This window comes from Acidisoma sp. 7E03, assembly GCF_054665075.1.
On sequence record NZ_BAAFHE010000001.1, the window covers coordinates 57,114 to 110,026 of the forward strand.

At 66.3% G+C, this 52,913-nt stretch carries 60 protein-coding genes and 2 tRNA genes (2 of these 62 cut by a window edge); 31 read left to right on the forward strand and 31 right to left on the reverse strand.

The window, feature by feature from the left end:
• Positions 1-580: the 5' end (the start) of an amidohydrolase family protein gene (locus tag ACYQ6W_RS00265; RefSeq protein ID WP_459672815.1), read on the reverse strand. 776 nt of this gene lie to the left of the window's left edge; 580 of the gene's 1,356 nt are visible here — the first part of the coding sequence; its start codon is at positions 578-580; its stop codon lies beyond the left edge, outside the window.
• A gap of 279 nt (positions 581-859) precedes the next feature.
• On the opposite strand from ACYQ6W_RS00265, the gene ACYQ6W_RS00270 reads away from it, so the two are divergent.
• Positions 860-2,626 (forward strand): putative bifunctional diguanylate cyclase/phosphodiesterase, encoded by a 1,767-nt coding sequence (locus ACYQ6W_RS00270; protein ID WP_459672817.1) that lies wholly within the window; start codon positions 860-862, stop codon positions 2,624-2,626.
• A gap of 7 nt (positions 2,627-2,633) precedes the next feature.
• Here ACYQ6W_RS00270 and ACYQ6W_RS00275 read toward each other — a convergent pair whose 3' ends face one another.
• The 3 genes from ACYQ6W_RS00275 to ACYQ6W_RS00285 all read right to left on the reverse strand — a co-directional run bounded on the left by ACYQ6W_RS00275 (position 2,634) and on the right by ACYQ6W_RS00285 (position 4,021).
• Positions 2,634-3,311: a hypothetical protein gene (locus ACYQ6W_RS00275; protein ID WP_459672818.1), complete on the reverse strand. Its 678-nt coding sequence runs from the start codon at positions 3,309-3,311 to the stop codon at positions 2,634-2,636.
• A 126-nt stretch (positions 3,312-3,437) separates the two neighbouring features.
• Positions 3,438-3,734 (reverse strand): hypothetical protein, encoded by a 297-nt coding sequence (locus ACYQ6W_RS00280; protein WP_459672819.1) that lies wholly within the window; start codon positions 3,732-3,734, stop codon positions 3,438-3,440.
• Entirely contained in the window at positions 3,731-4,021 is a 291-nt protein-coding gene (locus tag ACYQ6W_RS00285; protein WP_459672821.1) for a hypothetical protein, read from the reverse strand. Before ACYQ6W_RS00285 ends, ACYQ6W_RS00280 begins: the two co-directional genes overlap by 4 nt.
• A 100-nt stretch (positions 4,022-4,121) precedes the next feature.
• On the opposite strand from ACYQ6W_RS00285, the gene ACYQ6W_RS00290 reads away from it, so the two are divergent.
• Positions 4,122-5,390 carry a DUF763 domain-containing protein gene (locus ACYQ6W_RS00290; RefSeq protein ID WP_459672823.1) on the forward strand — a complete coding sequence of 423 codons (1,269 nt, stop codon included), beginning with the start codon at positions 4,122-4,124 and terminating at the stop codon, positions 5,388-5,390.
• On the opposite strand, the gene ACYQ6W_RS00295 is transcribed toward ACYQ6W_RS00290, so the two are convergent.
• A complete protein-coding gene (locus ACYQ6W_RS00295) occupies positions 5,362-6,300 on the reverse strand; it encodes a diguanylate cyclase (RefSeq protein WP_459672824.1) in 939 nt (312 codons plus the stop codon). The two genes, ACYQ6W_RS00290 and ACYQ6W_RS00295, sit on opposite strands and share 29 nt — an antisense overlap.
• Positions 6,301-6,578: 278 nt before the next feature.
• Here ACYQ6W_RS00295 and ahpC point away from each other — a divergent pair, with 278 nt between their 5' ends.
• From ahpC to ACYQ6W_RS00320, 5 genes are all read left to right on the forward strand, one after another.
• Positions 6,579-7,142 (forward strand): alkyl hydroperoxide reductase subunit C, encoded by a 564-nt coding sequence (ahpC, locus tag ACYQ6W_RS00300; protein ID WP_459672825.1) that lies wholly within the window; start codon positions 6,579-6,581, stop codon positions 7,140-7,142.
• A 79-nt stretch (positions 7,143-7,221) separates the two neighbouring features.
• Positions 7,222-8,823, forward strand: a complete 1,602-nt coding sequence (gene ahpF, locus ACYQ6W_RS00305; RefSeq protein WP_459672827.1) for an alkyl hydroperoxide reductase subunit F — start codon at positions 7,222-7,224, stop codon at positions 8,821-8,823.
• 44 nt (positions 8,824-8,867) lie between these two features.
• Positions 8,868-9,791: a DNA-binding transcriptional regulator OxyR gene (gene oxyR / locus ACYQ6W_RS00310; protein ID WP_459672828.1), complete on the forward strand. Its 924-nt coding sequence runs from the start codon at positions 8,868-8,870 to the stop codon at positions 9,789-9,791.
• A gap of 175 nt (positions 9,792-9,966) precedes the next feature.
• On the forward strand, positions 9,967-10,176 hold the full coding sequence (locus ACYQ6W_RS00315) for a cold-shock protein (RefSeq protein WP_459672829.1): 210 nt from the start codon (positions 9,967-9,969) through the stop codon (positions 10,174-10,176).
• A gap of 183 nt (positions 10,177-10,359) precedes the next feature.
• On the forward strand, positions 10,360-11,631 hold the full coding sequence (locus tag ACYQ6W_RS00320) for a GGDEF domain-containing protein (protein WP_459672830.1): 1,272 nt from the start codon (positions 10,360-10,362) through the stop codon (positions 11,629-11,631).
• Between the two features lie 7 nt (positions 11,632-11,638).
• Here the strand turns inward: ACYQ6W_RS00320 and ACYQ6W_RS00325 are convergent, their stop codons facing one another.
• From ACYQ6W_RS00325 to ACYQ6W_RS00340, 4 genes are all read right to left on the reverse strand, one after another.
• The gene (locus ACYQ6W_RS00325; protein WP_459672831.1) at positions 11,639-12,310 is read right to left on the reverse strand and encodes a hypothetical protein; all 672 of its coding nucleotides are present in this window, start codon (positions 12,308-12,310) and stop codon (positions 11,639-11,641) included.
• A gap of 120 nt (positions 12,311-12,430) precedes the next feature.
• Positions 12,431-12,730 carry a hypothetical protein gene (locus tag ACYQ6W_RS00330; RefSeq protein ID WP_459672832.1) on the reverse strand — a complete coding sequence of 100 codons (300 nt, stop codon included), beginning with the start codon at positions 12,728-12,730 and terminating at the stop codon, positions 12,431-12,433.
• 150 nt (positions 12,731-12,880) lie between these two features.
• On the reverse strand, positions 12,881-13,528 hold the full coding sequence (locus ACYQ6W_RS00335; protein ID WP_459672834.1) for a PRC-barrel domain-containing protein: 648 nt from the start codon (positions 13,526-13,528) through the stop codon (positions 12,881-12,883).
• A 400-nt stretch (positions 13,529-13,928) separates the two neighbouring features.
• Positions 13,929-14,117 carry a hypothetical protein gene (locus ACYQ6W_RS00340; protein WP_459672836.1) on the reverse strand — a complete coding sequence of 63 codons (189 nt, stop codon included), beginning with the start codon at positions 14,115-14,117 and terminating at the stop codon, positions 13,929-13,931.
• 104 nt (positions 14,118-14,221) lie between these two features.
• On the opposite strand from ACYQ6W_RS00340, the gene ACYQ6W_RS00345 reads away from it, so the two are divergent.
• Positions 14,222-15,643, forward strand: coding sequence for a L,D-transpeptidase scaffold domain-containing protein (locus tag ACYQ6W_RS00345; protein ID WP_459672838.1), 1,422 nt, complete (start codon positions 14,222-14,224; stop codon positions 15,641-15,643).
• An 18-nt stretch (positions 15,644-15,661) separates the two neighbouring features.
• Here the strand turns inward: ACYQ6W_RS00345 and ACYQ6W_RS00350 are convergent, their stop codons facing one another.
• Complete coding sequence (locus tag ACYQ6W_RS00350) at positions 15,662-17,638, reverse strand: tetratricopeptide repeat protein (RefSeq protein ID WP_459672839.1); 1,977 nt, start codon at positions 17,636-17,638, stop codon at positions 15,662-15,664.
• Between the two features lie 71 nt (positions 17,639-17,709).
• On the opposite strand from ACYQ6W_RS00350, the gene ACYQ6W_RS00355 reads away from it, so the two are divergent.
• Positions 17,710-18,231 carry a TIGR00645 family protein gene (locus ACYQ6W_RS00355; protein WP_459672840.1) on the forward strand — a complete coding sequence of 174 codons (522 nt, stop codon included), beginning with the start codon at positions 17,710-17,712 and terminating at the stop codon, positions 18,229-18,231.
• 257 nt (positions 18,232-18,488) lie between these two features.
• On the opposite strand, the gene ACYQ6W_RS00360 is transcribed toward ACYQ6W_RS00355, so the two are convergent.
• From ACYQ6W_RS00360 to gatC, 8 genes are all read right to left on the reverse strand, one after another.
• Complete coding sequence (locus ACYQ6W_RS00360; RefSeq protein ID WP_459673425.1) at positions 18,489-19,682, reverse strand: MFS transporter; 1,194 nt, start codon at positions 19,680-19,682, stop codon at positions 18,489-18,491.
• Complete coding sequence (gene arsB / locus ACYQ6W_RS00365) at positions 19,679-20,746, reverse strand: ACR3 family arsenite efflux transporter (protein ID WP_459672841.1); 1,068 nt, start codon at positions 20,744-20,746, stop codon at positions 19,679-19,681. The genes ACYQ6W_RS00360 and arsB overlap by 4 nt, the downstream gene beginning before the upstream one ends.
• Positions 20,739-21,176 carry an arsenate reductase (glutaredoxin) gene (gene arsC / locus ACYQ6W_RS00370; RefSeq protein ID WP_459672842.1) on the reverse strand — a complete coding sequence of 146 codons (438 nt, stop codon included), beginning with the start codon at positions 21,174-21,176 and terminating at the stop codon, positions 20,739-20,741. Before arsC ends, arsB begins: the two co-directional genes overlap by 8 nt.
• 20 nt (positions 21,177-21,196) lie before the next feature.
• A complete protein-coding gene (locus tag ACYQ6W_RS00375) occupies positions 21,197-21,556 on the reverse strand; it encodes an ArsR/SmtB family transcription factor (protein ID WP_459672843.1) in 360 nt (119 codons plus the stop codon).
• 121 nt (positions 21,557-21,677) lie between these two features.
• Positions 21,678-21,770: transfer RNA gene (locus tag ACYQ6W_RS00380), tRNA-Ser, on the reverse strand.
• 141 nt (positions 21,771-21,911) lie between these two features.
• Positions 21,912-23,360 (reverse strand): Asp-tRNA(Asn)/Glu-tRNA(Gln) amidotransferase subunit GatB, encoded by a 1,449-nt coding sequence (gene gatB / locus ACYQ6W_RS00385; RefSeq protein WP_459672844.1) that lies wholly within the window; start codon positions 23,358-23,360, stop codon positions 21,912-21,914.
• 2 nt (positions 23,361-23,362) lie between these two features.
• Complete coding sequence (gatA, locus tag ACYQ6W_RS00390; protein WP_459672845.1) at positions 23,363-24,844, reverse strand: Asp-tRNA(Asn)/Glu-tRNA(Gln) amidotransferase subunit GatA; 1,482 nt, start codon at positions 24,842-24,844, stop codon at positions 23,363-23,365.
• 4 nt (positions 24,845-24,848) lie between these two features.
• Entirely contained in the window at positions 24,849-25,151 is a 303-nt protein-coding gene (gene gatC / locus ACYQ6W_RS00395; RefSeq protein WP_459672846.1) for an Asp-tRNA(Asn)/Glu-tRNA(Gln) amidotransferase subunit GatC, read from the reverse strand.
• Between the two features lie 51 nt (positions 25,152-25,202).
• Between gatC and ruvX the strand changes: the two genes are divergently transcribed.
• Positions 25,203-25,664, forward strand: a complete 462-nt coding sequence (gene ruvX / locus ACYQ6W_RS00400) for a Holliday junction resolvase RuvX (protein ID WP_459672847.1) — start codon at positions 25,203-25,205, stop codon at positions 25,662-25,664.
• Here the strand turns inward: ruvX and ACYQ6W_RS00405 are convergent.
• Entirely contained in the window at positions 25,637-26,104 is a 468-nt protein-coding gene (locus ACYQ6W_RS00405) for a hypothetical protein (protein WP_459672848.1), read from the reverse strand. The genes ruvX and ACYQ6W_RS00405 overlap by 28 nt on opposite strands.
• Positions 26,105-26,185: 81 nt before the next feature.
• Between ACYQ6W_RS00405 and ACYQ6W_RS00410 the strand changes: the two genes are divergently transcribed.
• Positions 26,186-26,261: transfer RNA gene (locus ACYQ6W_RS00410), tRNA-Ala, on the forward strand.
• A 126-nt stretch (positions 26,262-26,387) separates the two neighbouring features.
• On the opposite strand, the gene ACYQ6W_RS00415 is transcribed toward ACYQ6W_RS00410, so the two are convergent.
• Positions 26,388-26,609, reverse strand: coding sequence for a hypothetical protein (locus ACYQ6W_RS00415; RefSeq protein WP_459672849.1), 222 nt, complete (start codon positions 26,607-26,609; stop codon positions 26,388-26,390).
• 23 nt (positions 26,610-26,632) lie between these two features.
• The gene (locus tag ACYQ6W_RS00420; protein ID WP_459672851.1) at positions 26,633-26,971 is read right to left on the reverse strand and encodes a hypothetical protein; all 339 of its coding nucleotides are present in this window, start codon (positions 26,969-26,971) and stop codon (positions 26,633-26,635) included.
• Positions 26,972-27,304: 333 nt separating this feature from the next.
• Here ACYQ6W_RS00420 and ACYQ6W_RS00425 point away from each other — a divergent pair, with 333 nt between their 5' ends.
• The 3 genes from ACYQ6W_RS00425 (at position 27,305) to murA (ending at position 29,579) form a co-directional block, all read left to right on the forward strand.
• Positions 27,305-27,616, forward strand: a complete 312-nt coding sequence (locus tag ACYQ6W_RS00425; protein WP_459672852.1) for a hypothetical protein — start codon at positions 27,305-27,307, stop codon at positions 27,614-27,616.
• Positions 27,617-27,715: 99 nt separating this feature from the next.
• Positions 27,716-28,120, forward strand: coding sequence for a PRC-barrel domain-containing protein (locus tag ACYQ6W_RS00430; protein WP_459672853.1), 405 nt, complete (start codon positions 27,716-27,718; stop codon positions 28,118-28,120).
• Between the two features lie 127 nt (positions 28,121-28,247).
• Complete coding sequence (gene murA, locus ACYQ6W_RS00435) at positions 28,248-29,579, forward strand: UDP-N-acetylglucosamine 1-carboxyvinyltransferase (protein ID WP_459672854.1); 1,332 nt, start codon at positions 28,248-28,250, stop codon at positions 29,577-29,579.
• Between the two features lie 53 nt (positions 29,580-29,632).
• Here murA and ACYQ6W_RS00440 read toward each other — a convergent pair whose 3' ends face one another.
• A complete protein-coding gene (locus ACYQ6W_RS00440) occupies positions 29,633-29,923 on the reverse strand; it encodes a hypothetical protein (RefSeq protein WP_459672855.1) in 291 nt (96 codons plus the stop codon).
• A 245-nt stretch (positions 29,924-30,168) separates the two neighbouring features.
• On the opposite strand from ACYQ6W_RS00440, the gene ACYQ6W_RS00445 reads away from it, so the two are divergent.
• The gene (locus tag ACYQ6W_RS00445) at positions 30,169-30,495 is read left to right on the forward strand and encodes an NIPSNAP family protein (RefSeq protein ID WP_459672856.1); all 327 of its coding nucleotides are present in this window, start codon (positions 30,169-30,171) and stop codon (positions 30,493-30,495) included.
• A 2-nt stretch (positions 30,496-30,497) separates the two neighbouring features.
• On the opposite strand, the gene ACYQ6W_RS00450 is transcribed toward ACYQ6W_RS00445, so the two are convergent.
• The 3 genes from ACYQ6W_RS00450 to ACYQ6W_RS00460 are packed head-to-tail and all read right to left on the reverse strand — an operon-like array spanning position 30,498 to position 32,156.
• The gene (locus tag ACYQ6W_RS00450; protein WP_459672857.1) at positions 30,498-31,019 is read right to left on the reverse strand and encodes a chromate transporter; all 522 of its coding nucleotides are present in this window, start codon (positions 31,017-31,019) and stop codon (positions 30,498-30,500) included.
• Positions 31,016-31,567, reverse strand: coding sequence for a chromate transporter (locus ACYQ6W_RS00455; RefSeq protein WP_459672859.1), 552 nt, complete (start codon positions 31,565-31,567; stop codon positions 31,016-31,018). Before ACYQ6W_RS00455 ends, ACYQ6W_RS00450 begins: the two co-directional genes overlap by 4 nt.
• 40 nt (positions 31,568-31,607) lie before the next feature.
• Positions 31,608-32,156: a cupin domain-containing protein gene (locus ACYQ6W_RS00460; protein WP_459672860.1), complete on the reverse strand. Its 549-nt coding sequence runs from the start codon at positions 32,154-32,156 to the stop codon at positions 31,608-31,610.
• Positions 32,157-32,302: 146 nt separating this feature from the next.
• Here ACYQ6W_RS00460 and aptA point away from each other — a divergent pair, with 146 nt between their 5' ends.
• Positions 32,303-33,634 (forward strand): omega-aminotransferase AptA, encoded by a 1,332-nt coding sequence (gene aptA, locus ACYQ6W_RS00465; RefSeq protein WP_459672861.1) that lies wholly within the window; start codon positions 32,303-32,305, stop codon positions 33,632-33,634.
• Between the two features lie 119 nt (positions 33,635-33,753).
• Positions 33,754-34,200 (forward strand): GNAT family N-acetyltransferase, encoded by a 447-nt coding sequence (locus ACYQ6W_RS00470; protein WP_459672862.1) that lies wholly within the window; start codon positions 33,754-33,756, stop codon positions 34,198-34,200.
• A 144-nt stretch (positions 34,201-34,344) separates the two neighbouring features.
• Here ACYQ6W_RS00470 and ACYQ6W_RS00475 read toward each other — a convergent pair whose 3' ends face one another.
• On the reverse strand, positions 34,345-34,809 hold the full coding sequence (locus ACYQ6W_RS00475) for an Lrp/AsnC family transcriptional regulator (protein ID WP_459672863.1): 465 nt from the start codon (positions 34,807-34,809) through the stop codon (positions 34,345-34,347).
• Between the two features lie 120 nt (positions 34,810-34,929).
• On the opposite strand from ACYQ6W_RS00475, the gene alr reads away from it, so the two are divergent.
• Positions 34,930-36,072, forward strand: coding sequence for an alanine racemase (gene alr, locus ACYQ6W_RS00480; RefSeq protein ID WP_459672864.1), 1,143 nt, complete (start codon positions 34,930-34,932; stop codon positions 36,070-36,072).
• Between the two features lie 26 nt (positions 36,073-36,098).
• Positions 36,099-37,349, forward strand: a complete 1,251-nt coding sequence (locus ACYQ6W_RS00485) for a D-amino acid dehydrogenase (protein WP_459672865.1) — start codon at positions 36,099-36,101, stop codon at positions 37,347-37,349.
• Positions 37,350-37,353: 4 nt separating this feature from the next.
• On the opposite strand, the gene ACYQ6W_RS00490 is transcribed toward ACYQ6W_RS00485, so the two are convergent.
• Positions 37,354-38,295, reverse strand: a complete 942-nt coding sequence (locus ACYQ6W_RS00490) for an SDR family NAD(P)-dependent oxidoreductase (RefSeq protein ID WP_459672866.1) — start codon at positions 38,293-38,295, stop codon at positions 37,354-37,356.
• 158 nt (positions 38,296-38,453) lie between these two features.
• Here ACYQ6W_RS00490 and ACYQ6W_RS00495 point away from each other — a divergent pair, with 158 nt between their 5' ends.
• Positions 38,454-39,023: a TetR/AcrR family transcriptional regulator gene (locus tag ACYQ6W_RS00495; RefSeq protein ID WP_459672868.1), complete on the forward strand. Its 570-nt coding sequence runs from the start codon at positions 38,454-38,456 to the stop codon at positions 39,021-39,023.
• Here the strand turns inward: ACYQ6W_RS00495 and pdxR are convergent.
• The gene (gene pdxR, locus ACYQ6W_RS00500; RefSeq protein ID WP_459672869.1) at positions 39,013-40,419 is read right to left on the reverse strand and encodes a MocR-like pyridoxine biosynthesis transcription factor PdxR; all 1,407 of its coding nucleotides are present in this window, start codon (positions 40,417-40,419) and stop codon (positions 39,013-39,015) included. The genes ACYQ6W_RS00495 and pdxR overlap by 11 nt on opposite strands.
• Before the next feature lie 74 nt (positions 40,420-40,493).
• Between pdxR and ACYQ6W_RS00505 the strand changes: the two genes are divergently transcribed.
• From ACYQ6W_RS00505 to ACYQ6W_RS00535, 7 genes are all read left to right on the forward strand, one after another.
• Positions 40,494-41,159 (forward strand): pyridoxamine 5'-phosphate oxidase family protein, encoded by a 666-nt coding sequence (locus tag ACYQ6W_RS00505; RefSeq protein WP_459672871.1) that lies wholly within the window; start codon positions 40,494-40,496, stop codon positions 41,157-41,159.
• A 164-nt stretch (positions 41,160-41,323) separates the two neighbouring features.
• Positions 41,324-42,340, forward strand: coding sequence for an ABC transporter substrate-binding protein (locus ACYQ6W_RS00510; RefSeq protein ID WP_459672872.1), 1,017 nt, complete (start codon positions 41,324-41,326; stop codon positions 42,338-42,340).
• A gap of 22 nt (positions 42,341-42,362) precedes the next feature.
• Entirely contained in the window at positions 42,363-43,142 is a 780-nt protein-coding gene (locus ACYQ6W_RS00515; protein ID WP_459672873.1) for an ABC transporter ATP-binding protein, read from the forward strand.
• A complete protein-coding gene (locus ACYQ6W_RS00520) occupies positions 43,139-43,924 on the forward strand; it encodes an ABC transporter permease (protein WP_459672874.1) in 786 nt (261 codons plus the stop codon). The genes ACYQ6W_RS00515 and ACYQ6W_RS00520 overlap by 4 nt, the downstream gene beginning before the upstream one ends.
• An 11-nt stretch (positions 43,925-43,935) precedes the next feature.
• Complete coding sequence (locus tag ACYQ6W_RS00525; protein ID WP_459672875.1) at positions 43,936-45,342, forward strand: FAD-binding oxidoreductase; 1,407 nt, start codon at positions 43,936-43,938, stop codon at positions 45,340-45,342.
• Entirely contained in the window at positions 45,342-45,923 is a 582-nt protein-coding gene (locus ACYQ6W_RS00530) for an NAD(P)H-dependent oxidoreductase (RefSeq protein ID WP_459673426.1), read from the forward strand. The genes ACYQ6W_RS00525 and ACYQ6W_RS00530 overlap by 1 nt, the downstream gene beginning before the upstream one ends.
• Positions 45,924-46,009: 86 nt before the next feature.
• On the forward strand, positions 46,010-46,330 hold the full coding sequence (locus ACYQ6W_RS00535; RefSeq protein WP_459672876.1) for an EthD family reductase: 321 nt from the start codon (positions 46,010-46,012) through the stop codon (positions 46,328-46,330).
• Here the strand turns inward: ACYQ6W_RS00535 and ACYQ6W_RS00540 are convergent.
• Both ACYQ6W_RS00540 and ACYQ6W_RS00545 read right to left on the reverse strand, forming a co-directional pair.
• On the reverse strand, positions 46,327-47,682 hold the full coding sequence (locus ACYQ6W_RS00540) for a cytosine deaminase (protein WP_459672877.1): 1,356 nt from the start codon (positions 47,680-47,682) through the stop codon (positions 46,327-46,329). The genes ACYQ6W_RS00535 and ACYQ6W_RS00540 overlap by 4 nt on opposite strands.
• The gene (locus ACYQ6W_RS00545) at positions 47,679-48,710 is read right to left on the reverse strand and encodes an aromatic ring-hydroxylating dioxygenase subunit alpha (RefSeq protein WP_459672879.1); all 1,032 of its coding nucleotides are present in this window, start codon (positions 48,708-48,710) and stop codon (positions 47,679-47,681) included. Before ACYQ6W_RS00545 ends, ACYQ6W_RS00540 begins: the two co-directional genes overlap by 4 nt.
• Positions 48,711-48,841: 131 nt before the next feature.
• On the opposite strand from ACYQ6W_RS00545, the gene ACYQ6W_RS00550 reads away from it, so the two are divergent.
• Positions 48,842-49,747 (forward strand): LysR family transcriptional regulator, encoded by a 906-nt coding sequence (locus ACYQ6W_RS00550; protein WP_459672881.1) that lies wholly within the window; start codon positions 48,842-48,844, stop codon positions 49,745-49,747.
• Between the two features lie 4 nt (positions 49,748-49,751).
• Here the strand turns inward: ACYQ6W_RS00550 and ACYQ6W_RS00555 are convergent, their stop codons facing one another.
• Positions 49,752-50,570 carry a creatininase family protein gene (locus ACYQ6W_RS00555; protein ID WP_459672883.1) on the reverse strand — a complete coding sequence of 273 codons (819 nt, stop codon included), beginning with the start codon at positions 50,568-50,570 and terminating at the stop codon, positions 49,752-49,754.
• A gap of 184 nt (positions 50,571-50,754) precedes the next feature.
• Between ACYQ6W_RS00555 and ACYQ6W_RS00560 the strand changes: the two genes are divergently transcribed.
• The 3 genes in view from ACYQ6W_RS00560 to ACYQ6W_RS00570 are tightly spaced (at most 56 nt apart) and all read left to right on the forward strand, a layout consistent with a single transcriptional unit that may run on beyond the window.
• Positions 50,755-51,291: an ureidoglycolate lyase gene (locus tag ACYQ6W_RS00560; protein ID WP_459672884.1), complete on the forward strand. Its 537-nt coding sequence runs from the start codon at positions 50,755-50,757 to the stop codon at positions 51,289-51,291.
• A complete protein-coding gene (locus ACYQ6W_RS00565; RefSeq protein WP_459672885.1) occupies positions 51,288-52,103 on the forward strand; it encodes an ABC transporter ATP-binding protein in 816 nt (271 codons plus the stop codon). The genes ACYQ6W_RS00560 and ACYQ6W_RS00565 overlap by 4 nt, the downstream gene beginning before the upstream one ends.
• A 56-nt stretch (positions 52,104-52,159) precedes the next feature.
• On the forward strand, positions 52,160-52,913 hold the 5' portion of the coding sequence (locus ACYQ6W_RS00570; protein ID WP_459672887.1) for an ABC transporter substrate-binding protein. It continues 245 nt past the right edge of the window; 754 of the gene's 999 nt are visible here — the first part of the coding sequence; its start codon is at positions 52,160-52,162; its stop codon lies beyond the right edge, outside the window.

Sequence of the window (52,913 nt, forward strand, 5' to 3'; positions counted from 1 at the left end):
TGAAGTCGATCACCGCGCGCGTATCGGCCACTGCCTGAGCGGCCGACGGGTCCCGGTAATACGGCGGGCATTGCTCGGGATGATCCATGGCGACGCGCCCGATGAGGGCACGCTGCCCGCGAGCGAGGCAGAGTTCGGCCAGCCGCTGTGTTGCCGGCACATGCACCGTCGCGAAGTAGAGCGCCGTGGTCGTGCCATGAGCCAGCAGGGTCTCCACCAGCCGGGCATAGACCACTTCGGCAAAGGCGAGATCAGCGTAGCGGCTTTCCAGCGGAAAGGTATGCCGCTGCAGCCAATCCTCCAGCGGCACGTCGAGCGCGGTCCCGGTTTGTGGAAATTGCGGCGCGTGCACATGCAGATCGACGAGTCCGGGCAGCAGCACCTGGTCGGCGCCGAGCGTAGTCAGGCGACCGGCCGCCCGATAGGCCGCGACCCGCGGGTCATCCTCATCGACCGCCGTCTCCACCACCGTGATCATCCCGGCGGCATCGACGGCGATCAGCGCCTGCGGCAGATCCTCCACCTCGCCCTGCCGCGGCGCGTGCATCGCCCGCCCCAGTACCGCCCAGCCCTGGTCCATCGCTGTCTCCCGGCCTGCCTCCCGCCCCTGGGAGCGAGCCCTGCGCCGAAAAACACCCTCGTGCCTCGGCTGCCAAGGGGAAGCAGCCGGAAACCGTTCAGCTTCGCGTTGTTTTGGTCGCGGGAAAGTGACAGGGTCACGAAACTCGGGCTATCAGGATACCAGTGGGCATCTGCCCACTGCTTTCATCAGGCAGAGGGCCAGGACGCGCGATGTCGAACCGATCATGTCCCGGGCCGCGCCGCGCCTGGCCAGACGGGCACCGCGTCCGGTGATGCGATGACCCAGCTCAGCGACTCGGCCCTGCGCTACATGCTGCGTCGCGTGAAAGCTGCGACGGTGCAGGACCATGAGACCCTGCAGCGACTGACCCGGATCGCCGCCAAAACCTTCGACGTGCCCTGCGCCGCCGTCTCTCTCGCCGATTCCGAAAAGCAATGGTTGGTGAGTGTCGTTGGACTGCCGATGGCCCCACTGCCGCGCAACGAGACGCCTTGCGAAGAGACCGCCGACGCACTTGGGCCCGTCGTCCATGCCGACCTGATGGCGCATCCCGCGTATCGCCGCTCGGCTCTCGTTCGCGCGGGGTTCCGCTTCTATGCTGGCGCGCCCCTGATCAACGAGGGCGTGCCCATCGGAGCGCTCAACCTGTTCGCGCCCGAACCGCGCGACATGAGCCCGCGCGAGCTGACCCTACTCACCGATCTCGCCGAGGTGGTCATGGCGCAGATCAAGCAAACCCTCGCACAAATCCACATCGATCCGGTCAGCGGCCTGCCGAATCGCAATCGATTCGACGAGGAATTGGCGGATCTCGCGGAGCGTCATCCCGGCATGCCGCTGATCGCCGTCCTCGTCGATCTCGGCTCGCCCGAACAGGTCAGCACCATCCTGCGCGTCATGGGCCCGACCGCCCTCGACCAGCTCATCACAGCCCTCGGGCAATTCGTGCGCACCACGGTCGACCCGGCGGATGGCGTCTTCCATGTCTCGGCGACGCAATTCGCGACGCTCGCCCCGATGGGCGCCAGGATGGACGACTATCTCGCGGCAGTGCGTGAACGAATTGAATACGAAACGATACGCCTTCAGCAGCAATTTGGCGGCGGCGTCGTTCTCGGTGTCGCGCCGTTCATCCTCGGCGAAACGGCGCCGCAGGATGTGCTGCGCATGGCCAACAGCGCCGTGCAGGATGCTCGGCTTCACCACGACATGGTGCGCCCCTACTCCGAGCGGAACGACGAAGCCCATCGCCGCCGCTTCGAACTCGTGCAGAGCTTCGAACGCGCCCTGAAGCAGCCGGGCGAGCTGTGGCTGAGCTTCCAGCCGCGCATCAATCTGAAGGACGGCGCCTGCCACATGGCCGAAGCCCTCCTGCGATGGGATCATCCGCGCTTCGGCGCGGTCTCCCCCGCCGAGTTCATGCCCTTGATCGAGCCGACGACGATGATCCATGGCCTGACCGATTGGGTGGTGGGGCACGCGCTGGACGCCGTGGCCGATTGGCGGCAGAGCCAGCCGGACTTCATGGTGTCGATCAACGTCTCGCCCAACAACCTCGGAGACGAAGACTTCGCACCGCGCTTGCTGCGGCACCTGGCCGCCCGCGGCCTGCCGGCCGGAGCCGTCGAGCTGGAAGTGACGGAGGCGACCTTCATCCGCAACGATGCGGCGATCACGCGCACGCTGGCCCGGCTATCGGAAGCCGGCGTATCCCTCGCTATCGACGATTTCGGCACGGGCTACAGCAGCCTGTCCTATCTCCAGGCGCTACCAGCCCGCACCGTGAAGCTCGACCGCAGCTTCATGCACGGGCTGGAGACGGACCAGCGCAAACATGCCCTGGTCGGCACCACGACGATGCTGTGCCAGACTCTGGGCTACCGCGTGGTGGCGGAGGGGCTGGAAACGCGCGAGAGCGTCACGGCGGTGACCGGCATCGGCTGTGACGAGGGCCAGGGCTTCCATTTCGCCCGGCCCATGCCTGCCGCGGCGCTTACGGCATGGCTGTCCGCGCCCCCACCTCAGTCGCAGGGACCGATCTAAGCCGGGTTCACGGCCGCACCGCGGCACTCCACTCCTTGTGCCGGGGCCCAGCCTTGGGCCGCGCCGCCTTACGCCCGAACTTCAACTCGGCGGCGAGGACTGCGCTGCGGTTGAGCACCCGCGCCTTCTCCACGTCGCGCGACTGAGCGAAGTCCTGCACCAGGTCCATCACTTCGGCTTTCAGATCCCGCAGGGCATCGAGCAGCAGATGGAACTGGGCGGACTGTTCCAGAACCGCGTCTTCCTCGATCGCAAAGCGCGCCGCCCCGCCGCCACCTGTCACGGGCACGGTATGCAGGTGGCCGATGCTCCAGGGCTGGCCGACCAGCATGTCGCGCTCATGGGCCAGTTCCTCGGCCCGGTCGAGCAGCAGGTCCACCTGCTCCCGCTCATGTGGCAGCTTGCCGAGGAAATCGCGGGCCAGATCGGCAAGGTGCTGGCGCTGCACGGCTTCCCGCGCCCATTTGTCGAAGAGAGCACCGACGTAAGGCAGGCTGTGGCCGGAGATCGTTGCATAGAGCATCGCCCAGGCGCCAACCAGCTCATTCGCCGCCACCACCGTCCGCCCGACGAGCGAGGCGAACGGCTCGGCGCCGTCATAAGAAAATGCGTCCGCACCCGTCAGGGGCCGTCCGCTCACGTCACGCAGGGAGAACGCCTGCGCTTCCTCTACATCCTTCGACATCGCGGAACCGTCGTTTCGTTGTGCTGGCTGCTTGAGGGTCATTGTGACCCACCTCGGAACCGTTCGCTTCTCAACACCCGTTCATGAGTCTCATGCTGCGGGGGAGGTCTTGTCGGACCATCACGGCTACTGCCGCCGCACGGGCCCCGTATAACGGCGCGCGACGGACTCACCGATCGCCTTGTAGTCTTCCTCCGTCCCGTGGCGGCGAAGAAAGCTGACTAATCCCAGATTTTCGATGCCACGCAGAATCGTAAGCACCGCCTTGACGTCGTCGTGCGAGGGGGCGCGACCAGGTTGGAGACGACGGGCCGCAATCACCGCCATATGGCTCAACTCAGCGAAAGTGCCATGCTCCATCACGGGACTGCTCATCGCATAGCCTTCGATATGCGCGACATCGCGCGGTCTCATCGTGCTCATGCCTGCTTCTTTCGCATACCGAAGAACGTGTTCATGTGACGCTCTGATTGCAAACCGTAACTGGACGACATAACGGTTTCAAAAATTCTTTTGCGCCCGCCCCGCGCTTCGCATTCCGCGGCATGCGAGCGTCGCCATTGCAGTTCGGGCATTCCAGATTTGTGCACCGCCGCCATGAACCGAGGCAGCGGGATGGCCGCATCGCAGGCATGATGCATGACACTTCTGCCCACCTGCGCATGAATGTGCCGATTGGTTGAGCTGACATGGACAAGATTGCGTACCACGGGCCGATCACATTCGCGGCATCGGCCGCCGTGACAGGCCTCTGGCATGATTCTTCGCTCCGGCGCAGACTGCGCCCCATGATTCGGAAGGCCCCTTTCCATGACCCGGCGCGCCGGCAGCGCTGACCTACCGCTGCACGGCGGGCGCGTACCCGCTTGGCTCGGCGAGCGCATGACGCGCCTCGGCGCCGTCATCACGGAGGCCATCGTCATCGAATACGGGCGAGCGGAGATGCTGCGCCGCTTGGCACACCCCTTCTGGTTCCAGTCCTTCGGTGCGGTGATGGGCATGGACTGGCATTCCTCCGGCATCACGACCAGCGTCATCGGCGCGCTGAAGCGTGGCCTTGCCCCGCGCGCCGGGGATCTCGGTGTGCACGTCTGCGGCGGGCGAGGCGCGCAGTCACGCAAGACCCCGGCCGAGCTTCTTGCCGTCGGCAGCCGGGTCGGGCTGGACGGTGCGGCGCTCGGTCAGACCAGCCGGCTCGTCGCCAAGGTCGACAGCGCGGCCGTGCAGGACGGTTTCAGCCTCTATCTGCATGGCTTCATCGTCAGCGACGACGGCGATTGGGTCGTCGTGCAACAGGGCATGAACGAGGAGAGCCGCCAGGCACGGCGCTACCATTGGCTGTCGCAGGGGCTGACCAGCTTCTTGGACGATCCGCATGCTGCGATCGAAGGGCCGGCAGGCAGCACGATCGTCAATCTCGCGGATCGTCGCGCCGCGCCCTCCCGTGCGCGGCAACTCGATCTTCTCGCGAAGATCGGGCCGGACGGCATCGCCCGTGAGGTCGCGCGGCTGGAGGCCAAGCCGCAGCCTGCCGCGCCGCAGGGCGATCTCTTCGCGCCGCACCTCGTCATGCCCGCGCATCACGAAGTGCGGGCGGAGGACGTCGTCGCGTCCCGCCTCGCCGGCAGTCTGCGTGCCGCGGCGCGCTGCGGCCCGCAGGACTTCGCCGATCTCCTGCTGGTGCCGGGCGTGGGTCCGCGCACCTTGCGGGCCCTCGCTCAGGTCGCGGAGGTGGTGCATGGCGCGCCCTACCGCTTCAACGATCCGGCACGCTTCTCATTCGCCCATGGCGGCAAGGACCGGCACCCCTTCCCCGTGCCGCTCGCGGTCTACGACCAGACGATTCGCGTGCTCAAGTCGGCGGTCACCCGCGCCCATCTCGGCCATTCCGACGAACTGGCGGCGCTGCGGCGGCTGGATGCGGAGCAGCGCCGGCTGGAAATCGCGGCCGATGGCAGGCTGGTGGAGGCGGTCCTGGCCGAGGAACGGGTGCTGTCGCACAGCTACGGCGGCATGAGCGTCTTCGGCCCGGAACCGCCACCCGGTCAGCTCACGGGCGAGGAGAGACCCCATCGATGACGGTGGCCGAACGCCCGGCCGCCTTTGCACGATACAGGGCCTGGTCGGCCCGGCGGAACAGATCGCCGCAGGCGCCGTCGACCTCCCGCAGCGCCAAGCCGATGGAGACGGAGATCGGGATGAACTGGCCTTCCCATGGAACCGGCTGGGACAAGGCGTTCTCCGCCCGCCCGAAGCGCCATTGGAGAAAGGTCCTGTCGATCCGCCCACGCCACAGCAGCGCGAATTCGTCACCGCCATAGCGGGCGAGAAAGGCGAGGCCCGAAAAGCTGCGGCGCAGCCGGTCCGCCGTCACGCGCAGGCATTCGTCGCCCGCCTCATGGCCCCAGCCGTCGTTGATTCGCTTGAAATGATCGAGATCGATCAGGCCGAGGGCGGTGACGTCGGGCAAGCGGCCAGAGGCCAGATCCCGCCAGCGCGCCTCGAAGGCGCCGCGATTGGGCAAACCGGTCAGCGAATCGTATTCCGCGCGCTCCCGCAGCCGCTCCAGCGCCGCCCGCTCGTGCGAAATGTCCTGCTTCGTCCCGAAGAGACGGATGGCTTGCCCGCGCTCCATGATCACACCCGCGGTCAGCCGGATCCAGCGTTGGGCGCCGCGTGCCGTCCAAATCTGCGCATCCATCGTAAAGGCGCCGCCATGGCGGATGATGTGCGCCCGCAGGGTCTCCATCCGCTGGCGGCTCTGCGGCTCGTACATCTGGGCGACCGTTTCGCGGTCCAGCGGGAAGCCCCGTGGCAGGCCGAAGAGGTCATACAGCCCCGGCGTCCAGGTCAGCCGCCGATAGATGAGGTCGTATTCCCAGGCGCCCACGCCGATAAAATGCTCGACCGGCGCACCGGTAGCGGCAGAGCCGAACAGGGCGGATTGGTCAATCGCCCCCTCACTCTCCGCTCTGGCAGCCGCAAGCATCATGCGATCCCGGAATCCAGCCTTTTTGAGCGCCTAATTGCGGGTTTCGCGCAGACGCGGTTCTTTTTCAATCAAAAGTGAGGCATCGAACCAAATTTGGTGAGCTTTTGTGCATCTGCGAAGCCCGCGATCTGCGCCACGCTGGCATGATGTAAGGTAAACCCTTGCAATAGATCACGTCTATCGCTTTTTTCAGATTTATCTATTTGGTCTATTGGGTGCAGTGCACTATGTTGCGGTGCAGCGCCCAACGGCGCATCTCGCCAACAGGAGATCGCATGTCCGTCATCAACAGCAAGATCAAGCCCTTCAAGACCCAGGCCTACAAGCAGGGTAAGTTCATCGAGGTGACCGAGCAGGACGTGCTCGGCAGCTGGGCCGTGTTCTTCTTCTATCCGGCCGATTTTACCTTCGTCTGCCCGACCGAACTTGGCGACGTCGCCGATCATTACGACGAGCTCCGCCGCATGGACGTCGAGGTCTACTCCGTCTCCACCGACACGCATTTCGTGCACAAGGCCTGGCACGATGCCTCCGAGACGATCGGCAAGATCCAGTACACCATGCTGGGCGACCCCTCCGGCACCATCACCAACAACTTCGGCGTGATGCGTGAGGGCCAGGGCCTGGCCGACCGCGCGACCTTCATCGTCGATCCCGAGGGCGTGATTCAGGCGATCGAAATCACCGCGGAAGGCATCGGCCGCAACGCGAAGGACCTGCTGCGCAAGATCAAGGCCGCGCAGTACGTCGCCGCGCATCCGGGCGAAGTCTGCCCGGCGAAGTGGGAAGAGGGTGAGAAGACGCTGGCGCCGTCGCTCGACCTCGTCGGCAAGATCTGAGCCTGCCGGCCGCCCGCGCCCCAGGCCCGGGCGGCCCCTTTCCGCCTCTTCTTCGACCCCGCAGCCGGAGTATCGTCGCGTGCTGGACGCCAATCTGAAAACTCAGCTCAAGGCCTATCTGGAGCGCGTGGTCCGTCCCATCCAGATCACCGCCTCCGTCAACGACAGCGCCAAATCCCGCGAGATGATGGAGCTGCTGCAGGAGCTGCAGTCCCTCTCTTCCCAGATCACCGTCTCCACCGCCGGCGACGATACCGAGCGCGCGCCCTCTTTCGCGCTCTCGACGCCGGGCGAGACCATCAGCCTGCGCTTTGCCGGCATCCCCCTCGGCCATGAATTCACCTCTCTCGTCCTCGCTCTGCTGCAGGTCGGCGGCCATCCCTCCAAGCTGGAGCAGGCCGTCATCGAGCAGGTGAAGGACCTCGACGGCGACTTCACCTTCGAGACCTATTTCTCGCTGTCCTGCCAGAACTGCCCGGACGTGGTGCAGGCCTTGAACCTGATGGCGGTCCTCAACCCGCGCATCCGCCACACCGCGATCGACGGCGCGCTGTTCCAGGCCGAGGTCGAGGCGCGGCAGGTCATGTCCGTCCCCACCATCTTCCTCAACGGCCAGGTCTTCGGCCAGGGCCGCATGGGCGTGGAGGAGATCCTCGCCAAGCTCGATACCGGCTCGGCCGCACGGGAAGCCGCCAAGCTCTCCGAGGAAGATCCGTTCGAGGTGCTGATCGTAGGTGGCGGCCCGGCCGGCGCCGCCGCCGCCGTCTATGCTGCCCGCAAGGGCATCCGCACCGGCGTCGCGGCCGAGCGCTTCGGCGGCCAGGTGCTCGACACCATGGGCATCGAGAACTTCATCTCCGTCCCGCATACCGAAGGCCCGAAGCTCGCAGCCGCCCTCGAGACCCATGTGCGCGAGAACGGCGTGAAGATCATGAATCTTCAGAAGGCCGCCGAGCTCAACCGCGAGGGCGACCATTTCGCCGTGCGCATGGAAAGCGGCGCCGTGCTGCAGTCCAAATCCGTCATCCTCTCCACCGGCGCGCGCTGGCGGCAGATGGGCGTCCCGGGCGAAGAGGCCTATCGCAACAAGGGTGTCGCCTATTGCCCGCATTGCGACGGCCCGCTGTTCAAGGGCAAGCGCGTCGCGGTAATCGGCGGCGGCAATTCGGGTGTGGAAGCGGCGATCGATCTCGCGGGCATCGTCAAGCACGTGACGTTGATCGAGTTCGACACCAAGCTGCGCGCTGACGCGGTTCTTCAGCGCAAGCTGCACAGCCTGCCGAATGTCGAGGTGCTCGTCTCCGCCCGCAGCACGGAAGTACATGGTGACGGTCAGAAGGTGACCGGTCTCTCCTATGAAGACCGCGTGTCCGGCCAGATCCGCAAGATCGCGCTGGAGGGCATCTTCGTCCAGATCGGCCTCTTGCCGAATACGGAGTGGCTGCGCGGCACGCTGGACCTGTCGCCGCGGGGCGAGATCGTGATCGACGGGCACGGACAGACCTCGCTGCCCGGCGTCTTCGCGGCGGGTGACTGCACGACCGTGCCTTACAAGCAGATCATCATCGCGGCCGGTGAAGGGGCCAAGGCCTCCCTCTCCGCCTTCGATTACCTGATCCGCCATTCTGCCCCGGCGACCGAGAAGGAAGCCCAGGCCCTGCACGCGGCGAAGGCCGCCTGAATGGGCGGGCGGCGGCCGTGTGCCGCCGCCCTGCCTGGATGCCCATGAACCTCCGCGAACTTCAGTATCTTCTCGCCCTTGCCGAGCACCGCAATTTCCGGCGGGCGGCCGAGGCTTGTTTCGTCTCTCAGCCCACGCTTTCCACCCAAATCCGCAAGCTCGAGGAAGAATTGGGTGTGGATCTCGTGGAACGGGCGACGAAATCCGTCATGCTCACCCGCGCCGGTGCTGCGGTCGCCGCGCGGGCGCGGGTCGTCCTCGGCGAAGTCACCGCCATCCGCGAGGAAGCGAAGCGGCTGAGCCAGCCGGATGCCGGCGCCTTGCATCTCGGCATCTTCCCGACCCTCGGCCCCTATCTCCTGCCGCAGGTCATTCCCGAGCTGCGCCGGCGGCTGCCGGATCTCGACCTGTTCCTCACCGAAGAGAAGAGCGACGTGCTGCTGGACCGCCTGCGGAACGGCAAGCTGGACGCCGCCATCCTCGCGCTGCCGCTGCACGATGCACAACTGCATGCGGAACCGCTGTTTGAAGAGCCTTTCCTCCTGGCCGTGCCGCGCCACCACCCCCTGGCCCGGCGGACGCATCTTCGGGTCGAGGAACTGGCCGCGCATGAACTGCTGCTGCTGGAGGACGGGCACTGTCTGCGCGACCAGGCGCTGGACGTCTGCCAGCTGGCGGGGGCGCGCGAAACGAGCGAGTTCCGGGCCACGAGCCTCGAGACCTTACGGCAGATGGTGATGGCGGGCATCGGCATGACCTTGCTGCCCGCCCTCGCCGTGCACGGCAGCGGCACCGCCAACGATCACATTCGCCTGCTGCGCTTCGACGGCGGGGAGCCGCGCCGCGCCCTCGCGCTCGTCTGGCGTCGCAGTTCTGCGCTCGGTCCCCTCCTCGGCCGGATCACCGAGATTTGCCGCAGCGTCATCCCGGGCCTTGTCGCTGCCGCAGAGGAGAAGGCTGCGGCCTGACGGGCTCGGCTCTTGCGATCCGGCGCAAATAGGCGCAGATAGAGGGCTCGATCTTGTTGATGAATTCCCGTTCTATGCCTCGGCGGTTGCCGGCGATATTTTTCTCAAAATCGAACCGTGAAGAGCTCGCATGGTTTGCTCGAGCTTTTGTCTAAACGATTGAAAGGAAATCGTCATGGCGACTGGTACTGTGAAGTGGTTCAACGCGACCAAGGGTTACGGCTTCATCCAGCCGAATGATGGCGGTGCCGACGTGTTCGTGCACATCTCCGCCGTCGAGCAGGCGGGCCTCCGCACCCTCAACGAGGGCCAGCAGGTCAGCTTCGACGCGCTGAAGAACAGCCGTAGCGGCAAGATCGCAGCCGAGAACCTCAAGGCCGCGTAAGAGAGCCGATGCCACAGGGGCGCATGCGCCCCTGGCACCGCGATCAGGAAAAGGCCGGGTTCGCCCGGCCTTTTTCGTGTCCGGAGTCTGGCGGCCGGCGGGAGATCCATCGCCACGGCGGTTGCCTTCAAGATACGCCGGGGGAATGATGCTCCCTGTCCTGCGGATTGATGCGCGTCGATCATGCTGAATTGGGCTCTGGTTCTCCTCCGGCATCTGCCCGTCCGCCATCGGCTGGCGCTCGTCATCGGCGCCCTCGCCCTGCCCGCCGCCCTCACTACGCTGATCCTCGTCCAGGCGGTGGACCGTGCCAACCGGACCCTCCGCAGCTCGATCGCGACGACGATCGATGACCTGATGCCCGTCTCCCGGTTGGATGCCAATCTCGAACAGGCACGCTTCGAACTCCAGGCCTCGGCGACCGCTGGTGGGCTGGACCGCCGGGAGGAACTCAGCCGGCGGATCGAGAGCGACTTCGATGCAATGCTGGCGCACCACGATCTGCCGCCCAGCCTGAACGAGGAGTTGCGCCGCGCCTTCGACACCTGGCAACACGTCCTCCCTGTGGTGGATCGCGCGCTGGAGAGCAAGGCTCCAATCACGATGAGTGACGATGCACACGCAACCGTGGATTCGGAGCTGAACCAGACGATCTCCATTCTGGAGAACTTGCGGTCGCAACTGCTACAGACGATCAACAGCAAATACGCGGCCGAGCGACGGGCAGAACATCTTTATAACGACATGCTCATCGTCCTGTGGACGATAGGCTTCGTCGTCATCGCCCTCGCCGCCTCCTTGCTCGCGGCATCGATCGTCATGCCGCTGCGGGAAATCAGCCGTACGGCTGCGCTGCTGCGGCGGGGCGAATATGCCGTGCGGCTTTCCGTCGTGGGACGCGACGAATTCGCCTCCGTTGCCAGCACGATCAACACCATGGCCGCGACCATCGGGGCGGCGCATGAAAGGCTCTACGACACCGCGCTGCGCGACCCGCTGACGGGGTTGCTCAACCGTCGCGGGCTGGACGAAGCTCTGTCGCACGCATCCGCCAGCGGCGAGGCCTTCAGCATCCTCCTCGTTGATCTCGATCATTTCAAAGAGATCAACGACCGCTATGGCCATTCCGCCGGAGACGAGGTTTTGGTCGGGCTCGCGAAATGCATGGTCGCCGCCAGCCGCGGCGGTGACAGCATCGGCCGCTACGGCGGTGACGAGTTTCTCATCCTGCTGCCAGGCGCGGCTGCGCAGGCGGCGGAGGATTTGGCCCGGCGCATCTACACGGCGCTCGCACAATGGAATGCGGGCCGCTCCGTCGTCGTGCAGGTGAGTATCGGCATTGCCGAGAGCGGGCCCGGCCGGCGCACTGTGCAGGAGATCATCGACGCCGCCGACCAGGCGCTCTACCGCGCGAAGACGGCCGGGCGCGCCACCTGGCAAGTTGCCGCAAGCTAGGCCGCGGTTATTGCGACGCGGCCTGGGGGTGAATGGTCGGATGGTCCATCGCGCTCCATACGACGTTGTCGACTGACATCGGCTCGTGCAGGAGTTTTGCCCCACCCGGCAGCAGATGTCCGGACGTGTCGAAGCGCAGCGCGATGATCCAGTCGAAATAGTCGGACGGCCAGCGCCCATCGGGCAGGAGCGCCTTCTGACTGACGCCGAGTGCTGCGAGGATGCGCTCGATCTTCGAGTGGTGCCAGGAGATGAGGAAGGTCTCGCCGGCAGGCTGCGCCCTCAGCCAGTCGACGAGGCAGGGAATGTTCCCACTGGAGCAGGGCTGGATGATCGGCATCCCCGTGGCTCCACTCAGAGGCTCCAAGGTGAGCCGCGGCCGCGCGCTCTTCTCGCTGTCGGTCGAGGCGACGAGCGAATCGATGCGAACCTTGTGTCCATCGAGTTTGAGATGCTCGAAATAGCTCGCATAGGCCTCGGCGCGGACGGCACCCGCGGGGCTTAGCCCCTGTCCAGTGCCGGTCTTCTCGGCATGGCGAATGATGAAGATCGTTGCGCCACTCAGGCCGCCTGCCGCATGCGTGGCGGTGGCTGAAGCTGCCGCTTCGTCGGCCTGTGCCGACAGGTGAGACAGGCTTAACGAAAAGCCAAAGACCGCCAGGAAGAGAATTTTCTTCATTTTTGCTTCACGTCTCCTTCCCCAGGGCCCAGCCGACAGCCCAAGACGTGGGAAATTACCCCACGTCGCGGCAGAAAGGCAGCCACAAACGCGGCCTCCCTGACCTGCGGTGGAGCCACCTCATGGATTGGCGGGCGCCTGGCCGGTCTTTTGTCCCTGGGTCAGAATGCCGTCATGCCCGGTGGCGTTGACACCCGTCACACTGGAATGCGGGGATGGGCCGCCGGGGAAAACACCGAAGACGAGCGAGCCGATGCCAAGCGCCCCCAGCACGCCGCACAGCACGAGAAGCACCCGCAGAACGTTCGCCGTTCCTCTCGACAGGGCACGGCTGATGTCTGCCATGATCGTGCCCACCAGCCCGACCACGCCGACCAGAATCATGAGGATGAAGATCCAACTCAGAACGTCGTAGCTCATATCCGGAATACCCCTATCTTCCGGAAGATGTGGGCGCGGCAACGCCTATGGGAACCGTATCAGCGGTGTTTTCTTGATCGGCCGGCCAAGGATGCCGGCGACCCGACGGGTGGGCGACACCCGCGCCAGGTCGCCGGCCGATGCGACGCTTTACTGATTGTTGTAGGTGAAGGCCGGTTGCGCCTTCAGGGAGTCGACGGTCGCGCCCGGCAAGGTCACGCTGTAATCGCTGTTGGAATCGCCCGCGTTCGAAGCCGCACCAGCCGTCGCATCGCCCGTGGTTTTTCCCGGGGCGTTGGCATTGGCATCGGTGCCGGCCGCCGGATTCGTGCCCGTAGCCGAGGCGTCGCCTGCCGCTGAGGTTCCGCCCTGCGCGGTATTGTCAGCCCCTGCGCCGCCGCCAGCGCCGGTGCCCGACGTCACCTGCGCATGGCCATTCCCACTCGGGACGAATTTCAGCTTGGAGAAAGGCTCCGAGACGAGCTTGCTGCCGATGCCGAGAAACCCACCCACCGACAGGATGGCCTGAGATACCTGCCCATCGGAGCTGACCAGGAGATCGGAAATGGTGCCGATGCTCTTTCCATCGTCATTATAGACGGTGGCGCCGACGAGCTCGCTCGACCGCCAGTTGCCGTGGCTCATCGTCAGGGTGCCGGAGGGCGCGGAACTGCCGGAGGATGAGGCCGCGGGCTGGTTCCCTCCACTCTGGTCGTTCTGCGCGAAAGCCGGCACCGCTGCGAAGGCAACGGCGGAGGCGAGGGTGATCGCGGCGAAGGAGATGTGACTGCGGGGCATGAAACTGTCCTCTCGATTGCGTTGTGATCAGGAGGTTGCCCCGCGAGGCGGGCGCTTCAATGCCGCAACGATGCTTCTCGCCCGTCGCATGCTTCAATCGTTCGTCACCACAGGCCTGCGCCACCTCAACCGTCACACACCGCCGTGATATCGTTCCTAAGACAATAGCCTCTTGGTTGATGCCTCACGCGTTCGGCATCATTGCGCGCTATGCACACACGTTGTGTCATCACCGATGCGAAGGGCAGCGAGGCGAGTGGGCAAGGCTGTTGGATGGACGGCAGTATGGGAGGTGCTGCGGCCGGAGTTTCACGCCGCTGGGCGGAGGCCGCGCGGCGATGCCGCCGCTTGGACAGAAAAAAGGCCCCTCGACGGATCGAGGGGCCTTTCCGGAAGCGTGTTAGCCGCGGGCGGCCGGAACCGGCGCGGGCGCGGGCGGCGGCGGGGGCGCGGCAGGTGCCGGAGCCGGCTGCGGCGGCGGGGGCGGGGGCGGCGAAGCGCAGGCAGCGAGCGCCACCACCGGAAGGGCCACGACGAGCATGGCGGCGCGGCGCCAAAGCTTCAACTTATCCACTGCTGGTTCAGACATCGCCTAACTCCTTCATTTTAATGGCCGATAGACAAGAACAAATTTAGAGGGAATTCTTCACCCGGAGTCAAACGGCTATTTACGTGGATAGGAGAGGGCTCGACTTGGGCCATCAAAATTTGTCGATCTCGGTGCCTGCGATCCGCGGGCGCCGAAGCCTCACAGCACCTGGCACCTTAGGCGCTTTCGCCCTCGCCTGCATGCTTTCCGGCTGCGGCGGCGGCCCATTGCCGGCAACCGGCGCGTCCGGCCCTGACGCTGCCGCCCTGTCTGCGCTGCTATCCCAGACCAATACCCCGCTCGCGCAAACCCTCGACGGCCCCTCGCCGCTCATCGTCGCGCATGAGCCGCTGAATGGAGAATTGCTGGAGCGCTTCTACGCGCGCCACCAGTTCGAGCCGGTCTGGCAGAAACATCCGGCGCAGGCGGATGCTCTGGTCGCCATGGTGCTGCAGGCCGAGTCCCAAGGGCTCGATCCTGATCTGTTCCATGCCAAGCTGCTGCGGCGCCGAGCCTCCCTCTCTCCGGTCGATCGCGATCTCGTGCTGTCGGACGCCTTTCTCGCCTACGCCCAGGCCCTCGCACAAGGCGCGGTGCCCGTGGCCCTTCGCGATGGCGACCAGGTGCTGGCACCCGCCCCGGTGGACGTGACGGCGACGCTCGACGAGGCCTTGAGCAGCGACCACCCGGCCGCGGTGGTCGCGGCGCTCGCCCCCAAGACACCAACCTACAAGGCGCTTCTCGCCGCGCTCGCAGCGGACCGGGCGGGCACGCCGCCGCCCGCCGGCGGCAGTGTGCGCAGCATCGTCGTCAATCTCGAACGCCAGCGCTGGTTGCCGCGCACCCTGCCGCCCACACGCGTCTGGGTGAATGTCGCGGACCAGCACCTGACCTTCTATCGCGCCAATCAGCCGGTCTTCGTGACGCGCGTCGTCGTCGGCGAGGACATCAAGATCAACCAGAGCCCCGAATTCAACGCCACCATCCAATCCGCCTTCTACAATCCGCCCTGGGTGATCCCGAGCGACATCGCGGCGAAAGAAATCCTTCCGAAAACCGAACATGATCCGGATTATCTGGAACGCAATCACATGGTGGCGCTGGCGAACGGCGAGGTCGAACAGCTGCCCGGGCCCGATGCCGGCTTGGGCCTGATCATGTTTGACATGCCAAACCGCTTCGACGTGTACTTGCATGACACGCCGGACCGCGAGATCTTCAACGAGAGCAACCGGCAGCTCAGCCACGGCTGCATTCGGGTGCAGAATCCGCGCGAACTCGCTTCCCTGCTGCTGGACACCCCGCTCAGCGCGGTGGATGACGGTATCGCCCAAGGCGGCACCACCCAGCACGATCTGCCCAAGCCCGTTCCGGTCTACGTCGTGTATCAGACCGCCTTCGTCGATCCGACCGGCACGCTGCAGTTCCGGCCCGATTTCTATCACCGGGACCAAGCGATCTGGCAGGCGCTTCACCGCGGGCCTTCGGCTCCCAACCCTCATGCCGACGTCCTCGCTCAGAAGTAGACTCGTCTTCGCAAAGCCTCACCCGGCGAGGGCGGCGAGATGGCGCCAGAGAGACTCGGCGCGGTGCTGCAGCAGGCGCGTACCGGCTGTCGCCTCGGCCAGCCAAGCATGGACGGTCGCGGAGAGCGACAGGGCACAGGCGCCGTCCCCCGGCGCGCTGCGCTTCAGCTCGGCTTTGATCGAGGGGGCGGCAGCGCGTACCGCCTCGGCCGGCACGTCGCCAATGGCGGCGGCCAGGGCATCGAGCTGCGCGCACGGTGCGGCGAACCATTTTTCATAGTGAATGATGGCCGCGATCTCGGGGCCGAGGTGGCGAAGCGCGTTCAGGTAGTGCTCGAGCCATAGAAGCTCCCCGACCGGCAGAGGACAGGCGTCCCGCGAGGAGAGAGAGGCCGCGACGGTCCGCGGGTCACGGACTGCGAGAAGCCAGACGGGCCGCACCCCCATCTCCGCGAAAATGCCTTTCCAGAGGGGAAGAAAGCAGGCCGTGCGGGGGTCCTTGAAGGCCCAGCGCCCGCCCGCCTTGTCCAGTTCCTCGCCCACGATCTGCATGAGACGATCGCGGATCACGGCGACCTCCGCGCCCTTCGCGCTCCCTTCCAGCCGCGGCGCGGCCAGCCAGCTCGTGTCCCAGGCGGCGTCGTGCAGATCGAGCAGAGCCTCGTGACAGTCGAGGACTGCACGATGCTCCTGGAAGCCATCCGGATTGGCGAAGTTCGGCGCGATCAGCGGGCCGCCGAGGGCGACGCCGAGATCGCTCACGAGGCGGGCACAGAGAGAGGTGCCCGCACGATGCATGCCGACGACGACGACGACGGTCTTCTGGGCGATGGGGGGAGCCAGGGCGGCGCCGGACCATGTCATCGCCGTCGCGTCCTCCAAGCTCTGGAGCAGCCGCTCGGCCCGGCTGCGATCGCGCTTGTTTCTCGCCAATGTCACGATGAGCCGCTCGAGCCACGGCTGCCCGGAGAAACGGGCCTTGGCCTCGGCCAGCACGCGGTCCGCCTCGGCCGTCCGTCCACGTGCTCCGAGCAGAGAGAGACCGATCTGATAGCCCGTCGGGTGCGCGGGGAAGCGCTGGCGGAGCGCCTCCGCCAGGTGAAGGGCCGCGTCTCGCTCACCCTGGGCCAAGGCCGCCCAGGCACGCTCCGCGTCCGGCCAGGCCTGATCGGGAAAGCGCCGCAGCGCCTCCCCTAACAGCGCGTCGGCCTCGTCGAAGCGGCGCAATTCGCGGAGGCTGGCCAGACCGATCTGGTAGCCGGCCTGATGGTCGGGGAAACGCGCGCGCAGCTCCACCGCATGATCGATCGCGCCTGCAAGATCGCCCTGCCCGCGCGCGAGCCAAGCTCGCTCGACCCAGGGCCAGGCCTGCGCCTCGAAACGCGGCAAGGCTGCCGCCAGAATGGCAGCGGCCTCTTCGAAGCGGCGCAGGTCGCGGGCGCTCGTCGCGCCAATCTGGTAGCCGGAGGCATTGTCGGGAAAGCGCTCGCGCAGAGCCGCCGCTTGCCGCAGCGCCTCCTCCAGGTCGCCCTGGGCGCGCGCGAGCCAAGCCCGCTCCACGCAGGGCCAGGCCTGCGCCGGAAAGCGTGTGAGTGCCTCTGCCAGAACCGCCTCAGCCTCGTCGAACCGGCCCGCCTCGCGCAGGCTGATGGCGCCGACATGATAGCCGGTCCAATTCTCCGGAAAGCGCGTGCGCAGCGTGGCTGCGACGCGGATCGCCTCCGCGCGGTCGGCGCGCGCCCGGGCGAGCCAGGCTTGCTCCGCCAAAGGCCAGGCCTGCGCGGGAAAGCGCAGAAGCGCCTCCGCCAGAATCGCTGCCGCCTCGTCGAGACGGCCCAAGGCGCGCGCGCTCGCGGCACCGATCTGGTAGCCCGGCTCGCCGTCGGGCGCGCGCGCCCGCAGCTCCGCCGCCAGAGCCGCCACCTTCGCCCAATCCTGCCCACGGGCGCTCTGCGCCTCCCGGACGAGACGCGCGATGTCCTCTGTCTCGTCCATTCCCAGCTCGCACAGTGCGGTCTAAGAGTAGAAGAGGCAAAGCCAGCCCAAGGCAAGCGTGGAGAGAGGTCTTGAAGAAACTCGAGCACATGATCGAAATGCTCATCTTTTCGGGGCGCTGGCTGATGGCCCCGATCTATCTCGGGCTACTCCTCATTCTGGCGGCGATCACTGTGAAGTTCGTCGAAGAACTCATCTTCGCCCTGCCCAACATCCTGCACATGCAGGAGCGGGAGTGGGTGATCTTCGTCCTCAGCCTCGTGGATCTCGCGCTGCTCGCCAACCTCGTCACGATGATCATCTTCGTGGGCTACGAGAATTTCGTCTCCCGCCTGCATACGGGGGACAATGAAGACCGGCCAATCTGGATGGAGCACGTCGATTTCAGCGGCCTGAAGATCAAGCTCATTGGCTCGATCGTCGCGATCTCCGCCATCCATCTGCTGCAGACTTTCATGAACATCAGTGGCTTTTCCAAAGCGGACGTCGCCTGGCAGCTCGCGATCCATCTCGGCTTCGTGGTCTCCGGCCTCCTGCTCGCCGTCATGGACCGGCTGGTCGCGCCCCCGGTCGAGAAGGGAAAGGACAGTTGAAGAAGCCCCGAGAGCAACCAGGGTGGTTCATCATCGGATCGCGGCGCCTTCCTTTTCGCAGCCGTTTGCCCCTTGTGTCGAACCCCGGTGCTGGCTGACGTCAGTTACGATCAGCCCGGCGCGGCGTCAGACTCACACACCGTGAGCCCCCCTCCCCATCCGTCAGACACTCATCGTGGTCAACGCAACTCAGTTCAGACGCAACAGACCCTGAGCTTTCCGTAGCGAGATCAAACTCTCTCGGTCGGATGTGGGTTTCATGAGCGTGAAGGCCTGTCGCGGACGTCTTTTGAGGTCGATCGCAGCATCAGGAGAGCCGCGAGCGATAGAACCATGAGACCGGACGACAGGGCCAAAGCGTAGCGCGGCCCCGCGCGATCGAGCACGAGACCGAACAGCAGAGGGGCGACGCCCTGTAGAATACGGGCGGGTGCGGCAAGAAGGCCGGTGCGGAGCCCATAGCCGACCGGTCCAAAGAGCGTGAGCGGCAAGGTGCCCCGCGCGATCGTCAGCAGCCCCTGCCCGGCGCCATGAAGCAGCGCGAAGGGAATTGCCAAAGGCGCGCCGAGCGTGACGAGGAGCGCCGCGCCGATCGGGTGCAGCGCGGTCGCGATCCGCGCCGAGATCAGCGGCGAGGCCTTGCGCAGCAAGGTGAACTCGACGAGACGCGCCGTGACCTGGGCAGGGCCGATACAGGCCCCGGCCGCGATCGCCTCCGCGGGTGTCGCGCCCAAGGCCTCAAGCAGCCGCGGCAAATGCGCCGCCAGGGCCGTGGCCACGAACCATGTCGCCCCGAAGACTCCGGCTAGCGCGATCATCATCCAGGGCATGCCGCCGGACGATGCGACCGGCGCATGCGCAACAGGCAGGTGCGATGAGGGCGCCTTCGGCACCAGCAGGCGATTGAGCGGAAGACCCACGATCAGGTGCAGGCTCGCCCAGGCGAGGCAGGCGCCTCGCCACCCGAAGGCATGGATGAAAAAGGCGCTCATCGGCCAGCCGATGGTGCTCGCGAAGCCGGCGAAGAGGGTGATGCCGGTAATCGCACTGCGGGCATCGAGACCATATAGTCCGGTCGCCGTCGCGAAGGCCGCCTCATAGAGGCCGAACCCCATACCGATACCGATCGTCAGCCACGCCGCCGCCAAGCCGCAGGCACCATGGGCTTGCGACAGCAACATCAACCCGAGCGCGAAGACCAGATTGGTACCGGCCAGCACGTCCCGGCCGCCGTACCGGTCAATGCAGCGGCCGGCGAGCGGACCCAGCAGACCCGACAGCAGAAGCGCTCCCGAAAACGCTCCGAAAAACCAGACACGACCGAGATGCAGACCGGCCGATACGGGATCCGCGAAAACTGCCGTGAGATAATAGGTCGATGCCCAGGCGAGGGTTTGCGTGATGCCGAGCGTTGAGACGACAAGGGCCCGGCGGGGCCTCTCCGGGCTCAGGCCAGACCCCGCTCATACCACCCGCGCGACCGGCGAACGATCTGCACCACCGAAAGCATGACCGGCACCTCGACGAGGACGCCCACCACCGTGGACAAGGCCGCGCCCGACTGGAAGCCGAACAGAGCAATGGCGGTCGCGACCGCCAGTTCGAAGAAATTGCTGGCACCGATTAGAGCGGAAGGGCCGGCGACGCACCATGCGACACCGAGTTTTCGGTTCAGCCAATAGGCCAGCCCGGCATTGACGTAGACCTGGATGAGGATCGGGATGGTGAGCAGCACGATCACCGTTGGTTGCCGCATGATCTGCTGCCCCTGCAGCCCAAAGAGTAGCACGAGGGTGAGAAGAAGCGCCGCGAGCGACATGGGTGAAAGTACCTGCAGGATGCGGTGCAATGCGGGCCGGCCGCCACTGCCGAGCAGAGAGCGTCGCCACAGCTGGGCGATGATCACCGGCACGACGATGTAGAGCACCACGGAGGTGATCAGCGTCGCCCAAGGCACCGTGATCGAGGACAGGCCAAGCAGCAATGCCACGATGGGCGCAAAGGCAACCACCATGATGGTGTCGTTGAGGGCGACCTGCGACAGCGTGAAATGCGGCTCACCCTCCACGAGGTTGGACCATACGAAGACCATGGCCGTGCAGGGAGCCGCGGCAAGGAGGATCAGCCCCGCCATGTAGCCGTCGATCTGCCCCGCCGGCAGAAGCGGCCGGAACAAGTGCCCGATGAAGAGCCAGCCGAGCAGCGCCATGGAGAAAGGCTTCACCAGCCAATTGACCCCGACCGTCGCCGCGATGCCGCGCCAATGTCGCCCGACTTGGCCGAGTGCTGCGAGATCGATCTTCAGCAGCATCGGGATGATCATCAGCCAGACGAGGATCGCGACCGGCAGATTGACCTGCGCAACCGTGGCCGCGCCGAGGGCATGAAACATCCCCGGTGCAAGCTGGCCCAGCCCGATACCGGCAACGATGCAGAGGGCGACCCAGAGTGTCAGATAGCGCTCGAAGACCCCGAGGCCGGCTGCTGTGCCCGAGGTGACAGCCACCTCACTCATGGCCAGGTTTCCTGATGCGCGAGCCGGCCGCGTCCACGACGGCCTCCCCATCTTCCTTCGCGAAGGCGGCGCGTGGCGGATTGGGCAGGATATCCAGCACCGCCTCCGATGGGCGGCAGAGCCGCACGCCCCGCTCGGTCACGACGATCGGCCGGTTGATGAGGATTGGGTGCGCCATCATGGCGTCGAGCAGCGCGTCGTCACTGAGTGCCAGATCATCGAGGCCGAGGTCCTGATAGGGCGTGCCCTTTTCCCGCAGCACCGCGCGCACCGGCACGCCCATGCCTTGGATGAGGCTGATGAGCTCGGTGCGGCTGGGCGGCGTTTTCAGATATTCGATGACCTGCGGCTCTTCACCGCTGTTGCGGATCATGGCCAGCACGTTGCGCGACGTGCCACAGGCGGGATTGTGATAGATGGTGACGGGCATTGGCGTTCCTCCGACTGAGGTCAAACGTGACCGGCCTTGGCCGACGGGCAGGCACAAGCGGCAAGGGCTTCAACCGCTGGTGCGCAAACCTCCGGCCGCCCTTGGCAGCAATCCCGCATCAGGAAGGCGATCAGGCCTGAGAGCGCGCCGTAGTCGGCCGTGTAGCGGATCGAGCGGCCTTCCCGCCGGGACTGGATGAGCCCCGCATGTTCCAGATGGGTCAGGTGGAACGACAGCCGGGAGGAAGCGGCCTCGAGCGCATCACCGATGGCGCCCGCCGGCATGCCCTCCGGCCCAGCCGTCACCAGAAGGTGGACGATCCGCAGGCGGGTTTCCTGGGCCAGGGCGGACAAAGCATCGAGGGCTTGCAGCTCGTTCATGACGTTTCAATATCTCAAGAATTATTGAGATGATACGCCAAATTTTCTCCCGCGGTTGCCCTGCTTACGGAAACCACAGCATGGACTTATTTTGGCTCAGGCCGATGTCGGGAGAAAGAACTGGCGGAGGGGATGAGATTCGAACTCACGGTACAGGTTGACCCTGTACAACGGTTTAGCAAACCGCCGCCTTCAGCCACTCGGCCACCCCTCCGCCGGGAGAAGCAAACCATTGCACGGCGTTTGCACAGCCCTTCTAGCGAGGCCCCTCCCCCCGGTCAATGCATCCGGGCCGACAGAATTGCGGCCACGGATGCATGGCGGGCGCGGGCCTCCCGCGAAGCAGCGCGGGCGCTCAGAGCTTGCGCTTGATCGCCTCGTTCACCAGGGCCGGATTGCCCTTGCCGGCCATCGCCTTCATCACCTGGCCCACGAAGAAGCCGAAGAGTTTTTCTTTCCCGGCCCGGTATTCTGCCAGCTTATCAGGGTTTGCCTCCAACACGGCGTCCACCGCCGCGTCGATCGCGCCGGTATCCGTCACCTGCCGCAGGCCGCGCTCCTCCACGATGGCGGCGGCCGGCTTGCCGGTCTCCATCATCGCTTCGAGCACCTCCTTCGCGATCTTGCCGTTGATCGTCGCGTCGGCGATCAGGTCCAGCAGTCCGCCCAAGGTCTCGGCGGAAATCGGGCTGCTCTCGATGGACTTCCCGAGCCGGTTGAGGCCCGCGAAGAAATCGCCCAGCATCCAGTTGGAGGCCGCCTTACCGTCCCGGCCGCGCGCTAGCGTCTCGTAGAAATCGGCCGTCGCCTGCTCCATCACCAGCACGCCCGCATCATAGGCCGGAATGCCGTACTGGCTGATGAAGCGCGCCTTCTTGGCGTCAGGCAGTTCCGGCAGCGCGGCGGCAAGCCCATCCACCCAGGCCTGTTCGATGACGAGCGGCAGGAGGTCGGGGTCCGGGAAGTAGCGGTAGTCATGCGCGTCTTCCTTGCTGCGCATCGGACGCGTTTCGCCACGCGAGGGATCGTAGAGCCGCGTCTCCTGCTCCACCACCTCGCCCGCTTCCCAGATCTCGACCTGGCGCCGCGCCTCCGCTTCGATCGCCTGCATGACGAAGCGCACGGAGTTGACGTTCTTGATCTCGCAGCGCGTGCGGAATTCCTCGCCAGCCTTGCGGACGGAGACGTTCACGTCCGCCCGCATGGACCCCTCCTCCATGTTGCCGTCGCATGTGCCGAGATAGCGGAGGATGGTGCGGAGCTTCCGCAGGTAAGCCCCCGCCTCTTCGGGAGACCGCATGTCGGGCTCGGAGACGATCTCCATCAGCGCGACGCCGGCACGGTTGAGGTCGATGAAGGATTCGGCCGGGTGCTGGTCATGCATCGACTTGCCGGCGTCCTGCTCCAGATGCAGGCGCGTGACGCCGATATGGCGCACCTCGCCGCTCTCCAGCTCGATGTCGATCACGCCGCGGCCGACGATCGGATGCGCAAACTGGCTGATCTGATAGCCCTGCGGCAGATCGGCATAAAAGTAGTTCTTGCGGTCGAACCGGCTGACGAGATTGATCTCGGCCTTGAGGCCGAGGCCGGTGCGCACGGCCTGTGCCACGCATTCCCGGTTGATCACCGGCAGCATGCCGGGGAAGCCGGCATCGATGAAGCTCACCTGCGCATTCGGCTCACCGCCATAGGTGGCAGAGGCACCGCTGAAGAGTTTCGCGTTCGAGATGACCTGGGCATGCACTTCGAGCCCGATCACGAGTTCCCACGGGCCGGTGCGGCCTTCGATGACGTAGCTCATGTTCAGCCCTCCCCGCCCAGGCGGATCTGCGGCCGCGCCTTGAAGTCGGCCGCGGTTTCCAATGCGGCGCCCACCGCGAAGACGGTCTCTTCGTCGAAGGGCTTGCCCAGCACCTGCAGGCCGAGCGGCAAGCCCTGCGCATCTAGCCCCGCGGGCACGGACATGCCCGGAATCCCGGCGATATTGGCGTTCACGGTGAAGACGTCGTTCAGGTACATCTTCACCGGGTCGTCCTCGTTCTCGCCAATCGCGAAGGCAGCGGAGGGCGCGGTCGGCGTCAGCAGCGCATCCACCTGGGTGAAGGCGTCAGTGAAGTCCTTCAGGATCAGCGCCCGCACCTTCTGCGCCTTGAGGTAATAGGCGTCGTAATAGCCGGCCGAGAGCACGTAGGTGCCGATGAGGATACGGCGCTTCACCTCCGCGCCGAAGCCCGCGGCGCGCGTCTCCTCGTAGAGGTCCTTCAGGTCATTGGCCGGCACGCGCAGGCCGTAGCGCACGCCGTCATAGCGCGCGAGGTTGGAGGAGGCTTCGGCGGGCGCCACGATGTAATAGGTGGCGAGGCCGTATTTCGTGTGCGGCAGGGAGACGTCGACGATCTCAGCCCCCTGCTGGCGCAGCCAGTCCAGGCCCTGGCGCCACAGCGCCTCGATCTCGGCCGGCATCCCCTCCACGCGGTATTCGCGCGGTACGCCGATCTTGAGGCCCTTCACGCCGCGCTTCACCGCAGCCGCGAAATCCGGCACCGGCCGCGGCACGCTGGTGCTGTCCTTCGGGTCGTGCCCGGCCATGGAGCCGAGCAGGATCGCCGCATCCTCCACCGTGCGCGCGAAGGGGCCGGCCTGGTCGAGCGAGGAGGCGAAGGCGACGATGCCGTAGCGCGAGCAGCGGCCATAGGTCGGCTTGATGCCGACGATGCCGCAATAGCTCGCAGGCTGGCGGATGGAGCCGCCGGTATCCGTGCCCGTCGCGGCCAGCGCCATGCCGGCGGCCACCACCGCGGCCGACCCGCCGGAGGAGCCCCCCGGCACCAGCGGGGTCTTGCTGCCGGCCCGCTGCCAGGGGTTCACGGTATGGCCGAAGGCCGAGCTGGTCGTGGACGAGCCCATCGCGAACTCGTCCATATTGACCTTGCCAAGGAAGACCGCACCGTCCCGCAGCAGATTGGCGGTCACGGTGCTCTCATAAGGCGGCACGAAGGGTTCGAGGATGCGGCTCGCCGCCGTGGTCTTCACCCCCTTGGTGCAGAAGAGATCCTTGATGGCGATGGGCAGGCCGGTGAGAGGGCCGGCCTCGCCGCGGGCGAGAGCGGCGTCCGCGGCATCCGCCTGCACCAGCGCCTGCTCAGGCGTCACCGTAATATAGGCGTGGATCTGCGGCTCCAGCGTCTCGATCGCATCGAGATGCGCCTGCGTCAGTTCGCGGGCCGAGAGGGTGCGGGCGCGCAGCGCGTCCCGCGCGCTGGCAAGCGTGAAATCGAGCGTCATGGTCTTATTCCACCACTTTCGGCACGGTGAAGAAGGGGCCCGAGCGGGCCGGCGCATTGGCGAGAACGGCGTCCATCTGCTCGCCGTCCGTCACCACGTCCTCACGCATCGGCAGAGAGGCAGCGCCAATATTGGCCAGTGGATCGACACCCGAGACGTCCACCTCGTTCAGCTGCTCGATCCAGCCGAGAATGGCGCTGAGCTCGCCTTGCAGTTGCGCCACATCCTCATCGGCCAGGCGAATCCGCGCGAGGCGCGCGATGCGGCGAACGGTGGCAGGGTCGAGGGATGAGGATGAAGCGGCCATGAAGCAAATCGGTCCTTGGGATTCGGATGGGCGCGGACCATAAAGGCCGCCATGGCAGTCATCAACTTTCCCGACCTCTGTGCGGGGCTGGAGGCCGAGGAACGGCTTCTGGGCCTCGATCCTGGCGCCCGCACCATCGGCGTCGCCCTCTCGGACGTGCGGCTGCGCGTGGCGAGCCCCTTCGGCAGCATCGCCCGCGGCAAGATGTCCGGCATCGTGGAGCAGTTGGGGCGGATCGTGCTGCGGGAAGGCGTGGGCGGCCTGGTCATCGGCCTGCCGCTGGGGCCCGAGGGGCAGATGGGCCGGGCGGCCCAGGCCGCGCGCGACTGGGCCTGGTCGGTCTCGGATGCGCTGGGCCTGCCGGCGGCGCTGTGGGATGAGACCCTGACCACGGCCGAGGTGCATGACCTGCTGATCGGCGAAGCCGATATGAGCCGGAAGCGCCGCCAGGCGGTGGTGGACCGGATGGCGGCCGCGCGGATTCTTCAGTCGGCGCTCGATTCCCGCGCCTGATCCCAGTCTCGAACCGAGACCAGGTGCAGCCCTGAGACCACGGGGACGTCCCCGTCCAGGATGATGACGCGGGAGAGCCCCGGCGGCCGGACGGCGGGCAGATGGGGCCCAATCCAGACGGTCGCGGCCTCGGCACAGGACGCGAGGCCCGCGGTGAGGCTGCAGGCGAGCTGCAGCCAGGCGGGCGGCGGCCCCTCCACCCACAGACGATCGTCGGGCCGGAGATCGGCGTCCAGCAGCAGCGCCGCCCAAAGCCAGTCCGGCTGGCCTTCGAGGCAGGTCGACAGCAGATGCCGCATCGACTCGCGTCCGGCCCCGTCGCAAGTGGCAATCGTCTCTCCCCGCGCGGCGGCCCACAGGGCGAAGGCTGCGGCATTCGAACAAGCCTCCGATTCCGTCAGGCTCCGTTCCGAAGGGGATGGGAGGGGAGTGTCAGCCATGCATTCCGATGTGACAGGTTTCGGTCAGAGGGGGCTTGATCGGCGGCCCGAGGCCCGTCTATATGCCGCTCACCGCACGGCGGGGCCATAGCTCAGTTGGGAGAGCGCCTGAATGGCATTCAGGAGGTCGTCGGTTCGATTCCGATTGGCTCCACCATCGCGGTGGAAAGTGTGACGGACGCCGCTTCGAGCGGCGTTTTTCATATCCGCCCTTCCCCTTCGCAAGACCGCACACAAAAAGGGCGCCCTGAGGCGCCCCTTTCTTTTCCGAAACCTCGTCGGTTCAGGGTGACTGCACCGGCGTGGTCTGCGTCGTGGTCGTGGTCGTGGCGGGTTGCCCCGTCATCATACCGGGCGCAGGCGCGGTGGTGGTCGTGCTTTCGGTCGTCGTCGTCTGCGTCGGCGCCGGCGGCGGTGCCGGCGCGTAGTTCACGCAACCGGCGAGGCCGAGCGTGCCGGCCAGCAGGCCGAAACCGAGGCCGAGCCGCACCTTCATTTTTTGCACTGTTCTTCTCCCTGCTCTGTTGATCAGTCAGTCGTCGTGGTCGTTCGCACGGTCTTCGTCGTCACCATCGCCGGCGGCTGCTGCACCGTCGTCGTCTGGCTCTGCTCGACGGCGCCATTGACGCCGCCATAGGTCGTGCTCCGGGTCGTCTCGGAATTTCCGTAGGCGTCCTGCACGTGTTTTTCGGTGGTGACGCTGAGCGTGCCCGGCGGCGGCGGCGGCACCGGCGCAGGAGCGACCACCGGGGGCGGCGCTACGGGCGTCACGGTCGTCGTGGTCGTCTGATAACTCGTCGACTGCGCCATGGCGGCGCCCGAAGCGACGGTGGCGGCCAGCAGCGTGATGCCGAAGAACTTGTTCACTCTCACCTCCATCTTTCCAAACGGAAGAGTTGTTTCGCGATCGCCATATGTAGGCGTGACGATGTTCGTCAAGCCGAGGAGGTGGAGGGCAAATCCGGCAAAATTCGGGAAAGGCAAGACAATGTGATGATCTTCTAGAAGAAGCTCGCACTTGCGTGATCATTTTTCGAAAGTGCACGCATCGTGATCGGCGCGCAGCTCGAGAGGAGACATCCGATCGAGGCGGAGACCTGTCCGGAAGGAGGATCACCAGAGCGAGAGGATGATGCTCGACTCCACCCGGGCCGGACGCATAGATTGGACGAAGCCTCAACCCCTCCGGCGGAGCTGCGCATGGCCGACAAGGAACCACCCGTCGTCGTCGAAACCATCCCGAGCCTCCAGGGCAGCGTCTCGGGCATCGGCAGCGCTGCCGCGCCCATCCTCTATTTCGAGAACGCGCCTGCCTTCGGCCACATGAACGGCATCCTGAAGGTCACCCTCACGGCGACGCGGGACATTCCATTGGCGAACAACAAGATCGCGTCGGACCATGTCGTCGTCGCGCATATGCGCATGAACCAGCAGGCCGCCCGCGCCCTCAAAACGGCGCTCGAAGGCGCGCTGCTCCTCGCCTCTCCGGCCCCCAGCGACACGCAGAATTGACCCGGGCCGGCCCCGCGCCGGCCCCACGCACCATTGTTCCTCAGGCGCGCCCGTCCACATCGGGAGGACGGGCACCCAAGCCCCACGCAGGAGGAAGCCATGGCCAGCATCGACGATCCCAGAGATACCGACGGCACCAAGATCGCCGCCAGCCGCGTGAACGGCACGGCGGTCTACGACGGAGCCGGCGAGAAGCTCGGCACCGTTCATGACGTCATTCTCGACAAGGCCACCGGCCAGGCGGACTATGCCATCATGAGCTTTGGCGGCTTTCTCGGGATCGGTGACCGCTACCACCCCTTGCCCTGGAACCAGCTCCGCTACGACACCCACCTCGGGGGCTATGTCGTCGATGCCGATCGCACCCGGCTGGATGCAGCACCCACCTACGAAGCGGCGGAACTCGACAGTTGGGGCGGCCGCCACGCGAGCAGCGTGGACGATTACTACGGGGTCATGCCTGGAGCCGGTAATGCCGGCCTAGGCACCGCGCCCATTCGCTGAGGGCGCACCCTTCCGCAATCTCAAGAACTTGGGAACAGGCCTTCACCTCGAATCTGAGTAATTCCGCTTCAATGGGCGGGGGGATCGGTCTACTGTCGGTGCCCCTTCCCAGACGCGGCAGCCCTCGATGACCGAATTCCCCCATGCCTCCCTCCGAGCCGCCTCCCCCTGGTGGCGCACAGCAGAAGGCGGCCGTCTGCGCATCGAGGGCGGCCAACCGCTGATCGGCACCTACCCCATCAGCGGCGCCAAGAACGCCGTTCTGCCCCTGATGGTCTCGGCGCTTCTGACACCTCATCTCGTGACCCTCCATCACGTCCCCGCCAGCCTGGACGTCGCGGTGCTCGCGAGCCTTCTGCAGCGGCTGGGCGCGCATCTCGCCTGGTCGGAGACCGCCCAGGGCCTCAGCCTGACGATCTCGGCTGACCGGCTGCATCCGGCGGGCATCGATGCCGAACTCGTGCGGCGCATGCGCGCCTCGGTTCTGCTCCTTGGCGCCCTCCTTGGCCGGCAGGGGGAGGCGCGCCTGCCCATGCCGGGCGGCGACGCGATCGGCTTGCGCGGCATCGATTTTCATCTCTCCGGCTTGCGGGCGATGGGCGCGGAGATCGCGGTCAGCGCGGGCATGATCGAGGCGCGGGCGCCGCAGGGCCTGCGGGGCGCCGAGATCCTCCTGCCGCAGCCTTCCGTCGGCGCCACCGAAAACCTGATGCTGGCAGCCGTTCTGGCCACCGGCACCACCACCATCCGCAACGCGGCGCTGGAACCGGAGATCGAGGATCTCGCCCTCTGCCTGCGCCAGATGGGTGCCGCCATCGAAGGTGCCGGCACCGAGACGATCACCATCCACGGCGGGCAGGCGTTGCGTGGCGCCGTGCATGCGGTGATGCCGGACCGGATTGAACTCGGCACCCTCGCCTGCGCGGCCGCGCTGACGGATGGCGATCTTCTGCTCACCTCTGGCCGTCTCGACCTTCTCGGCGCGGCGGCGCCCCTTCTCGCGGCGGCAGGCGTGCAGTTGGAGGAAACGGCGGAGGGGCTTCGCGCCCGGCGCGCGCCCGGCGGCCTGCAGGGAACGGACGTGCAGACGCGCCCCTATCCGGGCTTCGCAACCGATCTGCAAGCGCCCGTGATGGCCCTGCTTTGCACGGCGGCGGGCGTCAGCGTGGTGACCGAGACGATCTTCGAGCAGCGCTTCCGCCACGTGGACGAACTGCGCAAGATGGGCGCGCAGATCCAGGTTCAGGGGCGAACCGCCCTGCTACGGGGCGTTTCGCGCCTTGCGGGCGCTGCGGTGATGGCGACGGATGTGCGGGCTGCGGCCGCCCTCGTGCTGGCGGGTCTTGGCGCTGAGGGCGTGACAGAGATTGAAGGGCTCGACCATCTCGACCGCGGCTATGACGGGATGGTGCGCAAGCTCGCCGCCTGCGGCGCCGCAATCGACCGTCTCCCCGGCTGATAGGAGAAGGCCGGTCCAGAGGACCGGCCTTTCGTCAGTGCGGGAACCCGCGCTTAGGCGAGATAGGCCGGGCGCTGGCTCGGCAGAACGTTGGAGTTCCGCGCCAGATAGGCCGGGCGCTGGCTCGGCAGCACGTTCGAGTTCCGTGCGAGATAGGCTGGGCGCTGGCTGGGCAGAACGTTCGAGTTCCGTGCCAGATAGGCCGGCCGCTGGCTCGGCAGGACGTTCGAGTTGCGGGCGACTTCCGGAGCCTGCGCGTGATGCACGACCGGCGTTTCCGCCATCGCCGCGCCGGTCAAGCCAAGGCTGGCCGCGGTCACGGCCGCCATAAGAAGGTGTTTCATCATCATCTCCTGAATCTGACAGAAGCCGGAAAGCTTCCGGACGGACACGCCGTCTGCTTGATCCGGGAGATAGTCTCTGTTGCGTCGCAACATAACCGTCCTCGCCTAAATGTTAGTCATACCTCCGACGGAGAGATGCGCTCGGCGCAACTCTTGCCCTCCTCCGCGAGACAGGCGAGGCTCCGTCCCAGACGGCGCCACTCCCCGGCCCATACGGCGCCAGCACCAGATGAGGACAGATCATCGTGATTTACGAAATGCGCGTCTATCACTGCCTGCCGGGCCGCCTGCCCGCCCTGCTCCGCCGCTTCGAGACCATCACCCTCGGCTTCTTCGCCCGTTACAGCATTCGCCAGGCCGGCTTCTGGACGACGCTGGTGGGCGAGTCCACGGCGACGCTAACCTATATGCTGGCCTGGGAAAGTCTCGCCGAGCGCGAGCAGAAGTGGAACGCGTTCGCCGCCGATCCGGACTGGGTGGCGCAGCGCAACGAGACCGAGAAGGACGCGCCGATCGTCGCCTCAATCTCCAACCAGTTCCTGATGCCGACGAGCTTTTCCAGCGTAAAGTAGGCTCAGTAGAAGCCCAGGAAGCCGGCGAGCGCGGCCGCGCCGAGGTACCAGAGCGGATGCCTCTTGGTGAAGAGGCATCCCGCGGCCACCAGCAGCGTCAGCAGGCCGGCGCGCCAATCGATGGCAGCACCACGCGCAAGCAGAAAGGCCGCCGCCAGCATCAGCCCGGCGGTGACAGGCACCAGCCCCGCCTGCACCACCCGCCGCCAGCGCCGATCGCGAAATTGTACCCAGAGGTGGCCGACGCCGTAAGCAAGGCTGCAGGCGGGCAGCAGAAAGGCGAAGGTCGCGGCGATGGCGCCCGCAATCCCGGCCACCTGCCAGCCGAAGAGGGTGACGGCCAGTACATTCGGGCCCGGTGCCGCCTGCGCCAATGCGTAGAGACGCACGAACTCCGCCGCACTCATCCAATGTTGCTGATGCACCACCGCCCGCTCCATCGCCGGCAAGGTTGTGGAAGCACCGCCGATGGCGAGGAAGGAGAGTTCGCCGAAGATCAGCACCAGGGCGAGAAGCGGCGTCATTCGCCGAGCCGCCAATTGGCAAGCCCGACGCTTGCCACCGCGAGCACGCCAAGGCTCGGAAGGAAGGGCAGGCGCAGCAGGCCGAGGGCGGCGAAGGCCGCGGCCAGCACGGCGAGGCGCCAAAGGGAGGTGCGGAGGGGTGCCGCGATCTTCAAAGCAGTCGCGAGGATGAGGCCGGCGGCCCCGGCCGACAGCCCGGTCACCAGATGCCGCACCGGCGGATCATCGCCATACTGGGCATAGAGCGTCGCGATGCCCAGCACGATGGCGACGGGCGCCCCCAGCAGCCCGGCCAGGGCAGCGACGCTGCCGAAGGGGCCGCAGACGCGCGACCCGAAGATGACCGACATATTGGCGACGTTGGCGCCCGGCAGGAACTGGCAAAGGGCGAGCAGCTCGCTGAACTCGGCGGGCGTCATCCACCGCCGCTCCTCCACCAGCACCCGCCGCGCCATCGGCATCACCCCGCCAAAACCCATGAGCCCCGCGCGAAAGAAGGCGGTGAAGAGTGTGTAAGAGGTGAGGCGCAGAGGTCCGGGTGGCTCCATGCCTCCGCTCTAGACCCTTCGCGGCGCGCGACCAAGCGGCTCAGAAGCTGGGAGGTGTGCAGGCACTGATGACCTCGCAAGGCACCGGGCCTATGCAGCGGAATCGGTGCGGCCGGCGGCTCTCGAAGGAATAGGCATCGCCCGGCCCCAGGATGCGCCGCTCGTCCTCCACCGTCACTTCCAGCCGGCCGGAGAGAACGATGCCACCCTCCTCCCCCTCATGGGTCAGCAGGATCTTTCCCGTATCGGCGCCCGGCTGATAGCATTCTTTAAGAATCTGCAACGATCGGCCGAAGAGGTTGTGGCCCACCTGGCGGTAGGAGATGGGCCCCTTCCCGATCTCGGTCAGTTCCTCGGCCGCATAAAAGACCTGGCGCGGCCGTTCCGGCGCGAAGGAGAAGAATTCGGCAAGCCCGATCGGGATCGCATCCAGGATGCGCTTCAGCGCACCGACCGAAGGGTTAGTCGCATTGCTCTCGATGAGCGAAATGGTGCCGTTGGTGACACCCGCCCGCTTGGCGAGTTCACGCTGCGACAGGCCACGCGCCATGCGCAGGTAGCGAAGCCTGCCGCCAATATCCTCCGTCACCGCATGGCTCCTGTTTCGAGTGTTGAATATATCGCTACACTAGCGAGAACACCCACGCCTTTTCAATGTGTTATCACAAGGAAGAAAGGGACTTGTTTTGCGGTCGCGAAAAGCGTGACATCACCGCGACGCCATTGGAGGCCCCCGTGAACCACATCACCCCGAACGCACCCGTTCTCGACAATTTCTGGATGCCCTTCACCGCCAACCGGCAGTTCAAGGCGGCCCCCCGCCTGCTCGCCGGTGCCGAGGGCATGTTCTACACCGATGTCGACGGCAACAAGGTGCTGGACGGCACCGCCGGCCTCTGGTGCGTCAATGCCGGGCATGCCCGCCGCCAGATCGCGGATGCCGTGCAGCGCCAGCTCATGAGCCTCGACTTCGCGCCGACCTTCCAGATGGGCCATCCCGTCGCTTTCGACTTCGCCGCCAAGCTCGCCTCCATGGCGCCGGGCGGACGGGAGGCGAAGCTCGATCGCGTCTTCTTCACCGGCTCCGGGTCCGAATCCGTCGATACCGCGCTGAAGATCGCCATCGCCTATCAGCGCGCCATCGGCCAGGGCACGCGCACCCGCATCATCGGCCGCGAGAAGGGCTATCACGGCGTCGGCTTCGGCGGCATCTCGGTCGGTGGCCTCGTCAACAATCGCCGCGTCTTCCCGCAGATCCCGGCCGACCACATGCGCCATACGCTGGACGTCGCGAAGAACGCCTTCACCCGCGGCATGCCCGAGGAAGGCGCCGACCTCGCCGATGATCTGGAGCGGCTGGTGCAGTTGCATGGCGCCGAGACCATCGCCGCCGTCATCGTGGAGCCGATGTCGGGTTCGGCCGGCGTCATCCTGCCACCCAAGGGCTATCTCGAACGGCTGCGGGCGATTGCCGACAAGCACGGCATCCTGCTCATCTTCGATGAGGTGATCACCGGCTTCGGCCGCCTCGGCAAGCCTTTCGCGACCGACTTCTTCGGCGTGGTGCCCGATCTCGTCACCACCGCCAAGGGCATCACCAACGGCTCTCTGCCGATGGGCGCGGTCTTCGCCGCCCGCCACGTGCATGACGGGCTGATGAAGGGCCCCGAGGGGGCGATCGAACTCTTCCACGGCTACACCTATTCCGGCCATCCGGTGGCGGCCGCCGCCGGCCTCGCCACCATGGCGATCTATGAGGAAGAGGGCCTGCTCACCCGCGGCGCCGAACTCGCCCCCTTCTGGGAAGAAGCGCTGCATTCGCTGAAGGGCCATCCGCACGTCATCGACATCCGCAACCTCGGCATCGTCGGCGCCATCGAACTCGCCCCGCGCGCGGATGCGCCGGGCACCCGCGCCTATGACGTCTTCGTCGATTGCTTCCACAAGGGCCTGTTGGTCCGCGTGACGGGCGACATCATCGCCCTCTCGCCGCCGCTCATCCTCGAAAAGTCGCATATCGAGACGATCGTTTCGGTCCTAGGTGACGCTCTGAAGCGCACCGCCTGACGCTCCGGCGGACCGGCTCTTCGAAACCGGTCCGCCGTCTCTCTTCCCATCCTCACGCCTTCCCCTCGTGCGCCCGCATGCGGCCGCCTGCGCGGGCCGTCTGTGCCCGGAGTCCTGCCATGACCCTGCCGCTTCTGCCTGAAGGCTACGTGATTTCGACCGATCCTGAACGGCTCGATCTTGCGGCCATCCACCGCTATCTGGCGGGGGAGAGCTATTGGGCCCGCGGCATTTCCCGCGATCTCGTCGCGCGGTCCTTGCAGCATTCGCTGTGCTTCGGCCTCTATCACCACGGCGCGCAAGCGGGCCTCGCCCGGGTCGTGACCGACCGCGCGACCTTCGCCCTTCTCGCCGACGTCTTCGTGCTGGAAACCCATCGCGGCCAGGGGCTGTCGAAGCGGTTGGTGGAACGGGTGACGGCTCATCCCGATCTGCAAGGCCTGCGCCGGTGGATTCTGGTGACGTCCGACGCCCACGGCCTCTATGCGCAGTATGGTTTCACGCCGCTGGCGGAGCCTGGGCGCTTCATGGAAATCGCGCGGCCCAACATCCATTTGGAAGGCTGACGCGGGGCCTGGTCGGGCGAGCGCTCGCTAGGTCTTCACGCGCTTCTTTCTTCGTCACGCGCGGCTTCATGCCGCGGGTCTGCCCGTTTTGGCGCCCAGCCGGTTGATGGCCGAATCGTGGCCCGGCCATGACGGAAGAGCCCCCTACCGCCGACCCTTCGGCCGCGTCGCCAGCACGTTCTTGATGGAAAAGCTGGAATGGATGCGAGAGACGCCGGGCAGCGAGGAGAGAATCTCCTTGTGGATGCGCTCAAACTCCCCCGGGCTCGCCACTTCGACGCGCAGGAAGTAATCCGAACCACCCGTCATCAGATAGCATTCCTGGATTTCCGGATGCTTGCGCACCGCCATTTCGAAGCGGTTGAGATAATCCTCTGTCTGGCGTTCCAGCGTGATGTTGATGAGCACGGCGATGCCCTGGCCGCTCGCGCCGGTCTCCACCAGCGCCGTATAGCCGCGGATGACGCCGGTATTTTCCAGCAGCTTGATGCGCCTGAGACAGGCGGAGGGGGATAGCCCCACCTCCTCGGCCAGGGCCGCATTGCTCATGCGGGCATTGACGCGCAGAAGACGCAGAATGTTGCGGTCGATCGCGTCGAGCGATGCCATGCAGGATCTTTCAAACCGTCGCAGATTCTTTCATTCGGCACGGTTCGGCTGCAGTTTCAAGCACGAATTCGTGTGAATTTCCATGATCCTTGTCCTAACCTCTGCGGATCGGAGTGGCACATGGGCGAAAACGGCATGGACAGCATCGACTGGCGGACGCTGCTGAATGGCGAGGCCGAAGGCTATCCCGGCTATCTCACCATCGATCTCTCCGCGCTGAGGCGGAACTACGAAAAGCTCGCTGCCCGCGTCGCGCCCGCCCGTGCCTCGGCCGTCGTCAAGGCCGATGCCTATGGGCTCGGCGCGGTGCGCGTCGCGGAAGTGCTGGTCGCCGCTGGCTGCCGGCATTTCTTCGTGGCCCAATACGGCGAAGCGGCGACGCTACGGCCGCATCTGCCCGCGGATGCGCAGCTTTTCGTGCTCAACGGCCTGCTGCCGGGCGCCGAAGCCGGCTGCGCCGCTGCGCACGTCATTCCCGTCATCAACTCCCTGCCCCAGCTCGCCCGCTGGCGCGCCCAGGCCCGCATCGAGCGGACGCGCCTGCCGGCCGTACTGCAGTTCGACACCGGCATGTCCCGCCTCGGCTTTCCGCCGGAAGACCGCGCCGCCGTCGCGGCCGAAATCGCCGCCAGCCCCGAGCTCGAAATTCTCTACGTCATGAGCCACCTCGCCTCGGGCGACGAGCCGACCGCGGCACAGAATGCCGATCAGCTGGCCGAGATGCGCCGCGTCGTCGCCGAATTTCCCGGCATCCCGCTCTGCTTTGCCAATTCTGGCGGCATCCTGATGGGCGCCGAGTACCACGGCGCCCTCGCCCGCCCCGGCATCGCCCTCTATGGCGGCGCGCCCCATATCGGCGCGGACAACCCGATGGAGCCGGTCGTCAGCCTCTCCATCGCCGTGGTGCAGACCCGCACCGTGCCGGCCGGCACCCGCGTGGGCTACAGCGGCACTCATGTCACGACTGGCGAGACGCGCATCGCCACACTTGCCGCCGGCTATGCGGATGGGCTGCTGCGCTCCCTCAGCGGCCGCGGCGCCGTCTATTACCAAGGGCGGCGCCTGCCCATTCTCGGCCGCGTCTCCATGGACAGCATGACGGTCGACATCTCCAGCTTGCCGCCCGGCAGGCTCGATCTCGGCAGCCTCGTCGAAGTCATCGGCCCGCATCAGACGATCGAGATGCTGGCGGCCGATGCCGGCACCATCCCCTATGAATTTCTCACCAGCCTCGGCCATCGCTATCGCCGGGATTATCGCTGACAACCTCGGAAGCTTCTGGACCTCTCATGCAGATCACCGTGCTCGGCGCCGGCGTCGTCGGTGTGACCACCGCCTACCAGCTCGCGAAGGCGGGCCATGCCGTCACCGTCGTGGACCGGCAGAGCGGTCCCGCGCTGGAGACGAGCTTCGCCAATGCCGGCGAAGTCTCCTTCGGCTATTGCGGCCCCTGGGCCGCGCCCGGCGTGCCGCAGAAGGCGATGAAGTGGCTGTTCATGGAACATGCGCCGCTCATCCTGCGGCCGAAGCCGGACTGGGCCATGCTCTCCTGGCTGATGAAGATGCTCGCCAATTGCTCGGCCTCTCGTTACGCCGTCAACAAGGGCCGCATGCTGCGCCTGGCCGATCTCAGCCGCGCCGCCCTGGCCGAAGTGCGCACCGAAACCGGCATCGCCTATGACGAGCGCATGCAGGGCACGCTGCAGCTTTTCCGCACGGATGAACAGGTGGAAGCCTCCGCCAAGGACGTGAAGGCGCTGGCCGCGGACGGCATTCCCTATGAAGTGCTGGACCCGGAGGGCTGCATCCGCGTGGAGCCGGCGCTCGCCCATGTGCGGGAGAAGATCAAGGGCGGCCTGCTGACGCCGAAGGACGAAACCGGCGACTGCTACAAGTTCACCAATGCGCTGGCCGAGAAGGCCAGCAGCCTCGGCGTCACCTTCCGCTACGGCACGACGATCAAGGGCATCGCAACCAGCAGCGGGCGGGTCGATTCCGTCGTGACCGACAAGGGCTCGATCGCGAGCGACGCCGTCGTCGTCTGCCTCGGCAGCTTCTCGCCCTTCCTCACGCGGCAATTCGGCATTCGCCTACCGGTCTATCCGGTGAAGGGCTATTCACTCACTATCCCCATCGTCGATCCGGCGCGCGCACCGGAATCGACGGTGATGGACGAGAGCTACAAGATCGCCCTCACCCGGCTCGGCGATCGCATCCGCGTCGGCGGCATGGCGGAGATTTCCGGCTTCACGACCGATCTGCCGGCCGCCCGCCGCCGCACGCTGGAGCATTCGGTGAGCGATCTCTTCCCCGGCGGGGATCTGTCGAAAGCGAGCTTCTGGTCCGGCCTGCGCCCGATGACACCGGACGGCACGCCCGTCATAGGCGCCACCCACGTGCAGGGCCTCTACCTCAATACCGGCCATGGCACGCTGGGCTGGACGATGAGCTGCGGCTCCGCCCGACACATCGCCCAGGTCATCGCGGGCGAGAAGACGGATCTCTCGCCCGGCGACTATGCCATCGGCCGCTATCGGTGAGGCGTCAGAAGGTCTCGCCCACCATCGCCTCGCTCTTCGCCCACAAGGCGCGGGCGCGCTCGGGGTCCAGCGCATAGGCGCGCACGCCGCGCATCGCCGTATCGCTGTTCTCCGGCTCGGCGATGTGGCAGTCCTCGCAATAGAGGCCGCCCACCTCCTCCACCGGGGCGACGACGCCGGCCCAGACCGAGGTGGCCGCCCCCTGCGGGATGGTTTTCCACTGGAAGGGCGGCAGGCCCGCCGCCGCGTTCTGCTCGTTCACCTGCTTCACGAGCTGCTCGATCTCGTCGTAGCCGAGATGCCGGCCAAGCTCGGTCTGGATGCCGCCAGGATGCACCGCGACGGCCCGCACGCCCCGATCGCGGTGGCGACGGTCGAACTCGACAGCGAAGAGGATGTTCGCGGTCTTCGACCGTCCGTATGCGCCGAAGGGGGTGTATTCGGTATGCTCGAAATTCGGATCATCGAGATCGACGTCCGAAAAGCGATGGCCGGAGGAAGCGAGATTGACGACGCATGCACCCGGCCGCAGCAGAGAAGCGATCCGGTTGATGAAGACGAAATGCCCCAGGTGATTGGTCCCGAACTGCATCTCGAAACCATCCGCCGTGACGCTCTTCGGGCAGGCCATGACGCCTGCATTGGCGATGACGAGATCGAGCGGCGCGCCTGCGGCCACAAGCCGGTCCGCCGCCGCCCGCACGCTCGCGAGCTCCGCCAAATCCATCTCAACCAGGGTGATCCCGGGAATGCCCGCCGTCGCCTGCCGCCCCTTCTCGAGATCCCGCACCGTGCCGATCACCTCGGCACCATGGGCAGCCAGCGCCCGCGCCGTCTCCACGCCCAATCCCGCCGAAACGCCCGTCACCAGAACGCGCTTTCCCGTCAGGTCGATGCCTGCCAGCACCTCGTCTGTCGTCGAGGTCGCGCCAAAAGTCTGAGCCATGATGGTCTCCTGTTGTCGTCCGGTCTGCGTGAGACCCGGGAGTTGCATCCGCCGCGTCGCCGTCAATTGATTTGCCCGGCGGCATCACCTGATATAAGCGGAGGATGTCTCCGCTTCATATACGGAGGTTTCCTCCGTTTATCAAGAGAGATTCGGACGTGACCCTGCCCAAGACGCCGCGCAAGCCCCGCGCCGACAGCCAACGCAACCGGGAAAAGCTCCTGGAAGTCGCCCGCGACGCCTTCGCGGCCGAAGGGCCAGACGTCAGCCTAGAGGAGATCGCGCGCCGCGCCGGGGTCGGCATCGGCACGCTCTACCGGCATTTCCCGAACCGCGACGCGATCATCGCGGACGTCTACCGCCGTGGCGTGGAGCAGTTGGCGGAATCGGCGGCGGTGCTGTTGGAACGCCATCCGCCGCAGGACGCGCTGCGCGCCTGGATGCTCCTCTTCGTCGACTATATCGCGACGAAGAAGGTCATCGCGCCGGCCCTCAACGCGATCCCGGGCGGCCCGGCCGAGCTTTATGCCGCCTCGGGCCCGCGCATCACCCAAGCGGTGACGCTGCTGCTGGATCGCTCCCGCGCCACGGGCGGCGTGCGTGCCGACGTCGAACCGCTGGATCTGCTCAACGCCCTCATCGGCCTCGCCTATGGCATGAGCATGCCGGACTGGCAGGCGAGTGCCACGCGGATGGTGGACGTGCTGGTGGACGGGCTCAGCCGCTGACGAGCGCCTGGGCGATGGCGCGCGCGGCGGCGGGTGCCGCCTCCGGCATCAGGCCGGCAATGCCGCAGAGCAGGCCAGGCCGCGCCAGCCCCAGATGCATGGCGGAAAGCGGCTGCGGCCCATAGCCGCGGGTCCGCAGTGTCGCCGCGATCTGCTCGTCTTCGGTGGTCCCATCCCGAAACCAGAGCGCGAGTTGCAAGCCGCCGGTGCCGGGCCCGACCGCGATCCGAGAGCCGCAAACCTCTTGCACCGCGGCCCGAAAGGCCTGCATGCGCGCGGCATAGAGTGGCGTCATGCGGCGCAGATGCGCGCGGAAATGCCCCTCGCGCAGAAACTCCAGAAACGCCGCCTGCACATGCATCGGCACGGCAAGACCCTGCAGCCGCATCATCTTGGCGAGCGGCGCACAAAGCGGCAGCGGCACCACCGCATAAGCGAGGCGGAGGCCGGGCGCCATGGTCTTGGCGAGAGTGCCGAGATAGGCGACCGTGCCGGCACGATCGATCCCCTGCAGGGCTGCGATCGGCCGGCCGTCGAACTGGAACTCGGCGTCGTAATCATCTTCCAGGATCAGCGCGCCATGGCGCTGTGCGGCCTCCAGCAACGCGAGCCGGCGCGGCAGGCTCATCGTCACCCCCGTCGGGTATTGATGCGAGGGCGTGACGTAGATCAGCCGCGGCGGCGGTGCCTGCGCCTCCAGCCGGAGGCCCGCTTCGTCGCAGGGCAGCGGCACCAGGCGCGCGCCGGCCTCGGCCAGGAGGCGCTGGGCACTAGGATAGGCCGGCTCTTCGATCCAGGCCGTATCCCCCCGCGTCAGCGTCAGCCGGGCGAGGATCGCAATCGCCATGCGTGTGGAGGGAAAGAGGAAGAGCTGTTCGGGCTCGGCCGCGACGCCACGGCTGATCGCAATGTGCCCGAGGATCGCGTCCCGCAGCGCCGGCAGGCCGAGCGGCGCGCCATAGCCCAGCGCCTCGGCGCCCATCCGCCGGGCGCGCGTCGCGAGCAGCCGGCCCCAGAGCGCGCGGGGGAAAGAGGCGAGATCCGGCACGCCGGGGGTGAGCGGCAGCGTGGGCGCCTCACTCTCCAGGCGGCGCGGCGCGGCACGGCGCTGATCGCGCCCGAGCGGGGTCGCGATGGCGGCGATACGGGTGGCGCCCCCGGGCCGCGCTTCGAGGAAACCTTCCGCCTTTAGCCGCTCATAGGCGGCAAGGACGGTGGCGCGGGCGAGGCCGAGGGAGGCCGCCAGCGCGCGCGTGGAGGGAACCGCCTGGCCCGCCGCCAGGGCGCCGCTCAGGATGCGGCTGCGCAGCCCGCGATAGACCTGCCCCTCCAGATCTCCCGCCGCCCGATCCAAGGCGAGCGGGGCCGCGACCTCCTTCGTCTTCAACTGGTCCACCCGTTTTCGATCAACTGGAGCTGATCACCATACCGGATGACGGGAATACTGGCATCCTCTGAGGAGCTGAGACGATGTCCGACACGACCTTTCCGGTAACGCCCCGCAACCGGGTGAAGCGCGAGCATCACCGCGGCCGCTACGACAAGGCGGCCGTCTACGCCGTGCTCGATGCCGCCCCGCTCTGCCATGTCGGCTACGTCATCGACGGCGCGCCTTATGTGACGCCGACGCTGCATTGGCGGCACGAGAACCGCCTTTACTGGCACGGCTCCTCCGCCAGCCGCTTCCTCCGCCGCGCGGTCGACATGCCGGTCTGCGTCACGGTCAGCCTGATGGATGGCTATGTCCTGGCGCGTTCGGCCTTCAACCACTCCGTCAACTACCGCTCCGTCATGGCCTTCGGCACCGCGCGGCTGATCGAGGACGCGACGGAGGCGGAGGCGGCGCTGCGCCATTTCACCGACGGGCTTTTCCCCGGCCGGTGGGAAACGCTGCGGCCGATGACGGCGCAGGAGCTGAAGGCGACGACCGTGCTCGTGATGGAGATCGAGGAGGCGGCGGTGAAGACGCGCGATGGCGGGCCGGGCGACGCCGAGGAAAGCGCTTATCCGGTCTGGGCCGGTGTCATTCCCATGCGCACCACCCTGGCGGCAGCCGAGCCGGCGGCGGAACTGCCGCCCGACTGCTCTCTGCCCGGCCCGCTCGCCGATCTGATCGCCTCCGGCCGGCTCCGCTGATGAGGGCGGAGCGCTCTCGGAAAGGCAGCGGAACGCGCAAATTTTGATGCTTCAGGTCTGCACAAGATTTATGCTGCACTTCGCGTGAGAGGACGAGCCGAACCATATTTGCTTAAATTTGAGGCTTGTCCGGAACGACTCTCGCCTGAGCAGGAGCGATCTGGATGCATGGACTCGTCCGCAGCGCCGCCTTTGCCGCCTTTTCCACCATGCTGCTGGCCTGGCCTTTCGGCCGGGCCTCCGCCGCTGACACGAAAATCACCTTCGTCACCGACTGGAAGGCGGAGGCCGAGCATGGCGGCTTCTACGAGGCCCTGGCCCTCGGCCTCTACAAGAAGGCGGGACTCGACGTCACCATCCGTCAAGGCGGCCCGAGTGTCGACAACATGCAGCTGCTGGCGGCCGGCGCAGTCGACTTCGCCCTCGGCTCGAACAGCTTCGGCCCGCTGAGCCTGGTGCAGGCTGGTGCCCATGCCGTGGCGGTGATGGCCGTCTCGCAGAAAGACCCGCAATGCTTGATGACGCATCCGCGGGACGACATCAAAACCCTGGGCGACATCCGTGGCAAGCCGGTGATGATCGCGGCCTCCGCAGCCAACAACTTCTTTCTGTGGCTCAAGGCCAAATATGGCTTCACGGATTCCCAGATCCGCCCCTACACCTTCAACATGGCGCCCTTCCTGGTCAACAAGAACGCCATCCAGCAGGGCTACGTCTCCTCAGAACCCTATCTCGTGGAGCAGCAGGGCCACTTTACCCCGCAGGTCTATCTCTTCGCGGATTACGGCTATCCGTCCTACGCCTCGCTCGTCCTCGTCAGCCAGAAGATGGTCGATCAACATCCGGACGTCGTTCAGAAGTTCGTCGATGCCAGCATCGAAGGCTGGTACGAGTATCTGCACGGTGATCCTGGGCCGGCCAATGCGCTGATCAAGAAAGACGACCCGGACGAGAATGACGGCGTGATCGCCTATGCCATCGCGACGATGAAGAAGGAGGGCATGATCGAGGGCGGCGACGCGGCTCAGTTCGGCATCGGCGCCATGACGGATGCGCGCTGGAAATCCTTTTTCGACGTCATGTCCAAAGAAGGCGTCTATCCCACCAGCCTCGACTACAAGGCGGCCTATACGCTGCGCTTCGTCAACAAGGGCCTCAGCCTGAAACTGGCGCAGAAATGACGGCGCACCGCAGCGTCTGACGATGGACAGCCACCTGCCCGCCGATCTTGCCCCTCCGCTCATCGCTCTCGATGGCGTCACCAAAACCTACGGCAATGGCGTCACGGCCCTCGCCGACGTCAGTCTGGACATCGGCCGTGCCGAATTCGTGAGCCTGCTCGGGCCCTCGGGCTGTGGCAAATCGACGCTACTGCGCCTCATCGCAGGCCTCGGGGCGGTCAGTTCCGGCCGCATCGCATGGCCGGATGCCAGGGCCGACCGCAACCTGGGCTTCATCTTCCAAGAGCCGACGCTGATGCCTTGGGCGACGGTCTTCGCCAATGTCTATCTGCCGCTCAAGCTGCAGGGGCTGTCGAAGCGGGATGCGACGCCCCGGGTGATGGCGGCGCTCGAACAGGTCGGCCTCGGCGCCTTCGCCCGTGCCTATCCGCGGGAACTCTCAGGCGGCATGAAGATGCGCGTCTCCATCGCGCGTGGACTCATCACGCGGCCTTCCGTTCTGCTGATGGACGAACCTTTCGCGGCGCTCGACGAAATCACCCGCTTCAAGCTGAACGATGATCTGTTGGCAACATGGGCTGGCCAGAATTGGACGGTCATCTTCGTCACCCACAGCGTTTATGAATCGGTCTATCTCTCCAACCGCATCATCGTCATGGGCGCGCGGCCCGGCCGCGTGACGGCTGACATCCGCATCGACGAGCCCTATCCGCGGAGCGAAGAGTTTCGCATGAGCCAAAGCTACAACGCCTATTGCCGCCACGTCTCAGCGGCGCTGCATGCGACGATGGAGCCGCGATGACGCGCCCCCTGCAGATCCTGCTACCGCTGCTCGTCGGCCTCCTCTTCCTCGGCGCCTGGCAGGTCCTCGTCACCGTGCTCGGCGTGCCGAAATTCGTGCTACCGGCGCCGAGCCTGATCTGGCACGCCTTCATCGACGATTTCTGGAGCCTCATGGCATCGCTGTGGTTCACCCTGACAGTGACGGTGGAGGCCTTCCTCGCGGCCGTCATCGGCGGGGTGGCGCTCGCCGTGCTCTTCGCGCAATCGCGCTGGATCGCCACCGCCTTCTTTCCCTATGCGGTCATCCTGCAGGTGACGCCTGTGGTCTCCATTGCGCCCCTCATCATCATCTGGGTGGGCTATGACAATGTGCGCGTGGCGCTGCTGATCCTCGCCTGGATCGTCGCCTTCTTTCCCGTGCTCTCCAATACCACCCTCGGCCTGCGCTCGACCGACCACAACCTGCGCAACCTCATGCAGCTCTACGGCGCCTCGCGCTTCCGCATCCTCACCGAAATCCAGTTTCCGGCCGCCCTGCCCTATATCCTGGCGGGCATGAAGATTTCCGGCGGCCTCTCGCTCATCGGCGCGGTGGTCGCCGAATTCGTCGCCGGAAGCGGCAGCGCAACCGGGCTCGCCTGGCGCATCATCGAGGCCGGCAACCGGCTCGACATTCCGCGCATGTTCGCAGCCCTCGGGCTGCTCTCCGCCCTCGGCATCGTCATCTTCGCCGTGATGAGCGCCGTCGAATATCTGGCCCTCCGCCATTGGCACGAAAGCGCCGTGCGGCGGGAGAATTGAGGGAGCACCGTATGACACCCGAGACCCTCGCCGCTTTGAAGGAGCGCCTCGCCGGCATGGCGGTGGAAGACGACCCCGCCCTGGTTCGCCGCAAGAGCCGCGATTTCTACTGGTATTCCCCCGTCCTCAAACGCCTGCTCGACGATGTGGTCGGGGATGTCGTAGTCTCACCGAAGACCGAAGCGGAGGTGCTGCGGGCGCTGGCCGCGGCCCATGCCCTGGGCATCCCCGTGACACCGCGTGGGGCCGGCACCGGCAATTACGGCCAAGCCATGCCGCTCGCCGGCGGCATGATCCTCGATCTTCACGATCTTTGCGCCATCACCGAGATCGGTCCGGGTTTCGTGACGGCCGAAGCCGGCGCGCTGCTCGGTCGCATCGACGCTGCGACCCGCGCCGATTCCGGGCAGGAGCTGCGCATGTTTCCTTCGACCCACCGCACCGCCTCCATCGGCGGCTTCATCGCCGGTGGTTCGGGCGGCGTCGGCTCCATCCGCTGGGGTGGCCTGCGCAACACCGGGAACGTCATCCGCCTGCGCGTCGCCACCATGGAAGCCGAGCCTCGCATTCTGACGCTGGAGGGCGACGAGATCGCGCGTGTCGCCCATGCCTATGGCACCAACGGCATCATCACCTCCTGCACCGTGCCGCTCACCACCGCTTATGACTGGGTCGACGTGATCGTCACTTTCCCGCAGATGGCGCGAGCCGCCGCTTTCGCCGATAGCCTCGGCCGGGAAGACGGTCTGCTCCTCAAGGAACTCGCCGTCATGGCGCCGGGCCTCGGCCAAAGATTCTTCACGCAGCATGGGCGCTTCATCGGCGCGGACGAAGCGGCGGTGCTGATCATGGTGGCGCCGCAGGCCCTCTCCGGCCTACTCGCCTTCGCGCAGCGCCATCACGCGCGCCTCGCCTTCCGGTCGGATGGCCTAGCGGCCGAGGAGAGCACCCGCCTGCCCCCGCTCTTCGAACTCACCTGGAACCACACCACGCTCGTCGCCCGCCGGGTGGAGCCGCAACTCACCTATCTGCAGGTGCTCTACCCCTATCCCGATCATCTGGCGGCCGTCGCCCGCATGGGCCACCTCCTCGGCGTAGAGATGATGGAGCATCTCGAATTCATCCGCTTCGATGGCCATGTGGTGTGTTCCGGCCTGCCGCTCATCCGCTTTACCACGGAAGAGCGGCTGGACCAGATCATCCGCCTGTTTGAAGACAACGGCTGCCTCGTCTTCAACCCCCACCGCTATACGTTGGAGGAAGGCGGCATGAAACGCTCCGATCCCGCCCAACTTGCCTTCAAACGCGCGGTGGACCCGAAGGGCCTGCTCAACCCGGGCAAGATGATCGCCTGGGACGATCCTGTTTTCGATTTCTCCGACCCCCGCCCCTATCTCTTCAGCGCACCGGCCGCGTGATGAAGGTTCTCCTGCTCTATTGCCATCCCGTCGAGAGCAGCTTCAACGCGGCGGTGCACGAGGCCGCGCTGCGCGGCTTGCGCCGGGCCGGCCACGTCGTGGATGATTGCGATCTCTACGCCGAAGGCTTCCAGCCGGTGGTCACGCGGGCCGAACGCATCGCCTATCACGACGTGCCGGAGAATACGGCGCCGGTCGCCGATTACGTCGCCCGGTTGCGCGCGGCGGATGCGCTCGTCATCGTCTCCCCCGTCTGGAATTTCGGCTTTCCCGCCATGCTGAAAGGCTATTTCGATCGGGTCTTCCTGCCTGGCGTTTCCTTCGACATCATCGACGGCCGCGTGCGCCCCATCCTCCACAACATCGGCAAACTGACCGCCTGCATGACCTATGGTGGCAACCGTCTGCGCGCGGCTCTCGCCGGGGATCCGCCCCGCAAGCTGGTGACGCGTGTGCTGCGCGTGACGATCCGCCCCGGTGCGCCGGTGGAGCATCTGGCGCTCTACGACCTCAACCGCGCGACGGAGACCGAGCGCGCGACCCATCTCGCTTTGGTGGAGCGGCGAATGGCCGCGTTCTAAGCCGCCCTGCCCCGCGTCCGCCTGCCTTCAAAGCGCCGCAGAAGCGGTCCAGCCTCGCGGTCAACCGGAGTGGAAGGCGTCAGGGCATGTCGGAATACGGGCGGAACGGCGAGGTGATCATGTTCGTCACCTATCACGGCCGTGCGGAGTCACGCTTCGATCGTGCCTATTACGTCGCGCAGCATCTGCCGATGCTGCGGCGGAGCTTCGGACCACTCGGCCTCGTCAGCGCTCAAGCCTTCTTCCCCGCGACAGAGGACAGCGGCACCATCGCCATCTGCGAATGCCGCTACCGGGACGAAGCGGCCTTCGCCGCCTGTATGGCCTCACCGGACATGCCGGGCATCGCCGCCGATGTCGGCGTCTTCACGGACCTCATGCCGATCCATCTGCGCGCGACCCGCTAGGCGGCCGTCGGCCCTTCCAGCGTGCGCGGCGTGGCGGCCGTGAGGCCGTCGAGCTCGGCGTAATCCGGCAAGGTCTGGTCGATCGCGCGGCCGGCACGCAGCACGATGCGATCCGCCTGAGGACGGGAGACGAGTTCATCGAAGCTCCGCGCCCGGGTCAGCACCAGATCGGCGCTGCGGCCGACCGCGATGAGGCCGCAATCGGCGAGCCCCATCGTCCGCGCCGGTGTCGCCGTGATACTCGCCGCCCAATCGCCATAAGGGTGGTCCAGATGGCAGACGCGCAGGGCGAAGCGGAAACTGTCCAGCGTGTCGTGGTCCCCATAGGGCACGAAGGCGTCGCGGCAGTTGTCGGTCGCGACCGCAAAGGGCACGCCGGCGGCGCGCAGCTCATGGGCAAGGGTGACGCCACGCCAGCGCGGGGTGCGCCCGGCATGGCGGTCCTGCAGATACATGTTGGCGGAGGGCAGCGTCACCACCGTCACGCCGAGGCGGGCGAGATGCGCGATGGTCTCCGCCGCCGCGGCCTCAGGCTGCAGCGCCAGATTGCAGCAATGACCACAGGTCACTTTGCCGCGGAACGCGCTGCGCTCGATGGCGGCGGCGATGCGCGGCAGGGTGAAGGCTGCCACATCATCGGTTTCATCGACATGCAGATCGACGTCCAGCCCATGCCGCGTGGCTTCCGCGAAGAGCCGGTCAAGCAGCTGGTCGATCTCCGCGATGGCACCATGATCGACGCCGGACAGCCGCGTCACCGCGCCGAGAATGCCCTCGGACCGGGCAACGAGGTTCGCAAGCTCCGCGCCGAAGGGCGTCGCAAACTGGTCGATGGTGGTGAGCGCCACGGCCTGCAGCGCGATGCGCCCCTGCCACCGTGCCCGCATCTCCCGGAAGACACCCCAGGAAATCTCGGCCTGCCCCGGAAAACTATCGAGATGCGTGCGGATGGCGCCGACGCCATGGGCATAGGCGCAGCGCAGCCCGAACTCCATGCGGAGTGCGATGTCCTCCGCCGTCCAGAAGGCCACGCGGTCGGCACCCGTCGCATTCAGCGCGCCGGTGAAGCTGCCATCCGGATTGGGCGTGCGCGCCACCACATGCCCCTTGTCGAGATGCGTGTGCATGTCGACGAAGCATGGGAAGAGGATGCGGCGCTGAAGATCCACGCCCTCACCGGCACCGGCACCGGCCGGCACGACGGCGGCAGTCCGCCCATCCTCGATGAGGATATCGACGCCGTTCAGATAGCCATGGCGCGGCGGCGGCAGAGGCGCCTCCACCGTGCCGGCGGGCACGGCGGCGTTGCGCAGCCAGAAGGTGCTGGCTTGCGGAAGGACGAAGGGCATCATCGGGCTGCCTCATAGTCCAAGGTCACTTCCGTCTCGCCATGCGCTTCGAGAAGGTGCAAGAGCCGCTTGCGCATGATCAGGCCCGGCCGGTCCGAGGGCATATGCGCCTCCAGCCTGCGCTGCACGTCCAGGATCGCGTCGGGGCTCGTCGATTCAAGAATCTCGCGATCTTCGTGCACGATCGTCGCATCCCAGGCGATGAGCTTTTCGGTGCTGCAATCCTCCTCGCGGTCATTGCGGTAGAGCAGCTGGACGAGCTGGATGCGGCCGTCTTCCACGGGCGTCGCGACGTTGATGATGATATGCCGGATGCCGCTCGGATAGGTCATGTCCATCCGCCGGGCGAAAGGCAGATACCAGTGGTTGACCATGCTGCGCGTGGTGGTGGGATCGGTCGTGCCTGTCACCGCATGGGCTGCCGGCGGATTGAGGATGTCCACCACCGTCGTCGCCTTAAAGCCGTAGTCAATCTCCTCGATCTCATAGACGCGCGGCTTAGGCTGCTTCATGTCGCCGAAGGTGCCGGAATGAACGAAGGCGAAATGCGCATTGTCGAAGGAGTTTTCCATCAGCCGCAGCGGCGCCGTGTTCCAGCTTTCGTAGAACTGGAAAATGCGGCGGTAGCCGGACGCGCCATCCTCCGGAATCTCGAAGATGGGCGCGATGGGATCGTCGAGCGCCACCCAGAGATAGCCGTAGCGCGCGGCGGCATGGAAGGCACGCACGCGGTGCTTGGGAAAGGGCGTCTCCGGGTCGTATTGCGGAATGCGGGCGAGCGCGCCGTCGGGCTGGAAGGCCCATCCGTGATAGGGACAGACGACGAGATTGCCATCGCACCAACCCTTCGAGAGTTTGGCGGTGCGGTGGCAGCAGCGGTCTTCCAGCGCCGCGGGCGTACCGTCCTCAGCGAGGAAGACGACGATATCCTCCCCCATCAGCCGGAAGGGCTTCGGCCCGGATGCGAGATCATCCAGCCGCACCGTGGGATACCAGAAGCGCCGCAGCACCTTTTGCTTCGTCGTCAGCATCGCATCCTCCTGTCCGGGCCGCTCCATCCTGCCCCGAAATCCGCGGGGGATGCGAGCCGAAAAAGCATTGCTGGGGACGATCAGCGCTGCCTAAATGCGCGCACACCGCTGCCCAAGAGAGAGCCCTCCTCATGCTGCACAGCCGCCTGCTCCACTATCTCGACGAAGTGGCGCGCACGGGCTCCATGCGCAAAGCCTCGACGCGCCTGAACGTCGCTTCGTCCGCCATCAACCGGCAGATTCTCGCCCTCGAAGCGGAACTCGGCACGCCGCTCTTCCTGCGCCTGCCGCGCAAGCTGATGCTGACGGCCGCAGGAGAGCTCGTGATCCGCCACGTGCGGCAGACGCTGAAGGAGATGGACCGGGTGCAGCGCCGCATCGAGGAGTTGAAGGGTTTGCGCCGCGGCGAAATCACCCTCGCCATCATGAGCGGCCTTGCCGCCAATATGGTGCCGCGCATCGCCGTCGAATTCCGGCGCACCTCGCCGCGCGTCAAACTCACCCTGCGCCTCCTGCCCTCGGGCCATGAGATCATGGCGGCGGTCAGCGCGGGCGAAGCCGATCTCGGGCTCGGCTTCGATTTCCCGCGCGAGCCAGGCCTGCGTGTCCTCGCCTCCGGGATCGGCCGGCTCGGCGCCGTCATGGCGCCGGATCATCCCCTCGCCGGCCGCCACCAGCTGCGGCTTTCTGATTGCGTGGACTACCCGCTGATCATCGCCGAAGAGGGCATGGCGATCCGCCCCTATCTCAACGAAGCCCTGGCGGCCTCTTCGCTGCAGGTGGAGCCGACGCTCGAGACCAATTCCATCGAGGTGATGCGCCACGCCGCCATGCTGGACCAGGCCATTACCTTCCTCACCCCCTTCGACATCGAGTGGGAGCGGCGCGCCGGCCGGCTCGCCTATGTTCCGGTCCACGAACTGCACGGCCGGCTGCAGACGCTCATGCTCATCGGGCGCGACCGCGGCGTGGATGCGCTGACAAGCCTGATGGCCGAGCAGATCCGCACCGCTATCCTTGCGACATCCGGCGGGTGAAGGCTCAGCCGGTGTAGGCGGTGCGCTGCGTCACCGCGTCCAGCGGATAGTCCCGCACCTCTTCGATCAGGCCGAGCAGGGCCCGCGCCGCACGCTCCACCTGGACGGCGCCGCGTGCGGCATCGGCGGCCGCGGCATTGCCGCAGGCGCCGGAAGGGTGGAGGTCCTGCGCCTGCCAGCCGAAGCCCACGCCGCCCTCGGGCGTCAGCAGGCGATTGGTCGTCTCCATCGCAACCGAACGGGGCACGAAATCCTCGGCAAACTCCATGCGCACCTGCGCGGGGTGGAGATGCAGCATCACCGAGGTCTCGGCCTCGCCACCATGGATGCCGTGCTTCAACTCGGCCTGGCTGTAGAGGTCGCTGCTGTCGATGGTGCGGAACCAACTGGCGCCAACGGCGAACATCCCGAGCTCCACGCGCAGCTCACGACAGACGATCTCCATCACCTGCGGCTGCCCGCCATGGGAGTTGAGCAGGATGATGCGCCGCAAGCCGGCGCGCCAGGCGCTTTTCGCCACTTCGAACCAGAGCCGCGCCAGCAGATCGTGCGGCAGCGTGAGCGTGCCGGGGAAAGCGAGATGTTCGTTGGACTTGCCGATGGGCAGCATGGGCAGAACGAGCGCGGGGAAATCCGGCGGCATCAGCTCCACCGCGCGCGCCACGATCCCGGCGTTGATCGCTGCATCCACTTTCACCGGCAGATGCGGCCCATGCTGTTCCACCGCGGCCACCGGCAGCACACCCACGATGCGACTCATGTCGAGGGCTGCGAATTCCCGGGTCGAAAGATCCCACCACCAGTGCGAGGAGAGCAACGTCATCGGTCCGGCCTTCCTGTTCGAGCGGACACAGGGCCCGCGACTGCACCTCCATACGATGCTTTTTGGGCGCTGACCGCTGCCAAATAGGCATCACATCGTGCACAAAAAGATTGTTCCTTTTTTGTGCGGACTGTCAGAGCATGCCTACACCTGCCCAAATCGACGGCACACCATGAGGCTCAGCATGGCACAGGCACCGCCAGAACCGGTTCAGACGCATCATCCTGCTCAGATTTTGCGCGAAAGCCTGATGCTCGAGCCCATCACCGCTGCGGCCTTCGCCCCTTTCGGCAAGCTCGTGCAGCCGATGCCGGACGGCGCGCCGGACCCAGAGGTGGACCGTGCGCTGGACCTCTCGGATGGCCGCCCGCGCTTCTACATCATGGCGCTGGACCATCGGCCGCTCACCATCACGCGCATCACCCGCCATTCCCGCGCGACGCAGGTGCTCGCCTCCGTCGGCGGCGGAGAGTGGCTGCTGGCGGTCGCCCCGCCCGGTGACGGCCCCACACCGGATCCCGCCGCCATCCGCGCTTTCCGCATCCCCGGCACCGTCGCTGTCTTGCTGTCGCGCGGCACCTGGCATGCCGGCCCCTATTTCGAGCCAGCGCAGATGAGCTTCTTCAACCTCGAGCTTGAAGACACCAACCTCGTCGATCACGAGACCTGCGATCTCGCGGCAACCTTCGGCCTCGCCCTCACCTTGCAGACGGGCGCATGAGCGAGACTTTGGCCAGAACCGCGCCGCCACGCCGCGCCAGGGCGGACGGTATCTCCATCCAGGACGTGGAGATGATCTATCGCCGCGGGCCGCAGACGACGCATGCGCTCACCCGCTGCAATCTGGAGATTCCCGCCGGCTCCTGGGTGTCTCTCATCGGCGCCTCCGGCTGTGGCAAATCGACGCTGCTGCGCATCCTTTCCGACATCGTGCAGCCGACCGGCGGCCAGGCCTTGCTCGGCGGCCTCACGCCGGCGGAGGCGCGCGCCCAGCGGCGCTTCGCGCTCGTCAGCCAAAGCGCCGTCATGCTGCCGTGGCGCCGCGTGCTCGCCAATGTCGAACTCGGCCTCGCGGTCGCCCGCGTGCCGAAGGCGGAACGCCGCCGCCGCGCGGAAGAGGCGATCGAGATGGTCGGCCTCAAGGGTTTCGAGAAAGCCTATCCCTCCGAACTTTCGGGCGGCATGCGCCAGCGTGCCGCCATCGCCCGCGCACTGACGCTGAAACCCGCCTATCTCTTCATGGACGAACCCTTCGGCGCCTTGGACGAGTTGCTGCGCGACCGGCTCAACTTCGAACTCCTCCGCATTCTGGAGGAAACCGGCGCGACGCTTCTGCTCGTCACCCATTCCATCTCGGAAGCCATCATCCTGTCCGATAAGGTGGTTGTCATGTCTCCCCGGCCGGGCCGCATCACCCGGCAGATCGACATTGGCTTCGGCCATGGTCGCACGCCCGCGATGCGGGACGATCCGCGCTTCGGCCAGTTGGAATCGGACGTGCGCCACGCCCTCGGCCACAGCATGGGCGAATGACCTTTCTTTCCCCGACCCGATCAAGAGGAACCCACATGCGTTTGCGAAAAAGTTTGATGGCCGCATGGCTCGCGGGCGTCGCAGCACTCGGCTTCGGCCCAGGCCATGCCCAGGCCGCCGACATGACGAGGCTGCGCGTCGTGCTCGGCTATATCCCGGACGTCGAGATGTACGGCCCGGAATATGCGCTGAAGCAGGGCTACTACAAGGCGGAAGGGCTGGACGTCACGCTCATCCCGGCGGGCCAGGGTGTCGATCAGGTGCAAATGGTCTCTGCCGGCATCGCGCAGATCGGCATCGCCAATCCCGAGCAGATCCTCGCCGGCATCGGCCAGGGCGAGGCCTTCAAGGTCTTCGCTGGCCAGTTCCAGACCCAGCCGCTCGCCATGACCTGCCGCAAGGATAGCGGCGTCACCAAACCCGCCGATCTCGTCGGCAAGACCGTCGGTGTAAAGGTCAACGCCGAACCGTATTACAAGCTCTTTCTCTCCAAGAACAACGTGCCCTTCGACCAGGTGAAGACGACGACGATCGGCCCCAACGACGTCTCGCTGCTCATCGCGGGCCGCATCGCCTGCGAAATCACCACCTTCGCCTTCAACGAGCCGCTGATCGTGCAACAGGCCGGTGTGCCCACCACCATCCTGCCGCTCGGTGATTACGGCCTCAACTCCCAGGTCGATTCCTACTTCGTCAAGCAGAGCTTCTTCGACAAGCCCGGCAATCAGGCGGTGCTCGTGAAGTTCCTGCGCGCCACGGCGAAGGGCTGGGTGAGCTTCTATCAGGATCCCAAGGCCGCCGCGAACTGGA

Coding starts and splice junctions, on each gene's coding strand:
- ACYQ6W_RS00270 (WP_459672817.1), top strand. CDS start 860: ATGACCCAGCTCAGCGACTCGGCCCTGCGCTACATGCTGCGTCGCGTG.
- ACYQ6W_RS00275 (WP_459672818.1), bottom strand. CDS start 3,311: ATGTCGAAGGATGTAGAGGAAGCGCAGGCGTTCTCCCTGCGTGACGTG.
- ACYQ6W_RS00280 (WP_459672819.1), bottom strand. CDS start 3,734: ATGAGCACGATGAGACCGCGCGATGTCGCGCATATCGAAGGCTATGCG.
- ACYQ6W_RS00290 (WP_459672823.1), top strand. CDS start 4,122: ATGACCCGGCGCGCCGGCAGCGCTGACCTACCGCTGCACGGCGGGCGC.
- ACYQ6W_RS00295 (WP_459672824.1), bottom strand. CDS start 6,300: ATGCTTGCGGCTGCCAGAGCGGAGAGTGAGGGGGCGATTGACCAATCC.
- ahpC (WP_459672825.1), top strand. CDS start 6,579: ATGTCCGTCATCAACAGCAAGATCAAGCCCTTCAAGACCCAGGCCTAC.
- oxyR (WP_459672828.1), top strand. CDS start 8,868: ATGAACCTCCGCGAACTTCAGTATCTTCTCGCCCTTGCCGAGCACCGC.
- ACYQ6W_RS00315 (WP_459672829.1), top strand. CDS start 9,967: ATGGCGACTGGTACTGTGAAGTGGTTCAACGCGACCAAGGGTTACGGC.
- ACYQ6W_RS00320 (WP_459672830.1), top strand. CDS start 10,360: ATGCTGAATTGGGCTCTGGTTCTCCTCCGGCATCTGCCCGTCCGCCAT.
- ACYQ6W_RS00325 (WP_459672831.1), bottom strand. CDS start 12,310: ATGAAGAAAATTCTCTTCCTGGCGGTCTTTGGCTTTTCGTTAAGCCTG.
- ACYQ6W_RS00330 (WP_459672832.1), bottom strand. CDS start 12,730: ATGAGCTACGACGTTCTGAGTTGGATCTTCATCCTCATGATTCTGGTC.
- ACYQ6W_RS00335 (WP_459672834.1), bottom strand. CDS start 13,528: ATGCCCCGCAGTCACATCTCCTTCGCCGCGATCACCCTCGCCTCCGCC.
- ACYQ6W_RS00340 (WP_459672836.1), bottom strand. CDS start 14,117: ATGTCTGAACCAGCAGTGGATAAGTTGAAGCTTTGGCGCCGCGCCGCC.
- ACYQ6W_RS00350 (WP_459672839.1), bottom strand. CDS start 17,638: ATGGACGAGACAGAGGACATCGCGCGTCTCGTCCGGGAGGCGCAGAGC.
- arsB (WP_459672841.1), bottom strand. CDS start 20,746: ATGAGTGAGGTGGCTGTCACCTCGGGCACAGCAGCCGGCCTCGGGGTC.
- arsC (WP_459672842.1), bottom strand. CDS start 21,176: ATGCCCGTCACCATCTATCACAATCCCGCCTGTGGCACGTCGCGCAAC.
- ACYQ6W_RS00375 (WP_459672843.1), bottom strand. CDS start 21,556: ATGAACGAGCTGCAAGCCCTCGATGCTTTGTCCGCCCTGGCCCAGGAA.
- gatB (WP_459672844.1), bottom strand. CDS start 23,360: ATGAGCTACGTCATCGAAGGCCGCACCGGCCCGTGGGAACTCGTGATC.
- gatA (WP_459672845.1), bottom strand. CDS start 24,844: ATGACGCTCGATTTCACGCTTGCCAGCGCGCGGGACGCGCTGCGCGCC.
- gatC (WP_459672846.1), bottom strand. CDS start 25,151: ATGGCCGCTTCATCCTCATCCCTCGACCCTGCCACCGTTCGCCGCATC.
- ruvX (WP_459672847.1), top strand. CDS start 25,203: ATGGCAGTCATCAACTTTCCCGACCTCTGTGCGGGGCTGGAGGCCGAG.
- ACYQ6W_RS00405 (WP_459672848.1), bottom strand. CDS start 26,104: ATGGCTGACACTCCCCTCCCATCCCCTTCGGAACGGAGCCTGACGGAA.
- ACYQ6W_RS00425 (WP_459672852.1), top strand. CDS start 27,305: ATGGCCGACAAGGAACCACCCGTCGTCGTCGAAACCATCCCGAGCCTC.
- ACYQ6W_RS00430 (WP_459672853.1), top strand. CDS start 27,716: ATGGCCAGCATCGACGATCCCAGAGATACCGACGGCACCAAGATCGCC.
- murA (WP_459672854.1), top strand. CDS start 28,248: ATGACCGAATTCCCCCATGCCTCCCTCCGAGCCGCCTCCCCCTGGTGG.
- ACYQ6W_RS00440 (WP_459672855.1), bottom strand. CDS start 29,923: ATGAAACACCTTCTTATGGCGGCCGTGACCGCGGCCAGCCTTGGCTTG.
- ACYQ6W_RS00450 (WP_459672857.1), bottom strand. CDS start 31,019: ATGACGCCGCTTCTCGCCCTGGTGCTGATCTTCGGCGAACTCTCCTTC.
- ACYQ6W_RS00455 (WP_459672859.1), bottom strand. CDS start 31,567: ATGGAGCCACCCGGACCTCTGCGCCTCACCTCTTACACACTCTTCACC.
- ACYQ6W_RS00470 (WP_459672862.1), top strand. CDS start 33,754: ATGACCCTGCCGCTTCTGCCTGAAGGCTACGTGATTTCGACCGATCCT.
- ACYQ6W_RS00475 (WP_459672863.1), bottom strand. CDS start 34,809: ATGGCATCGCTCGACGCGATCGACCGCAACATTCTGCGTCTTCTGCGC.
- alr (WP_459672864.1), top strand. CDS start 34,930: ATGGGCGAAAACGGCATGGACAGCATCGACTGGCGGACGCTGCTGAAT.
- ACYQ6W_RS00485 (WP_459672865.1), top strand. CDS start 36,099: ATGCAGATCACCGTGCTCGGCGCCGGCGTCGTCGGTGTGACCACCGCC.
- ACYQ6W_RS00490 (WP_459672866.1), bottom strand. CDS start 38,295: ATGGCTCAGACTTTTGGCGCGACCTCGACGACAGACGAGGTGCTGGCA.
- ACYQ6W_RS00505 (WP_459672871.1), top strand. CDS start 40,494: ATGTCCGACACGACCTTTCCGGTAACGCCCCGCAACCGGGTGAAGCGC.
- ACYQ6W_RS00510 (WP_459672872.1), top strand. CDS start 41,324: ATGCATGGACTCGTCCGCAGCGCCGCCTTTGCCGCCTTTTCCACCATG.
- ACYQ6W_RS00515 (WP_459672873.1), top strand. CDS start 42,363: ATGGACAGCCACCTGCCCGCCGATCTTGCCCCTCCGCTCATCGCTCTC.
- ACYQ6W_RS00520 (WP_459672874.1), top strand. CDS start 43,139: ATGACGCGCCCCCTGCAGATCCTGCTACCGCTGCTCGTCGGCCTCCTC.
- ACYQ6W_RS00525 (WP_459672875.1), top strand. CDS start 43,936: ATGACACCCGAGACCCTCGCCGCTTTGAAGGAGCGCCTCGCCGGCATG.
- ACYQ6W_RS00530 (WP_459673426.1), top strand. CDS start 45,342: ATGAAGGTTCTCCTGCTCTATTGCCATCCCGTCGAGAGCAGCTTCAAC.
- ACYQ6W_RS00535 (WP_459672876.1), top strand. CDS start 46,010: ATGTCGGAATACGGGCGGAACGGCGAGGTGATCATGTTCGTCACCTAT.
- ACYQ6W_RS00540 (WP_459672877.1), bottom strand. CDS start 47,682: ATGATGCCCTTCGTCCTTCCGCAAGCCAGCACCTTCTGGCTGCGCAAC.
- ACYQ6W_RS00545 (WP_459672879.1), bottom strand. CDS start 48,710: ATGCTGACGACGAAGCAAAAGGTGCTGCGGCGCTTCTGGTATCCCACG.
- ACYQ6W_RS00550 (WP_459672881.1), top strand. CDS start 48,842: ATGCTGCACAGCCGCCTGCTCCACTATCTCGACGAAGTGGCGCGCACG.
- ACYQ6W_RS00555 (WP_459672883.1), bottom strand. CDS start 50,570: ATGACGTTGCTCTCCTCGCACTGGTGGTGGGATCTTTCGACCCGGGAA.
- ACYQ6W_RS00560 (WP_459672884.1), top strand. CDS start 50,755: ATGGCACAGGCACCGCCAGAACCGGTTCAGACGCATCATCCTGCTCAG.
- ACYQ6W_RS00565 (WP_459672885.1), top strand. CDS start 51,288: ATGAGCGAGACTTTGGCCAGAACCGCGCCGCCACGCCGCGCCAGGGCG.